Consider the following 55,243-nt stretch of genomic DNA (forward strand, 5'->3'; position numbering starts at 1 on the left):
CGATGCCGTGGCGGACGGCGTCGATCACGGCGCGGTTGACGGACTCGTCCAGGCCGAAGTCGTCGCAGTTGAGCAGGAGGAGCCGGGCCTCGGGCGGGTGGCCCAGGAGGGCGTTGGCGGCGGGTGCGGGCACGACGGCAGTCTGCACCGGAGGCACCGGCGGTGCACGGGAATTACCGCCCGGGGGCGGGGGTTCGGAGACGGGCCCGGGGCCGGGTCAGTCGGCGATGGGGGCCGGGTGCCAGGGGCGGTCGGGGTGGGTTCGGACCGGGGCCGAGGTGAGCCGCAGGGCGTACACCTCGCGGTCGGTGGCCTCGTACGGGACCCGGCCGAGGTACTCGTGGCCGGTCAGGTGGCACCAGGCGGGCAGGTCGAGCGGGGCGGCGGGGTCGGTGGTGTGGATGTGGACCACCGCGCCGGCCGGGAGGTGCGCGATCCGGGCGCGCAGGCGCAGCAGGAGCTGGACGCAGAGCAGGCCCGTGCCGTCGACGGTGAGGTCGGGGGCGGTGCGGGCGGTGTCCGTGCTGCCCGGGGTGTCGGTCATGGGCTGGCCTTCGCGGGGTGGTGGGGCGGTGCGGTGGTGCCGGTTCAGCCTAGGAGACGGGCCGGACGGCGGGTACGGCGGGTGTCCGGTGGGGGCGCCTCGGCGGGCGGCCGGCGAAACTCGCGTGCCCCCGCGGACGGCACCGGCGACACTGACGCCATGACTGGTTCCGCACCGCCTCGACTGCTTCGGCCGCGTGCCCTGGGGCCCGGGGACCTCGTCGTCATCGCGGCGCTGTCCGGTCCGCTGCCGGCCGCTTACGAGCCCAACGTCGAGCAGACGGTGGCCGTGCTCGAACGGATGGGCTTCCGCGTGCGCCGGGCTCCGCTCCTCGAAGCGGGACGCCGCCATTGGTGGAGCGCGGCCACGCCGGCGGAGATCGCCGGGGAGCTCAACGGCCTTCTGCGTGATCCCGAGGTGCGGGCGATCGTCGCGAGTGACGGCGGCCAGACGGCGCTCGGCTACCTCGACCTGATCGACGTCGAGGCGGTCAGGGCCGACCCCAAGCCGATCCTCGGCTACAGCGACGTCTCGCTGCTGCACCTGGTGCTCCACGCGCGCACGGGTCTGGTCGGGTTCCACGCCGACATGGCCGTTCCCGGCTTCGGCGGCAACTGGCCGTCCGCGCCCGTGGCGCGCCGGGCCGAACTGGAGGAGCTCTACTCCAGGCTGCTCACCGGTACCGAGGCGATCGGTGTGCTGCCCGCGAGCCCGTCGTGGGAGTGCTGGCGCCCCGGCCGCGCCGAAGGCCCGCTGATCGGCGGGGTGATCAACCGCATCGTGCTGGCGCAGGCGACGCGTTTCGCGCTGCCGCTCGAACGCTTCGACGGTGCGGTGCTGTTCTGGGAGGAGACGGGCGGCCTGGCGTCGCACGTGTGGAGCTACCTCCAGGTGATGCGGCACAGCGGCATCCTCGACCGGATCTCCGGCATGGTCGTGGGCGTGCCGCGCGACATCGCCGGCCTCGAACCCGGCGCGTCCCCGACCCTGCCCGAGCTCGTCCTCGACGTCCTCGGCGACCGTGACATCCCGGTGCTGGGCAACGTCGAGTTCGGGCACGCCGGCCCGAACCTGCCGATGCCGGTCGGCATCCGCGCCGGCCTCGACGCGCGGCAGCGGACGTTGACGCTGCTCGAACCGGCGGTGGGGCCGCCCGCGATCACGGGACCGGTCGGGTGAGCGGCGCGGTCCGGTGGGCTCACGGCCCCCGGCGGCAGCACCACCGGGGGCCGACCCGCGCCCTGCTGATCCCAAGGGACCACCGCCCCGGAGAACGCGCACGGTCACTGCAACTAGCCGAGTCCCTGGCCGGGGGCGGTGCCGCCGAGGCGGGTGAGCAGGGCGGACAGCAGGGTGAGGTCCTCGGCGCTCCACCGGTCGGCCGCGAAGTGGTCGGCGGCGACCTGGCGGGCGGTGTGCAGCATCTCGGCGAGCCGGTCGCGGCCGGTGGGGGTGAGCGCGGCGTACGCGACCCGGGCGTCGCGGGCGGCGGCTTCCCGGGTGACCAGGCCGATCCGCTCCAGTGGTGCGAGGCCGCGGGTCACTCCGGAGGCGGTGAGGCCGAGGGCCTCGGCGAGGTCGACCCGGCGCATCCGGCCGCCGGGGGCCTGGGAGAGGTGGAGCAGCACGGTGAAGTCGGACAGGCTCACGCCGTGCAGGCCGCCGAGGCTCGCGTCGAAGCGTTTGACCGCGGCCGTCTGGGCGCGGACCAGCCGCAGGGCGGTGTCCAGCGGGTCGGGGCCAGCGGGCGTGCCGGGGTGCTGGGGGTCGGTGTCGGGCCGTTCGGGCCGATCTGTCATTGCCACCTCCTTGACTGCTCAAGTATATCCCTGGGGCGAGCCGTCAAGGAGATGGCGGAGGGGGGAGGGGGTGTCGGTCAGCGGGTGGTGCCGGCGGCGCGCCGCTGACGCTTGCCGAGCGGCGCCTGGGAGAGGTCCTCGGCCTGGGACCGGAGGTTCTTGTGGCCGTAGCCGCGGCCCGTCAGCCAGTCCCGCGCCGCCTGCTCGGCCCGCTCGGTGGCCGCCAGGATGTCCTCCTCGGCCTCGCCCCCGTCGAGGAAGCGGAAGGTGAAGGCGGTCCGCGCCGAGAGGTCGTAACTGAGGTGCCCCTCGGGCGTGAAGGCCGCGTGCAGCACGTCGTGTTCGGGTGCGGCGGTGAGGAGTTCGGCACGCTGCTCGTCGGTGAGGCCGTCGAAGACGCCGCGCACCATGATGCGGAAGGTCCGTGTGGTCATCCCCCGACCATAGGCAGGAGGGGCCGTCGACCGCCAACGCGATTTCCGGGCGCGTCGGCCGTCGACGGCCCCCGCCGAGGGCCGGACGTCAGCTGTTGACGCCCAGTTGGGCCAGCAGGGACGTGTTGTCCTCGATGTGCCAGTCCTCGACGATCCGGTCGGTGCCGACGTGCTGGATGTCGATCGCGTTGAACTCGACGCCCTGGCCCCGGCCGTGGACACCGTCGAAGGTCCCGGTGAAGTGCCCGCGGAAGACCAGCCGGGCGGTGATCCGGTCACCGGTGACCAGCACCTCGGACAGCTCGCAGGTCAGGTCCGGTACGGCCGCGCGGAAGGTGCGCGAGGCGAGCACCGGGCCGGTCGGGCCCTGCGGGCGGCCCGGCGGCAGCGTGTTGTCCCGGAACCCCGGACTGATCGACGCGTCCAGGTACCGCTGCTGCCCGGTGTTCCAGAAGGTGTACAACTGCTGGGCCAGGCGCACCTCCTGGGCCGCGCGCCGGGCGCCGATCGAGCGGTCCACGGTGAGCGCCTTCGGCTGGACCAGATCGGGCGAGCGGTCCACCAGCCGCTGCGGCCAGGCCCGCGAGGACGGTTCGCGGCCGGCGCCGTGCGGGGGCGCGGCCGCCGCGGTGCCGCCCAGCAGGGCGGCCAGGGCCACGGCGACGGCGGCCGCGCGGAGCGGGCGGACCGGGCGGCGGGGGCGGACAGGGCCGCGGGACAGGGCCTCAGACAAGGCGGCCGCCCCCGTCCACGTGCAGCACGGTGCCGGTGACGTACGGGTTGTCGACCGCGTACAGCACGGCCTTCACCAGGTCCTCCGGGCTGCCCACCCGGCGGGCCGGGTTGCGCGCGGCGACCCCGCGCAGGAACGCCTCCTTGTCGGCGCCGAGCCCGTCCCAGGAGCCGGTGTCGACGATGCCGGGGGACACCGCGTTCACCCGGACCGGCGCGATCTCCACCGCCAGCGCCTGCACCAGGAAGGCGAGCGCGCCGTTGGTGGTGGCCATCACCGTACGGCCCGGGGCCGGACGCCAGGCCGCCACCCCGGAGAAGAACGTGAACGAGCCGCTCTCCGACACCTGCCCCACCAGGTGCTTGGCCAGCAGCAGCGGCCCGATCACCTTCGCCGCGAACGCCCGCCGGACATCGGCCGCGTCCAGCTCCGCGAGCGGGCCGTTGGCCGGGATCGCGGCGGTGGACACCAGGTGGTCGAAGCGGCCGGCCCGGGCGGCGAAGTCCGCGATCGACTGCTCGTCCGCGATGTCGAGCGCCAGCACCTCGGACGGCCCGGACAACTCACCGGCCGTCCACTCCAGCTTGCGCGGATCCGGACCGGCCAGCACCAGGTCCGCACCGGCGGCCGACGCAGCCTTGGCCAGAGCGCGCCCGGTGCGCGAACCGGCGCCGACCACGACGAGGCGCCGGCCCTTCAGGGAACCGTCATCGGACATGGGAGGACTCCTTCGAGCACAGGGGGAGGGGGTCGGCCGCCGCTGCTCGCCGCGGCCGCTCCACGACTCTCCCCTGACCTGCGGTGATGAGTCCAAGGCTTGTTTTCTACGTCAGCGATAAAATCTGCTCATGGCAACGCTCCGGCAGCTCGAATACCTGGTCACCGTGGTCGACACCGGCTCCTTCACCCGCGCGGCCGAACAGCTGCACGTCACCCAGCCCGCGCTCTCCCACCAGATGCGGGCCCTCGAAGCCGCCGTCGGCGGCCCGCTGCTCGAACGCCTGCCGCGCTCGGTCCGGCTCACCCCGATGGGCCGGGCCGTCCTGCCGCACGCCCGCGCCGCGCTCGCCGAAGCCGAACGCCTGCACACCGTGGCCCGGCGCACGGCCGGGCTGGAGGAGGGCGAACTGGAGGTCGCGGCGATCTACTCGGTCAGCCTCGGCATCCTGCCGCCCGTCCTGCGGGCCTGGCGCCGGCTCCACCCCGGGGTGCGGATCCGGCTGCGCGAGTACCCGCACGCCGACCTGCTCCGGGCCGCGATGGCCGCCGGCCGCGCCGACGTCGCCATCGGGCCCGTCCCGGACGGCTGGGAAGGGCCGATCCGGGAGCTCGGGGTCGAGGAGTTCGCGGTCGTCCTGCCCGTCGACGACCCGCTGGCCGACAGCCCCACCGGCACCGTCGCACTGGCCGAACTCGCCGACCGGGACTGGGTCCACTACGCCCCCGGCAACGGCCTCGCCGACCTCCTCGACCACGTCGCCGCCCAGGTCGGCTTCCACCCCCGGGCGGCCGTCCGTGCCGAACAGACCTCCGCCGCACCGTTGTTGGCCGCCGCCGGGCTCGGCCCCGCCCTGGTCCCGGCGAACATCGTGCCGCCGCACTTCGACGGCGCCGTGCTCCGCCCGCACCCGCCGGTCCGCCGCACCCTGGCCGCCTACACCCGGACCCGGCCGGACGCGCTCACGGTGGCGTTCGCCGACCTGGTGGTCGGGGTGGGGTGCGTGGACCCGGCGGGGTGACCGGAGGACGGGGGCGGCTCTCGGTGGGCTAGGCCCTCTCTTTCGGATCTTGTCGGATCAGCGCGCGGCTCCCCCAGCCTTCGGCCGGGAGGTACCCCCATTCCGCGCCCGGCTGGGCGTGCCGGCGGATCGTCCTCGTACTGGGTCGTACTTGGATGATTCGCCGGTGCGTCCAGGCGGGATGCCCGGCGTCGTGCGCCCGGCAAGATCCGAAAGAGAGGGCCTAGGCCCGGGCCGGGAGGCGGGTGCAGACCGTTCCGGTGGCGAGCGTGGCGGGCTCGGCCTTCAGGGTGTCGAGGGTGAAGGCGGTGGTGAGCGCGTTGATGTCGCGGGTTTCGCGGAGGAGGAAGTGGTTGCCGCCGGGGATCTCGTAGCGGGCGAGGTCCGGGACGACCCGGCGGGCGCGCAGCGCGTACTCCAGGGACTGGGTGGCGTTGGCCGCGCTGTGGTCGCCGGTGCCGTGGACGATCAGTACCCGCCGCCCGGCGAGCTGGTCGACGGTGTCGCCGCTGGGCAGCCAGGGGGCGATCCCGGCGACGCCGACGACGGACGGGTGGCCGGCGCACCAGAAGGCGGCGCGCCCGCCGAGGGAGTTGCCGATCAGGACGACGGGTGCGCCGTCGTACCGCCGGGTGAGCTCGTCGAGCGCCCACCGGGTGTCGACGGCGGTGTCGGCGTCGTCGCCGTTCCAGCCGCTGTAGCGGTAGCGCAGCAGGTGCACGGCGAGGCCGTGCGGCCGGCCGCGGTCGGCGAGTTCGGCGGCGAGGTCCCGCAGGCCCAGTTCGGCGACCTTCAGCGGTCCGCTCCTGCTGCGGAGGAATCCGCCGGGCAGGAGCAGGGCGACGCCGTTGACCGGTTCGTCCCCCTGTCGCGGGGTCAGCTGCGGGGTGCGCGGACGGTGCGCTCGGAACACGCGGAATCCTCCCAGATCGGTACAGCCGGATTCTACGGTTCCGAGGAGGGGTCCCGGTGCGCGAGCAGGGACCACAGGACCCAGCCGGTGACCCGGGTGCGGGCCACCATGACCTTGGCCCAGCGGGCGCCGAGCGGGGAGGTCCAGGTGTCCACGACCTCCACGACGTCCCCGGAGCGGGCCAGACCGATGACGGTGTCCTCGCCGAAGTGGTCGGTCCGGACGTTGGCGGCGCTGACCGAGACCTCCCACCAGCCCGCCCCGACCTCGGGCGCCCGCTCGCCGGCCGGTGTGACCGCGGCCGGGACGAGCAGGATCGCGAGGGAGAGGACCGCCGCCGTCGCCCGGCCGATCACGGCCACGCGAGCCTCGGCGCGCCGTTGTGCGGAGGTGGTGGCGGCGGTGTGAACAGCGGGGGAGCCATGTACAGCAGAACGACCCGGCCCTGCGTACGCGCACTGTCGGGCGCCGGGGCTCACCCGGTCGGGTGAGTCCGGGGCCGGTCCGGGTGGCGCTGCCGATGCCAGGAGGGTCTGGTAACACTGTTTCCCATGGGTTACGTTGTTACCCATGAGCACGCCCTACCAGGACGCGCAGCGGGCCGGCCAGGACGCCGTGCGCGCCGTGATCCTCGACTGCGCCATCACCCTCCTCGTCGCCGAGGGCTCCGCCGCGCTGACCGTGCGCCGGATCGCCGCCGAGATCGGCTCCTCGACCAAGGTGCTGTACACGATGTTCGGCGGCAAGGAGGGGCTGCTCGACGCGCTGTACCGCGAGGGCTTCGCCCGGCTGCGCCGAGCGCAGGAACAAGTCCCGCCGGGGGAAGGGCCGTTGAGCTACCTGACCGCGCTCGGCCGGGCCTACCGGGAGCGGGCGATCGCCGAACCCGCCTACTACCGGGTGATGTTCGAGCATCCGGTGCCCGGATTCCGGCCCGGCGCCGAGGCCTTGGCGATGGCCGACGGCGCGTTCGACGCCTCCGTGGCCGCGGTGGAGGCGTGCATGGCGGCCGGGGTCTTCCGGCCGGGCGACGCGCACGAGGTGTCCAAGCTCTTCTGGGCGGCCACGCACGGCGTGGTGAGCCTGGAACTCGCCGGCCACTTCGCCCCGGCCGACGCCGGGCCGCGCTACGAGGCGCTGATGGCCGCCCTGGGCCGGGCGTTCGGCGCCGGAGCGCCGGCGACCGACTGACGAGCGGACTGACGGGCCGACGGGCGAACCGACCGACCGACTGACGAGAGGACGACACGATGAGCCGAAACCGTTACCTGTTAGGGAACTTCGCCCCCGTGGTAGAGGAGGTCACCGCCCACGACCTGCCCGTCACCGGGCGGATCCCGGACCACCTCGACGGACGCTACCTGCGCAACGGCCCCAACCCGCTGGGCATCGAGGACCCCGCCGCACACCAGTGGACGCTGGGCGCGGGCATGGTGCACGGCGTCCGGATCCGGGGCGGGCGCGCCGAGTGGTACCGCAACCGGTGGGTCCGCTCCGGAGCCGTCGCCGACCTGCTCGGTGAGCCGCGGCGCGGCACTCCCGTCGACGAGCGGCTGGACATCTCCCCGAACGTGCAGGTCGCGGGCCTCGCCGGGCGCACCTTCGCGCTCACCGAGGGCGGCATCCGGCCGTACGAACTCACCTACGAGCTGGACACGGTGGGCCCGTGCGACCTGGGTGCCACGCCGGAGGGGTACAGCGCCAACGCGCACTCGCTGTTCGACCCGCACACGGGGGAGCTGCACTCGCTCGCCTTCCGCTACGGCTCGGACCAGGTGCAGCACATCGTGATGGACGCGGTCGGCGCCGTCCGGAGCGTCACCACGATCCCGGTGCCGGGGAACCCGTACATGCACGACTTCGCGCTCACCGAGCGGTTCGTGGTGCTGTACGACACCCCGGTGGTGTTCAGCGCGGCGCACCTGGCGACCGGCGTGCCCTTCACCTGGGACGAGCGGCGTGCCGCCCGGGTCGGTGTGATGCCGCGGGCGGGCGGCGGGGTGCGGTGGTTCGAACTGGCGCCGCACCTGGTCGGGCACACGCTCAACGCGTACGAGCGGACGGCGGATTCGCTGGTGGTCGACGTCGTCCGGCACCCGCCCGGCATCGATCTGCGGCGCCTCGGGGCGAGCCGGCCCACGCTCGACCGCTGGACGGTCGACCTGGCGGCGGGGACGGTGAAGGAGGAACGGCTGGACGACCGGGTCCAGGAGTTCCCGCGCCTCAACTCCCGTTTCTCCGGGCGCCCTTACCGCTACGGTTACGCGGCCGCCGTCGAGCTGTACGCGCCGCCGGCCGGGCCGGGGGACGAGCGGCCGGCCGAGGGGTTCAGCAACGCCCTGCTCAAGCACGACCTGCACCGGGGGACGGTGGAGGCCCATGAGTTCGGGCGGGACGGTGCCGTCGGGGAGGGGGTGTTCGTCGCGGCCGAGTCGCCGGCGGCGGAGGACGACGGGTATGTGATGGCGTACGTCTTCGACCCGGTGCGGGGTGCGACGGACCTGGTCGTCCTCGCCGCCCAGGACTTCACCGGCGGGCCCGTGGCCCGGGTGCACCTGCCGGTGCGGGTGCCGCTGGGGCTGCACGGGAACTGGGTGCCGGGCGGGGAACCGGGGGTGCCGGGCAGGGCGTGAGGTGACGCGGCGTCGCGGGTGAGGGGCAAGGGGCCAAGAGTTGCCCCTGGGGGAGCCTCGCGGCATTCGGCGCCTCTTATGTGCAGGTGATGGCCGGGGTTTTCCCTGCTCTTTGTTTCGGATCAAGGCGGGCTCTGCGACGATCCGATGATCGTCGCCCTGTTGTGGTGGGCGGCGCGTCGCAGGGGTGTCGCAGGGGAGAGACCGGCATGGCCGTTGGGCCCGAGGACGACGTGGTCCGGGCGGGGTGGGGTGCCAGGTTCGCCTGGAACAACAGGTTCGTCCGGAACAACGGGTTCGCCTGGAACAAGGAGACCTGGATCGTGGTCTCCGGCGGGGTGCTGGGGGCCATGTTCGCGAGCATGGGGCTGGCGGTGCTGTTGGGGCCGGGGAACGGGTTCGGCGGCGACAACCTCGCGTACATGGGGATCATCAGCATCCTCGGACTGATGCCGTGCGGCGCGGGCTTCGTGTGGGCGCTGATACACCCGCGGCACGGGCTGCCCTCGGCCGCCGTCGGCGCGCTGCTGGGCCTCGGCCTCTTCCTCTCCTTCGCCGGCGGCGCTGTCAACGACGCGTGGCGGGCACCGCTGGACCGGCCGTCCACGACCCGCGCGCTGGGCAGCTGGACGGCCGGGGACCTGGTGGTGCGGGTCCGGCCGGACCAGGTGGTGGCGTACCGGAGCGCCACCGGCACCGTGGTCTGGCGCTGGACGCCGCCCGGGGAGGACTCGGTGTGCGCGATGAGCCGGGGCACCGGCCAGGCCGGCCCGGCGTCGGCCACGGCCTCGGCGTCGGCCGCGGCGGCCCAGGCCGGAGCGGCCGCGGGCGCGGTCGGGCTGATCGGCCACTCACCGCAGAACAAGCCGTGCGCGGCGGTGACCGCGCTCGGCCTCGCCGACGGCCGCTCCGGGTGGACCGCCGCCGTGGACGCGCCCGCCCGGGAGGGCGACTCGGCGGCGCCGGACGTGGTGGCGGTCGCCGGGCAGCAGGCCGTCCTCCAGGAGAGGGACGGCTGGCGGGCGGTACGGCTGGCGGACGGCGGGGCGGCCTGGCGCAGCCCGGTCGACGCCGGCTGCGCCCCGCGGCAGGTCGCGGGCGCGGCGGCGGACGTGGTGACGGTGGCGCAGTGCGGTGGGGCCGCGCCCGTGCTGCGGTCGCTGGAGGCCGGGGACGGGCGGGAGCGGTCGCGGATCGCGCTGCCGGGCGCGGGCGGCCTCAAGAACCTCGCGGTGGTGTCGGTGGCGCCGCTCGCGGTGTGGGTGGACGCCGAGGCCGAGCGGGGGACGCACGCGGTGCTCAGCTACGACCGGGACGGGCGGCGGCGGGCGACGATACCGGTCTCCGGTGACGAGTACGACCTGGACGTGATGCTGGGCGGGCTGCACGCCTTCGACGAGTTCGACGCCCGGCCGCTGTTCGGCGGCGTGGTGGTGGGGGACCTGTTCATCGTGCCGGCGCAGAAGCCCGGCGACGTCAGCATCAGCGGTGGCACGCACCCGAGCCGCAGCGCGACGGGCCGGCTGGTCGCGTACTCGCTCGCCGACGGCGGGCAGCGCTGGACGGCCGGGCTGGACGACCAGGTCACGGGCCTGGTGGTGGACGGCGCCTCGGTGTGGGCGATGACCCGCGCCCGGATCGTCCGGGTGGACGCCGCGACCGGACGCAAGGGCGTGGAGCTGGACGTGAACGGCACGGCGTCGCTGTACCCGGTGGACCTGTCGGTGTCCGGCTCCGAGCGGTTCACGGTGGTGGCGGAGGACGGGACGCGCGACGAGCCCCCGGTGCGCGGGATGCGCTGAGGGGGCTCGTCGCGCGGCCGCCTTCGAGCGCTGGGCAGTCGGGCGCCGGTGCGGCCCCGGCTCGGTGAGTTACTTCGAGCCGGTCCGGGCGCCGCTGCGGAAGTCCGGGTAGCCCAGGATGAAGACCTTCTCCGCCGGGTTCCGGACGTAGGGGATCACCTTCCCGGTGTCCTCGAAGCCGAGCCGCCGGTAGAAGGCCAGGGCGCGTCCGTTGCTCTCGTTGACGCCGAGGGTCAGCCACTGGGCGGCGGTGTGGTCGCGCGCGTGGCGGATGATCGCCCGGACGAGCTCGGCGGCGGGGCCGGCGGTGCCCCGGTGGGCCGGGGTGACGTAGACGGAGCGCACGCACACGGTGTCGGGCACGTCGGGGACGGGTTCGACCCCGGCGATCCCCACCCAGGCCCCGGCCTCGTCACGGACCGTGAAGGTGGCGCGCTCCTCGGCGGTGGCCTCGGTGGCGGCCTGCTCCTGCCAGTGGCCGTCGGGCTGGGCGGCGGTGTCGGCGTAGGACAGGTTGAAGGCGTCCGGGGAGTCCCGCAGCGCCTCCAGCGTGATCTCGCGGAGTTCCCGCCACTCCTCGGCGGTGATCCGGCGTACGACGTAGTGCATGCCCCGAGCCTGGCACGGCCGCGGGGCGGTGGGATCACGCGTGAGGATGATCTTCGTCCCGGTGCTCCCCCGCGTGGGGGAGCCGCCCGGCGGACCTGAGCCTTCCAGGCGGTTGTGTCAGGCTGGTGGGGGAGCACCGCCGAGATCGGGAGGCTCGAGATGGCCGAGATCAGGGTGAACGGGGTCGCGCTGCACTACGAGACCCGCGGTGAGGGCCCCGGCGTCGTCCTGGTGCACGGCTCGTGGAGCGACGGGGACTCCTGGGCGCGGGTGGTGCCGGGCCTGGCCGAGTCCGTGGCCGTCGTCACCTACGACCGCCGGGGCCACAGCCGCAGCGAGGACCTGCTCACCCAGGGTTCGGTGTACGAGGACGCGGCCGACCTGGCCGGGCTGATCCAGGGCCTCGGCCTCGCCCCGGCCTTCGTCTACGGCGACTCCTACGGCGCGCTGGTCACCCTCCGGCTCGCCGCCGCCCGCCCCGACCTGATCCGGGGGATCGGCGCGCACGAGCCGCCCGGCAGCGGCATCCTGCTCGCCGACCCGGACCTGCGCCCGATCGGCACCGCCTTCGCCGACCGGATCGCCGCCGTCCGCGAGCTGCTGGAGCAGGCCGAGTCGGCGGCGGCCGCCGAACTGTACGTGGACAGCCTCGCCTTCGGGCCGGGAGCCTGGGAGCAGCTGCCCGCGCCGATCCGGCACACGTACATCCGCAACGCGCCCACCTACCTGGACGAGCTGCGCGACCCGGACGCGCTCGACCTCGACCTCACCGGGCTGGCCCGGTACACCGAACCGGCGCTGCTCACGCAGAGCGACGACAGCGCGCCGATGTTCGGCGAGGTGCTGGACCTGGTCGACCTGGCCCTGCCGAAGGCCGAGCGGCACGTGTACACCGGCGCCGGGCACGCCCCGCACCTGTCGCAGCCGGAGGAGTGGGTGCGGGTGGTCCTGCCGCGCGTCCTGGCCTGAGCGCCGCCCGAGCCGGCCGGCGGGCCGGCCCGCTGGTCCGTTGGTCCGCTACCGGGCCGCCAGCATCTCCTCCCCGCGCGGCGTCCGCCGGTACAGCACCTCCCGCCCGCTGCGCAGCCGGCTGACCAGGCCCGACCGGTGCAGTACGCCCAGGTGGTACGAGACGGTGCCCGCGCTCAGGAAGTGCCGGGCGGCCAGGTCGGCGGTGGTCGTCGGGTCGACCAGGGCGGCGAGCAGGTCCGCCCGGGTCGGCCCGAGCAGCTGGGCCAGTGCCGGGGCGGGGGTCTGCGGGATGGCGGGCGGATTGCCGACCGGGTACATCAGGGTCGGCGCCCGGTGGCAGCCGTCGACCGGGTCCAGGATGACGTGGAGCCTCCGGCTCACCAGGGTCGGCATCAGCAGCACCATCCGGGCCGGCAGCTCCACGTCGAAGCGGCTCTCCAGCCGGATCAGCCCGTCGGACCAGGAGAGTTGCGGGGAGAGGGAGTTGAACAGCGAACCGGTGCCGTGCCGGGCCAGGAAGCGGCCCCGCTGGTCGACCTCGGCGTCCAGTACCGCCCGGGCGTCCGGCCAGTACGGCGCGAGCGCCGACTCCCAGTACCGGCCCAGCTCGTCGGCGACCCGCTCGGCGAAGTAGCGCGGGCCGCGCAGCATGGTGCGCAGCACCACGTCCGGTACCTGGCGGCCGGCCAGGTTGGCCGCGGGCAGGCCGTGCCGGACGGTCTCCAGCTCCGCCCGGACCCGCTCGGGGTCGGTCCGGCGGACGGCCTCCAGCTGCTCGGCCACGGTCGGATCCGGTCCGGAGGGGTGCGGGGAGAGGAAGTCCGGGATGTACCCGCCGGCCTGCTCCAGGGCCAGCCCCGACAGCAGCTCCAGCTTCTCCCGGCGCAGCACCCGGCGGGTACGGCCCACCCAGGCGTACGGCCCGGTACGGGAGTTGAGCGAGAAGGCCATCAGGGTGTTGACCGCCTCGTGGAGTGGTGAGACCACGAAGCGGGTGCGGGCGAGCCCGGTCGAGTCGATCGTGAGCCGGATCAATGCCGTCCTTCCCCGGTCGTCGGAACGTCGTTCCGCCGGACTGTCAGGTGGGTGGAACGCGGAGCTGATATACCGTCAGGTCATCTGGAATCACCGGGTTCGTCCGCCTTTCGGCTGCCTTTCGGTCCCCGACGTTTCGACCCTGGTCGAATCCTGGCACGAATGCTCGCGTTCGAGGTCACCCCGGCCCAAGCTGATTCCCGTGACCGCGTCAGCACGGACGCGGCGCGACGGAAGGACGAACATGACGAGCACGCGCGGTCGCGTGGCCGCCCTGCTGGGCGCCGTCGCGATGGTCGCCGGCAGCACCCTGGCCACCACGCCCGCCCTCGCGGCGCCGGCCGAACCGGCCCGGCACGGCGGCGGGATCGCCGGGCAGGCGCCCTGCCAGGGCGCGCCCGAGTTCACCTGCGGGACCCTCACCGTGCCGCTCGACCACAGCGGCGCCACCCCCGGCAGCCTTCAGCTCGACGTGGCGATGACCGGGAACGCCGACGCGCCCAAGGGCGACCTGCTGTTCCTCGCCGGCGGCCCCGGCCAGCCCGGTGTGCCGCTGATCCGGCGGATCGCGAGCAAGCTCACGCCCGTCCTCAAGGACTACCGGCTGATCATGTTCGACCAGCGCGGCACCGGCGAGCGGGCGCTGCAGTGCCCCGGCCTGCAGGAGGACATGGGCTCCTCCGACCTCGCCGTGCCGCGCCAGCAGTCCATCGCCGACTGCGCGGCCACCCTCGGCCCGAACGCCCGCTACTACAGCAGTGCGGACACCGTCGCCGACATGGACCTGCTGCGCCAGGCCCTCGGCGACCGGCGCCTCACCATCGACGGCGTCTCGTACGGCACCTTCGTCGCCGAGCGGTACGCCCTCGCCCACCCGGCGCACGTGGCCCGGCTGGTGCTCGACTCGGTGGTGCCGCAACAGGGTTACGACCCGCTCGACCTGATCGCGCTGCCCGCCACCGCCCGGGTGCTGCGCACCGCCTGCCAGGCCACCGGCTGCACGACCGACCCGGCCGCCGACCTCGCCGCCACCGTCCGGAGGTACGGCAACGGGGCGCAGATCCTCGACGCGCTCACCAGCTACGAGTTCGCCGACCCCGACTACGGCGGGGTGCCGGAGGCACTGCACGAGGCCGCCACCGGGCAGCCGGCCAAGCTCCAGACCTTCATCGACGACGTGCGCAAGAACGACGCCGCGCCGGCCGAGTTCCTCAGCCAGGGCCTGCACGCCGCCACCCTCTGCGCCGACGGGACCTATCCGTGGGGCACCACCGACACCCCGGTCGCGGGCCGGGCGGCGGCGCTGGAACGCACCCGGCAGCGGCTGACCACCGAACAGACCTGGCCGTACGACGCCGCCACCGCGACCGGGCTCGGCAGCCTGCTGGTCTGCCTGGACTGGCCGCGCGAACCGGTGCCGCCGACGCCGCCGGCGCACCGCAAGCTGCCCAATGTGCCGGTGCTGCTGCTCGGCGGGGACCGGGACCTGTCCACGCCGTACGAATGGCTGTACCAGCAGGCGAAGTCGACGCACAAGCCGCAGATCGTGATCGTCCCCGGGGCGGCGCACTCGGTGCAGACCCGCGCGGCCGACCCGGCCGGGCGGCAGGCGGTGTACGACTTCCTGCTGAAGTAGCGCTGCCTAAGTAGCGCTGCCGAAGCTGCGGGAGTAGCGCGGGAGTCGCCGGTGGCGGTCCGTTCCTCACGGGGGTGGGAACGGGCCGCCACCGCGGCTTTCCGGGGAAGGGTCGCTCCGGCCTCCTCGCCGAACAGGCCTCCGCGGGCTCAGAGTTCGGCCGCGCCCCAGCCGTCGTCGGGGAGCGAGCGGTCCGGCTCGGGACAGTCGGCGTGGTCGTAGCCCCACATCACCGCCTTGTGCAGCACCCACTCCTCCGACGGCGGTTCGTCATGGCACTCGCGGTTGGTGAGGACCAGCTCCACCCGGAGCTCCTCGGCGGGCGAGAGCAGCAGATTGCGCTGGTCCGGCAGGTTCTCGTAGGTGATCGTCTGCCAGGGGCGGCCGCCGGCCGTCAGCGCGGCCATCAGTTCGGTCTCGGTGACCCGGGTGGGGAGCGTCACCGACTCGCCCGCCCGCTGCGGGAGTTCGAGCTCGCCGTGCCAGATCGGCAGGGAGAGCGAACGGAGCTCCCGGCAGCGGCAGAACACCGTCTGCACGTCACCGAAGCCGAAGGCGTGCGGCCAGCGCCGGTCGCGGTGGATCCGGCCGCCGTCCCACGGATCGCCGTAGCGGGCGGCGAGTTCGGGCAGCGAGGCACCGTAGTGCAGCTCGCCGAGACGGCCGGTGGTCGCCAGGCCGGTGAGGAGGGTGAGGAAGTCCGTCACCCGAGGCACCCGCGCACCGCGTCGACCAGCCGGGTCGCCCGGGCGTCGCCGTGGCCGATCATCCGGTTGGCGACGTAGGCGAAGCCGACGCCGAACTCGTCGTCACCGAAGGCGAACTGGCCGCCGGCACCGTCGTTGCCGAAGCTCCGCCCGCCGAGCAGCCGGCGGAAGGCCGGGGAGTCGAGCAGCACGCCGGAGCCCCAGCGGGCGCCCATGTCGAAGCCCAGGAAGCCCGCGCCGGAGGAGACCTCGCGCACCGCGTCGGTCACGGTGTCGGCGGAGAGCAGCCGCTCGCCGCCGTCCAGACCGGTCACCGCCGCCGCGTACAGGCCCGCGAGGCCGGTGGCGGAGGCGACGGCACCCGCGCCGGGCAGCTCGATCGCGTGCAGGGCGGGGTCGTTCCAGCCGTGCGGCACGTCCAGGCCGGGGAAGACCAGGGCGCCGTTCATCGTCACGATCCGGGTGAGCAGGTGCTCCGGGCCGGGCATCGGGCGGCGGCCCTCGGCCTCCACCAGCCGGGCCAGCCGCGGCAGTTCGCTCTCCGGAAGACCGATCCAGACCGGCAGGCCGAGCGGCTCGGCGAGCTCCTTGCGCAGGAACGCGCCCGGGGTCAGGCCGGTGATCCGCCGGATCACCTCGCCGACCGCGAAGCCGAACACATGGCCGTGGTACTCGTACGCGGTGCCCGGTTCCCAGAGCGGCTGCTGCGCCTCGACGGCCCGGATCACCGGATCCCAGGCGGCGATCTCCTCGAAGGAGAGCACCGCGTCCAGGGCCGGGAGGCCGGCCCGGTGGCCGAGGATCATCCGGGTGGTGATCGCCTGCTTGCCGTTGCGCGCGAACTCGGGCCAGTAGCGGGCGACCGGGGCGTCCAGGTCGAGCCGGCCCTGCTGGGCGAGCAGGTGCGCGGAGATGCTCACCGGGCCCTTGGCGCAGGAGAAGACCGGCACCACGGTGGACTGGGCCCAGGCGCGGCCGGTGCGTTCGTCGGCGGTGCCGCCCCACAGCTCGACCACCTTGCGGCCGCCGACGAACACCGTGACCGCGGCGCCCAGCTCGGGGAACTCCGCGAAGTTGGCGGCGAAGACGTCCGCGACCGCGCCGAAGCGTTCGTCGGCCCAGCCCTGGTACTGCTGCTGCATGATGGGGTGCCCCGTTCTGACTTCAAGATCGACCGGACCACGCTACGGGAGCCGGGCAGCCGTGACGAGGGGATTTCGGCAGGTCGGGGCTGGTGGGGCGGGTGTGACAGACTCGGCGGCGATCGAGAGGGGGCCGGGGTGGACCGGGAGGCGTTGACCGCGCTCTGGGAGCGGCGGTGGCCGGGCAGCGAGCCCGTCGGGTACGAGATCGACCGGGGTGAGCGGGACGTCTGGGTGCGCTTCCACAGCCTGCCGGAGTCCAAGCGCTACGCCGACGACGAGCACGAGTACGCGATCCTGCTGGAGCGCTACAACACCGTGCTGGACGAGCTCTTCGCCGGCGCCGAGGTGTACGTGATGACACCGAGGTGGACGGTCAGGTCGAGCGTCCCCCGGATGCGCCGGGACGCGAAGCACTGGCGGACCTGGCTCCAGACGGACGACCCCGACCCGGAGTTCCGCACCTACTGCCACGTCTTCGTGGAGCGGCGGCGGTGGCGGCGGGGCTGCCTGGACCGGCTGCTGCGCCGGGTCGCCGACGACGTGGAGGGCGGGGTGATCGTCACCGACACCGGCATGCGACGGCTCTACCACCCGTACGACGGCGGTGCGGACGTGTTCCTCACCACGACGGAGGAGCGCGACCGGCTGAAGGAGCGGCACGCCGACTGGCTGTCCCGGCACCCGCGGGGGTTGTGAGGCGGCCTCGGCCCGCCGGCGGGGCGCGCGGCGACGGCTACCGGGGCGGCGAGCGGGGCGGCGAGCAGGACGGAGAGCGGGACGGCTATCCGGGCGTCGGGGTGGGCAGGCTCGGGCGGTACGTCCGCACACGCCGTGCCGGCCGGACCGGGTCCCCAGCGGGCCGGCCGGCCGGATGAAGGAGCCCAGGATGACCGCAGTGTACGAATCCGTCCTCGACGCGATCGGCGGGACGCCGCTGTTCCGCCTCGCCCGGCTGGGCGCCGGGATCGCCGCGCCGGTCTACGCCAAGGCCGAGTTCCTCAACATCGGCGGCAGCGTCAAGGACCGCGCCGCGCTGTCGATGGTCCTGGCCGCCGAGCGGGACGGCCTGCTGCGGCCGGGCGGGACGATCGTCGAGGCGACCTCCGGCAACACCGGCATCGGGCTGGCGATCGTCGGGCGGCAGCGCGGCTACCGGGTGATCGCCGGGGTGTCGGACAAGTCGGCGCCGGAGAAGGCGGACATCCTGCGGGCGTACGGCGCCGAGGTGGTGCTCGCGACGACCTCGGTGGCGCAGGAGGACCCCCGGCACCTGTTCAACGTGGTCAAGCGGCTCGTCGAGGAGACCCCCGGCGCCTGGCTCGCCAACCAGTACGACAACCTGGCCAACCCCGACGCGCACGTCCGGACCACCGGCCCCGAGATCTGGGAGCAGACCGGCGGCCGGGTGACCCACTTCGTCGCGGGCGTCGGCACCGGCGGCACCGTCACCGGAATCGGCGGATTCCTCAAGGAGGCCTCCGGCGGCACGGTGACCGTGATCGGCGCGGACCCGGAGTCCTCCTCGTACGGCGGCGGCGACGGCAGCCCCTGGTTCGTCGAGAGCATCGGGCACTTCCTCCACCCCGAGACGGTCGAGGACCGCTGGCCGCAGGCCTACCGCTCGGAGGTGATCGACTCCTTCGAGCGGATCCCGGACCGCGAGTCGCTGCTGACGGCACGCCGGCTCGCCCGGGAGGAGGGCATCCTGGCCGGCCCGTCCTCCGGTGCGGCGGTCGCGGCGGCGCTGCGGGTGGCCCGGCGGCTGGGCCCGGACGGCCTGGTCGTGGTGCTGCTGCCGGACTCCGGGCGCTCCTACCTGTCCAAGGTGCACAGCGACGGGTGGATGCGGGCGTGGGGCTTCCTGGAGGAGGCGGACGGCCTGCGGGACCTGCTCGACGGCGCCGGCCCGCTGGTGACGGTCGCCGCCGACGCGACCGTCGGCGAGGCGCTGGCCGTCCTGCGGGAGGTGCCGGGCGGCGTCGCCCCGGCGGTGCTGGCGCGGCCGGCGCGGCCGTTCGGGGTGAGCGCGACGGAGGTGGTCGGCTCGGTGTCCCGGGAGGTGCTGACGGCGGCGCTCACGGACGGCGGCGCCAAGCCGGACGATCCGCTGGGCGCGCTGCTCGGGCCGGCGCTGCCGACGGTGGGCGTCGGGCAGTCGCCGGCCGAGGCGCGGGCGGCGCTGGGGGAGACGTGGCCCGCCGTGGCGGTGCTGGTGGACGGGCGGGTCGCCGGGGTACTGCCGCGGGCGGAGTCGGCCGACGGGTAGGCCCGTGGCCGCCTGGCGGGGGAAGGCTCAGGGCTTCATGAAGTCGACCTTGACCTTGAGCGCCAGCAGGTCGTCGTCGTCCACCGTGTAACCCCGGACATCGATGCCGAACTTCGCCTGCGGGGTCTCCTTCGGCAGGTCCATCGTGAGGGTCAGCGTCGTGTCGCCCTTCGGGATGGGGTTCTTGCCGTCGCTGGTGGAGCAGCTCAGCTTGAGGCCGCCCTCGCCGCGCAGCTCGGAGAAGAGGTCGAACTGCTTCGTCAGCAGCTTGATCAGGCCGAGCTTGACGGTGACGTGGAGGTAGGCGCCGTCCGCGATGTCCGCGAGTGCCGCGGCCTTGATGGTGAAGACGTCGGCCTGTCCTCTGGTGGGCGGGTCCGGGGTGACCGTGATGCTCTCGATCTGCAGCGGGTCCGTCGGCAAGCCGACGTTCTCGTATTCCCAACCGGTCATCGGAATTCTCCATAGTGGTGAGGGGCGTTGATCAGCACGACGGCGGCTCAGTCTGGTGTACCGGCCGCCGGCGCTCTCGTGACGCGCCCCTCAAACCACTCGAACGGGTGATCCATCCACCCTGCCGTCAGTCCTCCGCCGGGGGCGCCAGGATGGCGGAGATGACCCGGTCCAGGCTGCGGTCGAAGGCCCGGTCCGGGTCGGGGGGCGGGCCGGCGGTGGCGAACGCCTGGGCCAGGTGCGGGTAGGCGCCGCTCATGGCCGCCTGGGTGAGGTAACCCACCATCTCCGCCTGCCACTTGGCGCCCGCGGCGGCCGTCTGCTCGTACTGGGCGAACTGGCAGATGAAGCCGTTGAACATCGCCATCGCCTCCATCCGGGCACCGCCGGCCAGCCCGGAGGGGGCGGTGACGCCGAGGAAGTGGTCGGTGTAGCGCAGGGCGTTGGGGCCGATGCTCGGGCGGGTCAGGACCAGGGCCGCCACCCAGGGGTGCCGGCGGAAGATGGCGAGCTGCTCGTGGCCCAGGCGGGTCAGGTCGACCCGGACGTCGCCGCTGGGCTCGGGCGGCAGCCGGTACTCGCCGCTGACGGCGTCGAGCATCAGGTCGAGCAGGTGCTCCTTCTTCGGCACGTAGTTGTAGAGCGACATGGTGCCCGCGCCGAGCGCGGCCGCGACCCGCCGCATCGAGACGGCGTCCAGGCCCTCGGTGTCGGCGATCGTGATCGCCGCCGCGGCGATCGACTCACGGCTGTGGGCGGGCCGGGGGCCGCGGCCGGTGCGCTCGGGGCGCAGCCAGATCAGTTCCGGGGCCTCGGGGGGCGTGGGCCTGCCGGACGGGCTGGGCGCGCTGGGTTCGCTGGACTGGCTGGGATCGCTGGACGGCACTGGAAGATCACCTCGGTTCCCCATCTTAGATACGTACGCCGTACGTAGTACGATGGCGCCCGCACGCACTTCTACGTACGCTGTACCTAGAGAAGGGCAGAGCCATGTCCGACACCACCCGGCCCGCCATCGAGATGGCGGGCGTGCGGAAACGATTCGGCGCCACCGAGGCCCTGCGCGGCCTCGACCTCACCGTCCCGGCCGGCACCGTCTGCGGCCTCCTCGGCCCCAACGGCGCCGGCAAGACCACCGCCGTACGCGTTCTCGCCACCCTGGTCGCCCCCGACAGCGGCACCGCCCGGGTCGCCGGGCACGACGTGGTCCGCGCCGCCGAGGACGTCCGACGCGCCATCGGCCTCGCCGGACAGCACGCCGCCGTGGACGAGGGCATCACCGGGCGCGACAACCTCCGCCTGCTCGGCCGGCTGCACCGCCTCGGCACCCGCCGGGCCCGCGAGCGCGCCGACGAACTGCTCGCCCGCTTCGGCCTCGCCGAGGCCGCCGACCGGCTCGTACGCACCTACTCCGGCGGCATGCGCCGACGCCTCGACCTCATCGCCAGCCTGGTCACCAGCCCGCCCGTGCTCTTCCTGGACGAGCCGACCACCGGGCTCGACCCGCGCAGCCGGCAGGAGATCTGGGACACCGTCAAGGAGTTGGCCGACGGCGGCACCACCGTGCTGCTCACCACCCAGTACCTGGAGGAGGCCGACCGGCTCGCCGACGACATCGTGGTCGTCGACCACGGCGCCGCCATCGCCACCGGCCCACCGGACCGGCTCAAGGCGGCGATCGGCAGCCAGGTCTCCGTCACCCTGGCCGACGCCGGACAACTCGCCGCCACGGCCGTGGTGTTGTCGGCGATGACGGGCGGCGACGCACAGGTGGACATCGCCGAGCGGACCGTCACGGTGCTGACCGTGCCCGGCGTCTCCGTCCTGCTGCCCGCGCTGGTACGGGAGTTGGACGGTGCCGGGGTCGTCGCGCGGGACGTGGCGGTGCGGGCGCCGTCGCTGGACGACGTGTTCCTGTCGCTGACCGGAGGCTCCGCGCGAGGGGACGGCGGCGACTCCGAGCAAGGGGACGCCGCGGGCTCCGCCGGCGCCGTGGGGAGGGCCGCCTGATGGCCACCGTCGTGCTCGCCGCGCCGCGGCCGTCCACCGTCGGCCGACTGGTCGCCGACACCTGGACGTCGATGCTCCGCGTCCTGCTCAACTACCGCCACTCGCCGGGCCTGTTGGCCGCCTCCCTGGGCGTCCCGGTGGTCATGGTGGTGGTCTTCGGGTACGTCTTCGGCAGCGCCATGCGGGTGCCGGGCGGCGGGGACTACCGGGAGTTCCTGATGCCCGGCCTGTTCGCCATGGTCGCCACCAACGGCGTCATGCCCACCATGGTCGGCGCCGCCCGCGACGTCGGGCGCGGGGTCACCGACCGGCTGCGCTCCATGCCGGTCTCCCGCACCGGCCTGCTGCTCGGGCAGACCCTCGCCGACCTGCTGGTCAGCGTGGTCGTCCTGGCGCTGCTGGCCCTGGTCGGGCTCGCCGCCGGCTGGCGCGCCCGGCACGGACTCGCCGACACGGCAGGGGCGTTCGCGCTGCTGCTGCTCTTCCGGTTCGTGATGACCTGGGCCGGCACGCTGCTCGGCCTGGCCGTCGGCAAGGAGGAGGCGGCCGGCCAGCTCTCGGTCGCGGTCTTCCCGCTGGCGATGATCACCAACGCGTACGTGCCGACCGGCGGCATGCCCGGCTGGCTGCGCCTCGTCGCCGACTGGAACCCGATCAGCTCCGTCGTCCAGGCCTGCCGGGAGCTGTTCGGCAACCCCTCGGCGCCCGGATCCGCCTGGCCGATGCAGCACGCCACGCTCGCCGCACTGCTCTGGAGCGCCGCGCTGCTCGCGCTCTGCGTGCCGCTCGCCGTACGGAAGTTCGCCACGCACGGGCGGTGACCGAGGGGTCCGGCGGGGGCGTGCCCGGGGGGTGGGCAGGGGGATCGGCACGCCCGTGAAATGTGCTGGACAGGGGGGCCGGTGTGGTCTTGGGTGGGGCGCCATGGAGTACACCCACCTCGGCCGCACCGGCCTGACCGTCTCCCGCCTCTGCCTCGGCACCATGAACTTCGGCCCGCACACCGAAGAGGCCGACGCCCACCGCCTCATGGACACCGCCCACGACCGCGGCATCAACTTCTTCGACACCGCCAACGCCTACGGCCGCGACGCCGACGGCAACCTCAAGGGCCGCACCGAGGAGATCATCGGCCGCTGGTTCGCCCAGGGCGGCGGCCGCCGCGAGCGCACCGTCCTCGCCACCAAGGCCTACGCCGACATGGGCGACTGGCCCAACGACGGCAAGCTCTCCGCGCTCGCCATCCGCAAGGCCGTCGAGGCGAGCCTGCGCCGGCTGCAGACCGACCACATCGACCTCTACCAGATGCACCACATCGACCGGGCCACGCCCTGGGAGGAGATCTGGCAGGCGATGGAGGTCCTGGTCGCCCAGGGCAAGATCGTCTACGTCGGCTCCAGCAACTTCGCCGGCTGGCACATCGCCCAGGCCCAGGAGGCCGCCCGATCCCGCCACTTCCTCGGCCTGGTCAGCGAGCAGTCCCTCTACAACCTGCTCGACCGTGCCGTCGAGCTGGAGGTCATCCCCGCCCTCCAGCACTACGGCCTCGGTCTCCTCCCCTGGTCCCCACTGCGCAGCGGCCTGCTCGGCGGCGTCCTGCGCAAGGAGCGCGAGGGCACCCGCGGCCGCAGCGCCCTGGGCCACGCCTCCGAGCTCCTCGCCGAGCACCGCGACCGCATCCAGGCGTACGAGGACTTCGCCGACGAACTCGGCACCGACCCCGCCGACCTCGCACTCGCCTGGCTGCTCTCCCGCCCGGCCGTCACCGCCCCCATCATCGGCCCCCGCACCCCGGCCCACCTCGACGCCGCCCTCGCCGCCCTCGACCTCGAACTCGACCGGAAGACCCTCGACCGCCTCGACGAACTCTTCCCGGGCCACCAGCCCGCCCCGGAGGACTACGCCTGGTAAGCGGCGGGAGGCCCCGGCCCCGCCCCCGGTGGATGGGGGCGGGGCCGACCGGCTGTGGTAGCAAGGCAGACATGAGCGAGACGCGGGAGCGGCGGGCGTACCATCACGGGGCGCTGCCGGAGGCCTTGGTGGCGGCGGCGTTCGAGGTGTTGGACGAGCAGGGGCCGGAGAAGGTCAGCGTTCGGGAGGTGGCCCGGCGGGCCGGGGTGTCGGCCGGGGCGCCGTTCCGCCACTTCGCCGACCGGCAGGCGCTGTTGACGGCCTTGGCGGACCGGGTGCTGGCGGACTTCGTGGGCTGGCAGGAGGCGCAGGTGGCGGCCGCCGGGCCGGACGGCGGCTCGGTGATGCGGGCGGTCGGGCTGGGGTTCGTCCGGTACGCGGTGCGCCACCCGCGGCGGTTCGAGCTGGTGCGTTCGCGGGTGTTCGCCGCGGTGCGGGAGCCGGAGCTGCGGGCGCAACTGGACGGGATCGACCGGGCGTTGACGGACGTGGTCGTCGTCGACCAGGAGGCGGGCCGGCTGCGCCCCGGGGATCCGGCGCTGGTCGCCCTGGCCGGGCAGGCGCTGGTGTACGGGCTGGCGCAGATGATCGTGGACGGCTACCTGCCCGCCGAGAAGGCGGAGGAGCTGGCCGCGCAGGTGCTCGACACCTTCGGGCAGGGGATCGCCAACCGGCCCGCGCAGTAGTCGGATTGGGGCTGTGACGAGCCTTGACCGGGTCGACGCGCGCTGATGTAATCACCGATTACATGGGGTGCGGGTACGGGGAGGCACGGATGCCCTTTTTCGCCAAGCCGCTGCGGGGCTACACCACCGCCGCCGCCACCGGCGACACCGTGGTGCTGCTGATCGGCATGCGGATCAACCGGTTCTGGGCCGTGCACCACTGGGGCCCGGTGATGTTCGCGATGTTCCGGATGCTGTACGAGCTGCGCCGGTCGCCCGAGCGCGGCCTCCTCGGCCGGATCCTGCTCACCGCCTCGCCGCGCACCTACTACGTCGTCCAGTACTGGGAGTCGAAGGAGAAGCTGTACGGCTACGCGAGCGCGCCGGACGGCTTCCACCACACCGTGTGGGGCATCGCCAACCGCAAGATGCGGGAGGGCCGGATCCGCGGTCACGTCGGGCTCTGGCACGAGACGTACGTCGTGCCGGAGGGCGGGTACGAGTCGATCTACTTCGACATGCCGCCGTTCGGCCTGGCCGGCGCCACCGGCGCGATCCCGGTGGAGCAGCGCGGCCGGCGCGCGGCCCAGCGGCTGGCCTACCGGTCGAGCGAGACCGGCGGGGCGGGGGACTCCAGCGGCGCCGGGAAGCGGGACGGCGAGGCGGTCGTGGGGGACGGCACGGCGGGTACGGCCGGCGCGTAGGTGGAGGACGGCGCGTAGCCGGCGGGCGGCGAGTCGGGCGAGTCCGGGCCCATGGTGGCCGCCAGGTAGAGCCACGGCGCGATGAGGACCAGCGCGCCCGCCGCCAGCACGGCCAGCACTCCCACCACCGCCGGAACGACCTTCGCCACCGCTGCCTCCCATGGACTCGGCCGCGCTGTCCGCGGCGTGCCCACGCTACGGAAAGCCGCAGGTCGGGTGCCTGAGTACGGATACTCAAGAGTGTCGTGAGTCGGACGGTCGCCCCGGCGTGAGAGCGTCGGGGGATGGTGGATCTGGGCAGCGCCGCGCGGCCGGCGCGGGTGGTGCACGAGGTGCCGTACCGGGCGCAGTGGGAGTCGCCCGAGCTCGTACGGGAGATCGTCGACGGGCGGCTGGACGCGGCCGCCGACCCCCGGTGGGGGCAGTCCGGGGCGGCCGACCCGGAGGAGTACGCCTGGTGGTCGTGGCGGCTGTGCGGAGTGGCCTGCCTGCGGATGGCGTTGGAGCACTGGTGGGGCGTGACGCCGACGGCGATGGCGCTCGCCGGCGAGTGCACGGCGGCCGGCGCGTACGTGCGGGACGGTGAGAGCCTGCGCGGGCTGATCCACGTGCCGTTCGCCGAGTACGTCCGGCGGCGCTGGGGACTGGCGGCGCGGGCACGGGAGTTGACGCCCGAGGAGGTGTCGGCCGAGGTGGTCGGCGGGCGGCTGGTGATGCTCTCGGTGCACCCGTCGATCCGGGAGCCGGCCGGGCCGGAGCCGGTGCGGCGTGGCGGCCACCTGGTGCTGGCGGTGGGCGCCACGGACACCGCGCTGGTGATCCACAACCCGTCCGGGTTCCCGGGGGAGTCGCAGGCCTTCGCGCGGGTGCCGTGGCGGTCGTTCGGGGCGTTCTACGCCGGGCGGGGGATCGTCCTGGGCCCGCCCGGGACGTAGGGCCCGCCCGGGACGTAGGGCCCGCCCGGGCAGGCGGTCTACGGGTTGCCGGCCTACGGGTTGTCGGGCAGCCCCGCCGGGTTGATCGGCAGCTGGCTGCGACAGAGCGCCGAGATCGGCTTCAACGCCGCCGCCAGCCGGTCGAGTTCGGCGCGCGGGTAGTCGTCCCAGACCCGGGTGGCGGCCAGGTCGGTGGCGGCCTCCAGGGCCTGGTGGCCGATCCGCCCGAGCTCGGTGACCGTGCCCCGCTCGGTCAGCCAGCCGCGCTCGACCAGGCGTTCCGCCGCCGCCTCCCACTCGGTGTCCGTCCAGCCGCGCAGCGGCTGTATCGCCTCGCGCCGCATGTCCATCGCGCAGCGGACCACCAGGGCCTCGCAGCCGTCCAGGCCGGCCGCCACCAGTGCGGCCACGTGGCCGTCCCCGCGGTGCTCGCGCATCACGGTGGCGGCCTGCCAGAGCCGCTCGTACAGGCCGCTCGGCCGGGGGAGCGCGGCGTTGGCCGCGGCCAGCACCCGGCCGGCGCAGTCCAGTCGGGACGCGGCCTGCTCCAGGGCGTCCGCGACCAGTTCGACCTGGGCCGGGTCCACGTGCTCCAGCAGCCGGGCCAGCGTCGCCGACGCGCCCTTCAGCCGGGCGGTCAGCGCCTCCTCCGGGCTCGCGAGCGTCCACACCTCCGGCAGGGCGCGTTCGACCATCGCCGGGGCGAAGTTGAAGAACGCGGCGACCACCGGCGCCGCGTCCACCGCGCCGAGCGGGGCCGAACGGTTGGCGAAGTAGCTCCGCAGGCGGCCGTGCAGCCCGGCCTCCTCGAAGGCGGCGCGCCCCTCGGGCTGGAAGTAGCTGACGGCGTGCACCGGCTCGAAGAGCCACCACAGCGCGCGGGCGGGGTGGACGAGATCGGCCATCGGGGGCCCCTTCTCGGACGGAGCTCCGGGTGGGTGCGGGAGCTCGGCTGGTCGGACGGCCCGGCGGGTGCCGCGGCGGCCCGTGGCTCGGACCGCTCGGGCGGGCGCGCGGACCGCTTCAATGGCTGATGACCACGGCGGAGGCCCCGGTAATCCCCGGCGCGCTGTGATGCCCGTCACGGGCGGGTCGCGGTGTGCGGCCGGCGGCACGCGGCGCGAGATGATGGGGCGAGGCGCCCGCTCCCGGGGCGCCACCAGCCCTCGTGTGAAGGTAGTCGGTCATGGCCCAGATCAACCCCAGCATCCTGTCCGCGGACTTCGCCCGGCTCGCCGACGAGGCCGAGGCCGTCCGGGGTTCCGACTGGCTGCACGTGGACGTCATGGACAACCACTTCGTACCCAACCTGACCCTGGGCGTCCCGGTCGTCGAGTCGCTGGCCCGCGCCACCGACATCCCGCTCGACCTCCACCTGATGATCGAGGACCCGGACCGCTGGGCCCCCCAGTACGTCGAGGCCGGCGCAGGCTCGGTCACCTTCCACGTCGAGGCCGCCGCCGCGCCCGTCCGGCTCGCCCGCGAGATCCGCGCCAAGGGCGCCCGGGCCTCGATGGCGCTCAAGCCGGGCACGCCGATCGAGCCCTACGAGGACCTGCTGCCCGAGCTCGACATGCTGCTGATCATGACCGTCGAGCCCGGCTTCGGCGGCCAGGCGTTCCTCGACATCATGCTGCCCAAGATCCGCCGCACCCGGGAGCTGATCGCCAAGCACGACCTGGAGCTGTGGCTGCAGGTGGACGGCGGCGTCTCCGCGAGCACCATCGAGCGCTGCGCCGAGGCCGGCGCGGACGTCTTCGTGGCCGGCTCGGCCGTCTACGGGGCCGAGGACCCGGCGGAGGCCGTCCGCAAGCTCCGGGACCTCGCCGACCAGGCCTCGGCGGACGCCTGGTGGGCCTGCGGCCACTGAGGCGCCCGCCACCTGTCGCCCCACCAGCCTTTCACCGCTCCACCGCCCTTTCACCGCCTGACCGCCGGATGGCCGGGTGCGGGTGGAGGAACGTCGGACCGTGCCGGATGATCGGTCACGACGGGCCCCTCCGCGCCCGGCCCCCCTCGTACGGTGGTGGAACCGCGATGAGCAACCTCGACCTCAAGCCCACCCCGACCGTCTGCGGCCGCGAGGCCGGCGGCGGCCCGGTGAAGGACCTGCTGACGCCGCGTCACGTCCAGCTCGGCGAGAGCACGGTGGTCCGCCGCCTGCTCCCCAACCTCGGCCGCCGGATGGTCGGCGCCTGGTGCTTCGTCGACCACTACGGTCCGGACGACATCGCCGACCAGCCCGGCATGCAGGTCCCGCCGCACCCGCACATGGGCCTGCAGACGGTCAGCTGGCTGCACGAGGGCGAAGTGCTGCACCGCGACAGCCTCGGCAGCCTGCAGACCGTCCGGCCGTACGAGCTGGGCCTGATGACCTCCGGCCGGGCGATCTCCCACTCCGAGGAGTCCCCCCGCCCGCACGCCCGCCACCTGCACGGCGCCCAGCTCTGGGTGGCCCTCCCGGACGCGCACCGGAACACCGCCCCCGCCTTCGAGCACCACCCCGACCTGCCCGTGGTCACCGCCCCCGGTCTGCGCGCCACCGTCATCCTCGGCGCCCTGGACACCGCCACCTCACCCGGCACCACCCACACCCCCCTCGTCGGCGCCGACCTCGCCCTCACCGAGGGCGCGGACCTGCGGCTCCCCCTCGTCCCCGACTTCGAGTACGCCGTCCTCGCCATGTCCGGCCGCGTCGACGTCGACGGCGTCCCCGTCGAACCCGGCTCCATGCTCTACCTCGGCTGCGGCCGCCCCCACCTCCCCCTGCACGCCCGCACCGACGCCGCCGTCCTCCTCCTCGGCGGGGAACTCTTCGACGAGAAGATCGTCATGTGGTGGAACTTCATCGGCCGCTCGACGGAGGACATCGCCCGGGCCCGCGCGGACTGGACGGCCGGCACCCGCTTCGGCGAGGTCCACGGCTACGCCGGCGACCGCCTGCCCGCCCCCGAACTCCCCGCACTCCCGCTGAAGCCCCGCGGGCGCGAGCGCTGACCGGGCGCCGGCCGGACGGGCCTCCCGCACCGGGTGAGGCCTCGGCGGGGCGGAGGTCACTCCGGGGGCTGGTCGGCGTGACCTGAAGGAAAGTTCTCGGCGCGCGGCAACCTTCGCGGCTCCTGCGACCACAAGGGGGTGGATCCGGCCGGTACCGGTGGGCGGATCCGCTCTTCTCTCGTGATCGGCTCGCAAGGAGATCGTCTACCCATGAGCAACCCCACGAACGGCGGACGCCGCGGGCGTCACCGCCGTCGCTGGAGCGCCACCGCCGTGCTGGCCGCCGTGCCGCTGGCCGCCGTGTCGTACCTGTTCACGCACGAGGACTCGCAGGCCGCGACGGTCGACGCCGGTGCCTACTACCGGCTGGTCTCCGTCCGCAGCGGCCAGGTGCTGGACGTCAACGCCTTCTCCACCGCCGAGGGCACCCGGATCCAGCAGTGGACCGACCAGAACACCCCCAACCAGCAGTGGAAGCTGCGGTCCACCGGCGACGGCTACTACGAGCTGGTGAACCGCAACAGCGGCAAGGTTCTGGGCATAGCGGGCGACTCGACCTCCCAGGGGGCCGCCGCCGAGCAGCAGACGGACCGCTCCGCCGCCTCCCAGCAGTGGAAGGTCGACGGTGTCGGCGGCTCCGACGCCGTCACCTTCACCTCCCGCAAGAGCGGTCGGGTCCTGGACGTCACGGGCAACTCCACGGACCGGGGCGCGCAGATCATCCAGTGGTCCGGGTGGGGCGGTGCCAACCAGCAGTGGAAGCTGGTGAAGGTGGCTGAGGGCAGCGGCGGCGCGCAGACCGGGTCCGGATCGTACGTGTGGCAGAACGCCCCGGTGGCGGGCGGCGGTTACGTCACCGGGCTGGTCTTCAACCAGAAGGAGAAGGGCCTGCTGTACGCGCGCACCGACATGGGCGGCGCGTACCGCTGGGACACCGGGGCCGAGCAGTGGACACCGCTCACCGACTGGGTCGGCGAGAAGGACTGGAACCTGCTGGGCATCGAGTCGTTGGCCACCGACCCGGTCGACCCCGACCGGCTCTACCTCGCGGCCGGCACCTACACCAACGACTGGGCCGGCAACGGCGCGATCCTGCGCTCCTCCGACCGGGGCCGCACGTTCCAGCGCACCGACCTGCCGTTCAAGCTGGGCGGCAACGAGGACGGCCGCGGGGCGGGCGAGCGGCTGGTGATCGACCCCGCGAACCACGACACCCTGCTGCTGGGCACCCGCAAGAACGGCCTGTGGCGCAGCACCGACCACGGCCAGACCTGGAACCAGGTCTCCTCGTTCCCGGTCAAGGACGGCGCGAGCTTCGGCACCGGCGTCTCCTTCGTGACGTACGGCCCGGCCGGCAGCAACACGGTCTACGTCGGCGTCGCCGACAAGTCCACCAGCCTGTACCGCTCCACCGACGGCGGCAGCACCTGGCAGGCCGTCGCCGGACAGCCCACCGGTTACGTGCCGCAGCACGGCGTGCTCTCCGGTGACGGCTCGCTGTACGTGACGTACTCCAACAACCCCGGCCCCAACAACGTGACGGCGGGCGCGGTGTGGAAGTACGCGCCGAACGGCGGGGCGTGGAAGAACATCTCGCCGTCGCAGGGCGGCTACGGGTTCGCCGGTCTGGCCGTCGACCCGCAGAAGCCGTCCACGGTGATGGTCACCACGCTGGACCGCTGGTGGCCGCAGGACGAGGTCTACCGCTCCACCGACGGCGGTGCGTCCTGGAAGACCCAGTCCGACAGGTCCGTGCGGGACGCCTCCATCGCCCCGTACCTCGGCACCGGGATCGGGCACTGGATGACCGCGCTGAGCATCGACCCGTTCGACTCCGGGCACGTGATGTACGGCACCGGCAACGGCATCTGGGCCAGCAAGGACGCCAACGCGACCGACAACGGCGGCACCAGCCACTGGTTCATCGGAGCCCGTGGGCTGGAGGAGACGGCGTACTACGACGCGGTCTCCCCGCCCGGCGCCGCCGCCCTCATCACCTCGCTGGGCGACCAGGGCGGCTTCGTGTACGACGACCTGAAGAAGGAGCCGTCCGGGCGGCTGGTCAACCCGGAGATCTACAACAGCACCTCCGTCGACTTCGCCCAGTCCAACCCCTCGCTGGTGGTCCGGGTCGGCCGGGGCGGCAAGCAGGACGGCGCCCTCTCCACCGACGGCGGCCACACCTGGAACGGCTTCAAGGGCGAGCCGGTGCCCGACGCGGACAGCGGCCACATCGCGATCGCGGCGGACGGCTCCAGCTTCGTCTGGGCAGAGGCCGGCCAGGCCCCGTACCGCTCCACCGACCGGGGCGCGAGCTGGTCGAGGGTCAACGGCCTCGGCAACGATGCCGTGGTCGTCGCCGACCGGTCTTCGGCCAACACCTTCTACTCGCTGAGCAACGGCAGGCTCTACGCCAGCACCGACGGCGGCGCGAACTTCACCGCCCGCTCCGGCAACCTGCCGGGCGGTAAGCTCAGCGCCGTCCCCGGCATCGCGGGCGACCTGTGGCTCGCCGGCGACGGCACGGGTCTGCTGCACTCCACCGACGGCGGCCGCAGCTTCAGCAAGCTGTCCTCGGTGGAGTCCGCCTCCGCCGTCGGCTTCGGCAAGGCCGCACCCGGCACCTCGTACCAGGCGCTGTACCTGATCGGCACCGTCAAGGGCGTCGCCGGCGTCTTCCGCTCCACCGACCAGGGCGCGAGCTGGGTCCGGATCAACGATGACGCGCACCAGTGGGGCAACTTCGCCGGCTCGCGCATCATCACCGGTGACCCCGACACCTACGGCCGCGTCTACATCGGCACCAACGGACGCGGTCTCCAGTACGGCGACCCTTCCTGATTCCGATACCCGGGCGGGGCCGCAGGCACGACTGCCTGCGGCCCCGCCGCGGTGTGACGGGACCGCGCACCGTCCTCACCGGCTCCCCGCAGATTTTTTTCGGATCACGGCAACCTTTCCGTGCGCGGCGGCAACCAGCAGTCAGCCGGGGCCGAGATCGAGGCCCACCTGCTTCGGAGGGACAACCGTTGTCAGATCAGAACCGTGCTCATCGCCGTCGTCCGCCCACCCGCCGGGTGATCGCCGTCGCCGTGGCCATCGCCGCCGTGGGCGCCGCCGTGCCGCTGGTCGCCCAGGCCGCGTTCACGTCGAACTCCAGCGCGCCGACCACGCTGGGTGCGGCGGCGGCCGGCAGCGGCCGCTACTTCGGCACGGCGGTGGCCACGGGCAGGCTCGGGGACCCGGCCTACTCGGGCATCCTCGACCGGGAGTTCAACATGATCACCCCGGAGAACGAGATGAAGTGGGACAGCACCGAGCCGTCCCGCGGGTCGTTCAACTTCGGCCCGGCCGATTCGATCGTCAGCCATGCCTCCGCGCACGGCCAGAAGATGCGCGGCCACACCCTGGTCTGGCACTCCCAGCTGCCCGACTGGGTCCGTTCCGTCAAGGACGCCACCACCCTGCGCGGTGTGATGAACAACCACATCACCCAGGAGATGGCCCACTACAAGGGCAAGATCTACGCCTGGGACGTGGTCAACGAGGCGTTCGCCGACGGCGGCAGCGGCCAGCACCGCAGCTCGGTGTTCCAGGACGTGCTGGGCAACGGCTTCATCGAGGAGGCCTTCCGCACTGCCAGGGGCGTCGACTCCTCGGCCAAGCTCTGCTACAACGACTACAACATCGAGAACTGGACGGACGCCAAGACCCAGGGCGTCTACTCCATGGTCAAGGACTTCAAGGCCCGCGGCGTGCCCATCGACTGCGTCGGCTTCCAGAGCCACTTCGGCGCCGGCGGCCCCCCGGCCAGCTTCCAGACCACGCTGTCCAGCTTCGCCGCGCTCGGCGTCGACGTCCAGCTCACCGAGCTCGACATCGCCCAGGCGGCCCCCACCGCCTACACCAGCGCCGTCCAGGCCTGCCTCAACGTCGCCCGCTGCACCGGCATCACCCTGTGGGGCATCCGCGACAGCGACTCCTGGCGCGGTGGCGAGAACCCGCTGCTGTTCGACGGCAACGGCAACAAGAAGCCCGCCTACAACGCCGTCCTCTCCACCGTCGGCGGCGCCGGCGGCAGCGCGCCGGACGGCGCCGTCAACTCCGGCACCGTCTACACGCTCTCCGCGATGGGCGCCGCCGGACGCGTCCTCGACGAGCCCGCCGGACAGAACGGCAACGGCACCCCGCTCCAGGTCTGGGACACCAGCGGCGCCACCAACCAGCAGTGGCGGGCCACCAAGAACGGCGACGGCTCCTTCACCTTCACCAACATCGCCAGCGGGCGGGTCCTGGACGATCCGGCCGGCCAGGCCGCCAACGGCACGAAGGTGCTGGTCTGGGACAACAACGGCGGCGCCAACCAGCACTGGAAGGCCGCCCGCAACGGCGACGGCTCCTTCACCCTCACCAACGTCGCCACCGGCAAGGCCCTGGAGACGCCCGGCAACCAGAGCGCCAACGGCATCCCCGTCCAGATCTGGGACTCCTGGGGCGCCGCCAACCAGCACTGGACCCTCCGGTCGACGGGCGCGTCCACCCCGGCGCCGACCCCGACCGCGCCCGCCCCGGGCGGCACGTGCGCCCTTCCCTCGACGTACCGGTGGTCCTCGACCGGCTCACTGGCGAAGCCGGCGAACGGCTGGGCGTCGGTGAAGGACTTCACGGACGTGGTGTACAACGGCAAGCACCTGGTCTACGCGTCGAACGTGTCGGGGTCGTCGTACGGTTCGATGATGTTCAGCCCGTTCACGAACTGGTCGGACATGGCGTCGGCCGGGCAGACCGGTATGGGGCAGGCGGCGACGGCGCCGACGCTGTTCTACTTCGCGCCCAAGAACATCTGGGTGCTGGCGTACCAGTGGGGCCAGTGGCCGTTCATCTACCGCACCTCGACCGACCCGACCAACCCCAACGGCTGGTCCGCGCCGCAGCCGCTGTTCACCGGCTCCATCCCCAAGTCCAGCACCGGGCCGATCGACCAGACCCTGATCGCCGACGACCAGAACATGTACCTGTTCTTCGCCGGTGACAACGGCAGCATCTACCGGGCGAGCATGCCGATCGGGAACTTCCCCAGCAGCTTCGGATCCTCCTACACGACCGTCATGACCGACACGACCGCCAACCTCTTCGAGGCCCCGCAGGTCTACAAGGTCAAGGGCCAGAACCAGTACCTCATGATCGTCGAGGCGCAGGGCTCCGGCGGACGCTACTTCCGTTCCTTCACCGCCACCAGCCTCAACGGCTCCTGGACCCCGCAGGCCGCGAGCGAGGCCAGCCCCTTCGCGGGCAAGGCCAACAGCGGAGCCGGCTGGACCAACGACATCAGCCACGGCGACCTGGTCCGCAACAACCCCGACCAGACCATGACCATCGACCCCTGCAACCTGCAGTTCCTCTACCAGGGCAAGTCGCCGACCGCGACCGGTCCCTACGACCAGCTGCCGTGGACGCCGGGCGTCCTCACCCTGCAGCACTGACCTGCCCGAACCACCACCCCGAATCCCCGCCCCGGACCCCGGTCGGCCGTACGCCGGCCGGGGTCCGGGGTGTCAGCCCATCACGGCCGCGCTCCTGTAGGCGTCACGCCTCGTCGTCCGCGGGGCGCGGGAGCGGCTTGCCGCGGCGGGCCATCTCGGCCTCGAAGAGGCGCTGGAACTCCTGTGCGGACTCGTTGAGTTCGATCGGGGCGTCCTCGTCCGGGTCGATGCCCCGGGCGCGCAGCTTCTGGTCCAGCACCATGATCGGGTCCTCGGGGTCCTGGTCGGAGGGGCGCGGTCCTTCGGGCCCGTCCGGGCCGAACCGGACGGCCCGTTCCACCCGGATGATCCGCAGGAAGCGTTCCTCGACGGTGAGTTCGCAGCCCTTCTCGGCGTCGAGCCGGTCCGCCGCCTCGGCGTAGCGGGCCCGTTGCCGAGGGGTCAGCCGGCGCTCGACCGGGTCGGTCACGCGCAGCCGCATCGACAGGATGTCCTTGGCGCGGAAGGGCGTGGGCGCGTCCATGATGCCGGTGGGGCGCCACTGGCCGCCGACCCGCTCCGCGACGGTGAAGGCGGCGGGCAGCAGCACGACGCCCGGGTGGGTCACGTCCGAGCGCAGCGCGTCCGCGCGGACGTCGGGCGGGAAACTGCCTTCGAGAGGCACCAGTTGGAGGAGGTCGGCCTTGAGGATGCCCGTGGACACCCCGGTCGGCAGGGCGGGGTCCATCACGAAGCCGGCGGCCGGGTCCAGGGCGTCGCCGAGATCCCGCTCCTCGTGGTCGTCGGGGTCGCTGGAGCGCGGCGGTTCCGGGCCGTCGGAACCGCTGTTGATGTACCGCTCAGCCCGTACCACGCGGTAGCGGACGTCGACTTCGACCTCGTCGATCTTCTCCCACTCCAACCGCTCGGCCACGGCCAGGTACGCCTGCTGCGCCTCGGTGTCGCCGGCCGTCTCCGCCTCGGCGGCCCGCCGGCGGCAGATCGCGCCCATGTCCTCGCGGGCGGACTGCGGTTCGCATTCGACCATGGAGGTGCACAGCTCCCAGCCGCCTTCGGGCCGCTCGCGGGCGACACCGAAGACCGGGCCGCCGGCCGACAGGATCCGCGGGTACCTCTCGCGCGCCGCCTGCGCCTCGATCTCCGTGATCTCCGCCACCGGGCCGTCGGGGGCGGCCATCCTGATGGAGAGGTACCCAGGAACGTCGTCAGGGAAGTTCACCATGCCCTCATGATGCAACCGGCCGACGGCCACGCACAGGCGAACCACCGGTTCCGTCTCCTCCCGGCGAGTCTGATCGAAAGTGGACATGATCATGGCCGGAGTGAGCCGATTCAGGGCCGGATTCTGCACCCTTCCGATCATGCCGATGCCTTCCCGGGCTGTCGCAGAGCTGTGACAGAGCGGTGCCGGTTCTCTGACGAGTTCCTCATGACGTGCACGTAGGGTCCCTCCCATGGCAGAGAAGCGGGCGGGGACGGGTATGCGGAAGTTCGGGCACGGGCTGCGGCTGATCGGGATCAGCGTGGTGGCCGGTGTGGTGGCGGCGGGGATCGCGCTGCCGGCGGTGGCGGCGGCCGGGCTGGGTGCCCAGTCGGCGGCGGACGACTTCCAGAGCCTGCCCGACGACTTCAAGACGCCGGCGCTCTCGCAGGCCTCCACGATCCTGGACGCGCAGGGCGGCACGATCGCCACCGTGTACGACCGCGACCGCACCGTCGTCCCCGCCGACCAGATATCCCCGCTGGTGAAGACCGCGCTGGTGGACATCGAGGACAACCGCTTCTACGAGCACGGCGCGATCGACCTCAAGGGCGTGCTGCGCGCCGTGGACAAGAACGCCTCCTCGGGCACCACCCAGGGCGCGTCCACGCTGACCCAGCAGTACGTGAAGAACGTCTTCGTCGACGAGGCCGGGGAGGACCCGCAGAAGGTCGCGGAGGCGCAGCGGCAGACCGTCGGCCGCAAGATCCAGGAACTGAAGTACGCGATCAAGGTCGAGGAGACCCTCGGCAAGGACCAGATCCTCACCAACTACCTGAACATCACCTTCTTCGGGGAGAAGGCGTACGGCATCGAGTCCGCCGCGCGGCGCTACTTCGGCGTCCACGCCAAGGACCTCACCCTGCCGCAGGCCGCGATGCTGGCCGGCCTGGTGCAGTCGCCCAGCGGCTACGACCCGGTGGTCAACCCGACCGCGGCCAAGGAGCGGCGGGACACCGTGCTGCGCAAGATGGCCGAGTACGGGCACATCACCAAGGAGCAGGCCCAGCAGGCCATCGCGACCCCGCTGGGCCTGAACGTCCAGGCGCCGCAGCAGGGTTGCATCCTGGCCAAGCAGGGCGAGGGGTTCTTCTGCGACTACGTGCGCAAGGTGGTGCTCACCGACCCGGCGTTCGGGAAGTCGGCGGCCGAGCGGCAGGCGGTCTGGAAGCGCGGCGGGCTGCAGATCCACACCACGCTCGACCCCAAGGCGCAGGCCGCGCTGTACAGTTCGGTCACCGACCACGTGAACGCCGGCGACCAGGCGGCGACCGCGATGAGCATCGTCGAGCCCGGCACCGGCAAGATCCTCGCGATGGGCCAGAGCCGCCCGTACGGCGTCGACGACAAGCAGCACCAGACCCAGATCAACTACAACGTCACCAAGGCCATGGGCGGCGGGCTCGGCTTCCCGACCGGCTCGACGTTCAAGCCGATCGTCGCCGCGGCGGCCCTGGAGAACGGCCTCACGCCGAGCCAGAGTTACACCACCGACTACAGCATCCCGTGGCCGGCGATGAAGGACTGCTCGGGCGCCAAGTTCCCCTCGTCCGGGCAGGTGCACAACGACAGCCCCACCCTCACCGGCCAGTTCACCATGAAGACGGCCATGGCGCAGTCGGTCAACACCTACTTCGCGAAGCTGGAGGCCGACACCGGCCTCTGCGGCGTCGCCCAGATGGCCAACAAGCTCGGCATCACCGAGCAGGCGGGCGGCGAGAAGCTCCAGGTCGTGCCGTCGATGACGCTCGGCAGCAACGACCTGACCCCGCTGGCGATGGCGAGCGTCTACGCGGCCTTCGCCGCCCACGGCACCTACTGCGCGCCGACCGCCGTCACCTCGATCACCGGCCCCGACGGCAAGCAGCTGGCCCTGCCGCAGGCCGGCTGCTCCTCCGTGATGTCCGCGAACACCGCCGACACCGTCACCGCGATGCTCAAGGGCGTGGTCGAGGACGGCACCGGCAAGGCGGCCGGCCTCGACGGCCGCGACAGCGCGGGCAAGACCGGCACCACCAACGAGAGCCGCCAGGTCTGGTTCGTCGGCTACACCCCGGAGATGGCCGGCGCCACCGTCGTCAGCGACACCGACAACCCCAAGCCGCTGGACGGCCAGCGCATCGGCGGCAAGGTGGTGGGCCAGGCCTTCGGCGGCACCCTGGCCGGCCCGATCTGGCGCGACGCCATGGACGGCGCCCTCTCCGGCGTCCCGGCCGGCACCTTCCCGGCGGTCCCGCTGCCGTAGCGCGGTGGCGGGCCGGTGGGGAGTGGACGAAGTGTGGGTGTGCGGCAGTAGGGTGCGGCGTTCGGGAGTTGACCGGGTGTCCGGTCGACGGGGGGCGACCGCGTGAGGATCTTGGCGTGACCTACGGAGAGCAGAACCCGTACCAGCAGCGGGGGTACGGGCAGGGGTACGGGTACGGCCATGGGTACGGGCGCCGGGTCCCGCTGTGGCAGCGCTTCCGGGGCGAGGAGTGGCCCACGCTGCGGGAGTTGCTGGCACCGGCGCGCGGCGCGATCCGCGGCTGCGTGCTGCTGCCGCTGCTCTTCTGCCTCTGGCCGTTCCTGCTCTTCCTCGGGCTCTACCCGATGGCGCGCTCGGCGCGACGGCTGGCCCGCCGGGTGTTCGTCGTGCCCGGGCCGCGCGGAATCACCGACCACGTGGTGCTGCGGGTGCAGCGGATCCGGGGCTGGCTGGCGCTCGCGGCGGGCTTCGCGGTCCTCGCGGTCTACGGGACGCCGGACGACTGGAGCGAGGCCAACGACCAGTTCCAGCTCCGGCTGACGATCACGCCCTGGCTGGTCCTGGTGACGGCCCCGGCCGTGGTCGGGGTGCTGTTCCGGCTCGCCGGCCCCGCGGCGCGGCCGGCCATGCGGGCACAGGTCCGCCCGGCGGTGCTGATGGCGCTGCAGTACGTCGGCGCCTGCACGGCGGTGCCGGTGCTGCTCTGGCTCGCCGCCCAGGCGCGGGGAATGGTGCAGGTGCTGCTGGTCGGAAACCTGTTCGACATACTGGTCCTGGCCGCGCCGATCTGGGCGCTGATGTTCGTGGCCTTCGCCTCGCCGACGGTGGTCCGTACGGCCTTCACCCTGGACCGGGTGCACGCCGTCTTCCCGCCGGTGCTGACGGGCGTCCTGGTGTGGGAACTCGCCGTGATCGGCCTGCTGTTCGGTGGCCTGCCGCCCGGCCCGCTGCCCGTCGAGCTGGCCGCCGTCGTCGGCGGCCCGGCGACGGTCACGGCCGTCGCCTGGTGGGAGGTCCGGCGGCTCCGCACCCACTTCGGGGTGACGCTGCGCGGGGCGGCGGGTGCGGGTGGTTCGGGCGGTGCGGGCGGTGTGGGCGGTACGGGCGGCCGGTAGGACGAAGAGGAATGAACCGGGCGGAACGGGGCAGACGGCCACCGCACCCGAGGCCTCCGGGGGAGGAGGCCTCGGGGAGCCGGCCGGGCCGGGCTGTCGGCGGACGGTCCGGCCCGGCGGGGCGCGGGCGGGCTTGCTCTCTCAGAGTGCGGTGTGGGCCAGCCAGTGGTGCAGGAGGGCGTGGTCGCCGGTGACCGTCACCCGGTCGTCCGTCGCGGGAAGGCGGCGGGAGAGGACGAGGAGGAGATCGGGGGTGCTCCCGGACACCACCACGTCGGCTTCGACCGGACCTCGTTCCCAGCGCGGGGCCTCGGGCGCCCGGGTGATCACCCAGCCCTCCGCGGTGCGTGGCCGCAGGCCGATCCGCTGTCCGTGGCCGGGGAGTCGGGCGAGGTCCGGGCGGGCGGCCGCCAGGGCGGGTGTGGTGAGGAGATCCAGGGTCTCGCTGACGCTGTCGGCCGCGAGGTCGTCGGGGAGGTCGAAGGCGGTGCCGGTCGCCGCGGCCGCGTCGTAGTGGTGGACACAGGTGTCGCTCACCATCCGGCGCAGGCAGAACGCGGCCGGGCGTGGCCCGAGGAAGGTGTGGACGGGGGCGTCCGGGCCGGCGTTCCGGACCGCATGGATCAGGTCCTCCGCGCCTTCGTGCAGCCAGTCGGCCCAACCGGCCGAGGGCCCGGGGTCGGCCCGGGCCGGGTCGGGTGCGGGCAACGGCTGGCCCGTGCGGACGAGTTCGGCCGCCCACCGGTGTTCCTCGCCGAGGTGTCCGACGAGGGTGCGCAGCGACCAGCCGGGGCAGGTGGGCACCGGGGCCTCCGGGGCCTGCCCGGCGACCGCGCGGGCGAAGGCGGCGGTCTGTGCGCGCAGGCCCTCCACGAGCCGTACGGGGTCCAGCGTCGACGTCATGACGACAACTCCTCTCTCGGGGTGACGCCGGTACCGTAGGAGCTCCAGTCCGGTGGAGGTTCAAGTGCCCTTGCCCGATGAGACCTTGGGGATCGGTGAGCTGGCCCGGCTGACCGGCCTGCCGGTGCGGACCGTCCGGTTCTACTGCGACGAGGGCATCGTCGACTCGCTGCGCAGTACGGGCGGGCACCGCAGGTTCGACCGGGCCGCCGTGGAACGGCTCGCCCTGGTCCGGCGGCTGCGCGGGCTGGGCCTCGGGCTGCCCTCGATCAGGCGGGTGCTGGTCGGCGAGCACACGGTGTCGGAGGCGGTGGCCGCCGAACGGGCAGCGCTCGACGTCCAGTTGGCCGATCTGGCCTGGCGGCGGGCCTCGCTGCGCGCCGTCGAGGAGACCGGACCGGCCGAACGGGCCGTACGGCTGGACCTGCTGGCGGCCGCGCAGAACGGCCGCGCCGCCCACGACGCGCTGACCGACTTCTGGCGGCGAGCGCTCACCACGCCGGTGTCGGAGGCGATGCTCGCCGCGTTCGTGACCGCCGCCGTCCCCGAGCCGCCCGCCGACCCGTCCCCGGCGCAGGTGGTCGCCTACGCCGAACTGTTCGCCCTGGCCGGGGACCGGGAACTGGCCCGCCTCCTGCTCGCCATGGGACGGGCCAACGCCGAACTGGTCGCCGACGAGATCGGCCTGCTGGCCGGGATCGGCGAGGCCTGCGCGCTGGCCCGCCCCATGGTGGGGACGGGCGAGCCGCCCCGCGAGGGCCCCGAACTCGACCGGTTCGTCACGGCCCACGCCGAGGCACGCGGCGGCACCGACACCCCGCCCTTCCGACGCGGACTACTGGCCCACGTGGCCGCCGACCGCGACCCCCGGATGCGGCGCTACTGGCGCCTCGTCGCCGAGGCCGGCGGCGACCCGGCCACACCGGGCGCCGCCCACCTGTGGCTGACCGACGCCCTGGCTCAGGCGGTGGGGGAGAGGGCATGAGAAAGCGGTGCCTCGTCCGGATCGGACGAGCCACCGCTCAGAGGGACTGTTCAGAGGAGCCCGAGGTCGAACTCGCCGGTGGCGACTGCGGAGATGAAGGCGGTGTGGGCGGCGCGGTCGATGGCCAGGGCGGGACCATTGGGGTCCTTCGAGTCACGGATGTAGGAGACCGGACCACCAGGGATGGCAACCTCGACGCAGTTGTCGTCTCCTGCGCTGTAACTGGACTTCTTGAAGGTCGGTTGGGTCACTTGATCTTGTCTCTCTGTGCGGTGATGTAGGCGAGCGAGGAGTCGACGGACATGGCTTCTGCTGTGATCTCTTGAAACTTCGAGCGGTAGAGCTCTACGTCGGCTGGGTCCTCGACCCACAGACTGCTCAACAGTCCTTCGACCAGCACGACATCGAGGTCCTTCCGCTGCGGGAATCCCATGAGTGCGAACGCTCCCGTCATTCCGGGATGGACCGCCGCACCGATCGGCATGACCTGGATGTTGATGTTGGACAGGCTGCTGAGCGTCAGCAACCTGTCCAGTTGGGGGACCATGATCTCAGGGCGGTTGGCGTTCGAGCAGAGGGCCGCCTCATGGATGACGGCCCATACCTGCACGGGGTTCGGTCGCGTCAGGATGGACTGGCGTGCCATTCGAACCTGGACCAGGTCCTCGACGGAACCGCCGGACCGAATGCGCAGCCGATCGATGACGATGCGCGCGTATTCGGGCGTCTGGAAGAGTCCTGGGATCAAGGTCGGTTCGTACGTCTTGTACGTGGTGGCATCGGCTTCCAGGAGGATCAGGTCGGTTGCGGTGGAGTTGATGACATCGCGGTAGCTCAGCCACCAACCGCGCTTGCTACCGTCCTTCGTGATGGCGATCAGTCCCGCCCGGTAGTCCTCGTCGTCACATCCGTAGTAGTCGAGGAGCTTGTTGACGTCCTCGACTTTGGCTGCGGTGTGGGCGGTCTCGATTCGGGTGAGTTTGGCCTGGCTCATCCCCGTGGCATCCGCCACCACCTCGGCGGTGAGCCTCCGCTCCTCGCGTAGCTTCCGCAGCACGCCGCCGAGCCTCCGCCGGCGAACGGTCGAGACTGCCATCTTGTCCCCTCCTGAGTTACCAGTTGACCAGTCTGCCTGTGCGACGTGTGGCAGCGCCACCGACAACTGCCCTTCAAAGGCACCGAATTCAGGTTCGATTTGCAAATTTGCGAGCTTCTGAGAGTGAGTTGCCTTAGGGGTCGCACAGGCTGCATGCTGAGCGTAGCGGGTCGCGCGCTCTGAGTAGGGGCCGATCCGTGATCTCGCCGTTCCATGAGACGCGCCTGTCGATATGCGGCGATGGAAGATTCACTTCACCCCACGGAGGTCCCTTCGTGTTCCCCCTCGAAATCCCCCCTGACTGGTCGGCCTCGCGCGAGGAGTTGCGCGTGGCCATGGCGCGCGCCGGGTGGAGGCCCGACCTGGTCGCCGACGCGGAGCTCGCCCTGCTCGAACTCTTCGTCAATGCGTGGCGCCATGGGGGCAGTCCGGCGCCGATGGTCGTGATCGTGGTGCTCGACGGGGTCCTCCGGGTCTCCGTCAGCGACGCGAGCCCTGCTCTCCCGGTTCAGCGGGACGGCTCGGCGGGCCCCGACCCCTACGCCCTCTCCGGGCGGGGTCTCTGCCTCGTCCGCTCGCTCACCAACCGCTTCGGCGCGGACCCCCGGGAGCGCGGAAAGTCGGTCTGGTTCGAGCTGGACTCCGCCGCGTGACCGCCGCCGACGGCCGGCCGATCGAGCCGGACGACTCGCTGATGCGCACCTACACCGAACCGGAGGTCGCCTACCTGATCGCCGAACTCCAGGAGCGAGGGCGCGAGTTCGGCCTGCTCTGGCCGTCCGCCACCACGGACAGCGTCGTGGACGGCCGCGTCCTCGTCCGCTTCGGCAACGCGCCGGCCAGCACCGTCCTCAACCTCCTCACTCTCCTTCGCGAGCACGCGAAGCCCGAGGACGGCCCGTGCGACTCCTGATCGGCCTGGCGGCCCTCCTCGCCATCGCCGTCGTCGCGCTCGGCGCCGTCGCCGCCCGGCGGATGCCCCACCACCCGGACCGCGTCCGCCAACCGGCGGCCTGACCCCCGCCCCCGCTCCGGCCGCCCGGCAGACCCACCGGGCGGCCGAGGCATGCACAGGAAGTCGGACCCGCCGACTTCTCGTGCACCATCGCCCGAGGGGTCATCCAACGTTCCTCAGAGGAGTCCGAAGTCGAACTCGCCGCTGGCGACGGCGTGGATGAACGCCTGATGCGCTGCCCGGTCGATGGCCAGCGTGGGACCGTTCGGGTCCTTTGAATCGCGGATGAACGAGACCGGGCCGTCCGGGACGGCGACCTCGACGCAGTTTTCGTTGCCGCCGCTGTACGTCGACTTCTTGAAGGTCGGTTGGGACACTCGGTCCTGCCTATCTCTCTGCGACGAGGAGGGCTTTCAAGGGGGACGCCCTCCCGTCGGGCGGCCACGGCATGCACAGGAAGTTGACCTCGCCGACTTCTGGTGCCACAGCCCATCCAACGGACGGCACGTGTGTGAAACGACGTCAGTGCCGCCGAAGATGACCGACGTAGCTCTCCGTGCCCATCGCCACCGGCCCGCGGGAACCGGCCCGCCCGGCGTGGGGCCGAACGGTCGAATCTGTTGGCGAGCTGTTCCTGGACGAACCGGTGGTCATGGGGCGGAGGCTATGAATGGGGCGCCTGATCCCTCAAGGACATCGACCTCAGGAGAGACATGATGCGCCCCATCGCAAGGGCCGGTCTCGGCACGGCCGCCGCGCTGATCACCCTTCTCGCCGCCGCCCCCGCCGCGACCGCCACGCCGACCACCGGATCCGCCGACCCCGTCGCCCGGGACCGGGCCATCACGCTCATCGGCAGGCTCGCGCAGCAGACGTTCTTCCCCGTCAACCCCGGTGGCGCCCCCGCCCAGGGAGACCGGACCGTCTTCCGCTCGGTGCTCTCCGATCTGGACGGCAACCAGGTCGGCGAGACCGGCGGCACGTGCACCACCACCCGCACCGACAACGGCGGCGCGGAGGAGTGCACCGTGACCTACACCCTCCCGGGCGGCCAGATCACCGCCCAGGGGATGGTCTTCGGCCACCTCAACCCGGGCCCGCCCCCCTCCTTCGACAACGCGATCACCGGCGGCACTGGGGACTTCGCCCGCGCCCGCGGCTCGATCCACGCCGACACGGTCGCTCCGGGCACGAGGCGCTTCATGATCGACCTCGACAGCTGACCGCCCACGGGGCCGGCCGCCGAGGACCTTCGGGGAAGCGGGGGCCATGCCCACGGACACGGCCCCGCCCGGGTTCGCCTGGGCGGGGCCGTGTGACCGGCGCCGACGGTCGGACGATCGAGCCGGACGACCTGCGGCGCGCGTGTGACATGGCGTCAATGTCACGGGCTGCGACCGGTGTAGCTCTCCGTGCCCATGGCGATCGGGACGTGCACGAAGGGGCTTGCGGCCCTTGCTCCAGAGCGGTTGACTGGAGGGAGACGATTCATCTGCCATCCCACCCGATGCCTTCCGGGATTCGCCGTCCGAGGTGAATGCGCGGACCCCCGCGGGCCCCGATGGTCACGTGCGGTGAGCGGAACTCCGAGGGGATGCGCTCCGGGTCACGATGCGGGGTCGGTGGTCTGAGGCCTGCGGTCTGCGGCTCGGCGCCCGCGATGCGTTAGCTGATGCAGGAGGTCAGGTCATGACTTGGCAAGTTCCGCCGGCCGGAGCGCCCCGATGGTTCCTGGCCCACGGGCAGGCCGCCCAGTTCGGTTACACCTTCGGCGGCGTCTACCAGGGGCCCCAGTACGTCGAGGCGAAGCTCGACTTCAGCAGCGGTCCCGCGGATCCGCGCGACCTCGTCGTCCAGTGGCACGGCCTGGAGAACCGTGCGGTGTTCGGCGGCGCGCAGGACAACTACATCGTGGGCATCTGGAACCCGTCGAGCGTCGACATCTGGTTCCACCTGGACGGAGGCGGCGTGACATGACGCACGAGAGCGGTACGGCGGCCAGACTGCTCGTCCTGGCGGACGAGCAGGGCAACATCATCGCGGCATCCGCCGTTCCCGAGCCCGGGGCAGCGAGTACGGACGCTCCTACATCGACCGGAGTCCGCGCGTCGGAGGGCAGGGTGCTGCACGAGGTCTCGCTGCCCGAGGGGCGGCTGCGGGCCGTCGCGGGCGAATCCCTCGGGGACTACTACGTAGCAGTCGAGGGCGGTGAGCCGAGGCTGGTCAAGCGGTCCTCGGGCAACGCGGGGGCCTGACCGCGGACGTCGAAGGGGCGGCCCCCGCGCACCGCGCCGGGGCCGCCCCTTCGCGTGCCGCTCCCGCGCTACTCCGCGAGGTCCGGTGTGTCGCTGAGCCCGAGCCGCAGGTGCTCGATGTGGTAGACGGCCTGGTCGAGGAGGGCGGCGACGTGGTTGTCGTAGAGCGCGTAGACGACCTGGCGGCCCTGGCGCTGGCCGACGACCAGGCCGAGGTTGCGGAGCAGCCGGAGCTGGTGGGAGCAGGCGGACTGTTCGAGGCCGACCTCGGTGGCGAGTTCGGTGGCGGCGCAGGGGCCTTCGCGGAGGCGGGAGAGGATCAGCAGGCGGGAGGGGGTGGCCAGGGCCTGCAGGGTGGTGGCCACCCGGGCAGCGCTGGTGGCGTCCAGGCGCGTGTGCGGGACGGCGGTGGTGGGGGCGGCTCCATGACCCATGCGCCAATAGTACAACTGATGCATGAAGGAGCGTTCATATGTTCATGTATGGTGAGTGGGTCATCGGCCCCGCCCTGCCCCGAAGGTCCCCGCCATGCCCTCCACCACCCTCATCGAGCGCCCCGCACCCCCCGCCGCGCTCCGCCCGGACACCGCGCCCCGGCGGCGCACCCGGGTGCTCTCGCTGCCCGAGGCCCGCTGGGCCGCCGCCGCGACGCTGCTGTTCCTGATCGCGCTGCCGCTCCAGCTGACCGGCGCCCCCGGCTGGGCCTGGGGCCCGCTGTACGCCCTCGCGTACGCCACCGGCGGCTGGGAGCCCGCCTGGGAAGGGCTGCGGGCGCTGCGCGGGCGGACCCTCGACGTCGACCTGCTGATGATCGTCGCCGCGCTCGGCGCCGCCGCCGTCGGCCAGGTCATGGACGGCGCGCTGCTGGTCGTCATCTTCGCCACCTCCGGCGCCCTGGAAGCCCTCGCCACCGCCCGTACCGCCGACTCGGTGCGCGGGCTGCTCGATCTCGCCCCGGCCACCGCCACCCGGCTGCTGCCCGACGGCCGGGAGGAGACCGTGCCGACGGGCGGACTCGCCGTCGGGGACACCGTCCTGGTCCGGCCGGGGGAGCGGATCGGCGCCGACGGGCGGGTGCTGGACGGCGCCAGTGACGTCGACCAGGCCACCATCACCGGCGAGCCGCTGCCCGTGGCCAAGGAGCCCGGCGACGAGGTGTTCGCCGGCACCCTCAACGGGACCGGCGCGCTGCGCGTCCGGGTCGACCGGGACGCCGCGGACTCGGTGATCGCCCGGATCGTCGCGATGGTCGAGGAGGCCTCCGAGACCAAGGCGCCGACCCAGCTGTTCATCGAGAAGGTCGAACAGCACTACTCGCTCGGCATGGTGGCCGCGACCCTCGCCGTCCTCGCCGTGCCGCTCGCCCTCGGCGCGGACTTCACCGGCTCGCTGCTCCGGGCGATGACCTTCATGATCGTCGCCTCGCCCTGCGCCGTCGTGCTGGCCACCATGCCGCCGCTGCTCTCCGCGATGGCCAACGCCGGACGGCACGGCGTCCTGGTCAAGTCCGCCGTGGTGATGGAACGCCTCGGCCAGACCGACGCCGTCGCCCTCGACAAGACCGGCACCCTCACCGAGGGCACCCCGAGGGTCAGTGAGATCCACCCGCTCACAGGATCGGGACTCACCCGCGACGACCTGCTCGCGCTCGCGGCCGCCGCCGAGCACGCCAGCGAACACCCGCTCGCCCGGGCCGTCGTCGACGCCGCCCGCGGCCGCGGGCTCACCCCGGCCCCGGCCGAGGACTTCGCCTCCGTCCCCGGTGCCGGGGTCACCGCCACCGTCGGCGGCCGGGTGGTCGCGGTCGGCGCGCCGGCCCGGCTGATCAACGGCCGCACCGACGCCGCCTCGGCCGAAGCCACCGCGCTGGCGGCCGAGCTGGAGGAAGCCGGCCGCACCGCCGCCCTGGTCGAGGTGGACGGCCGCCCGGTCGGCCTGCTCGGCCTCGCCGACCGGCTGCGCCCGGACGCCGCCGCCACCGTCGCCGCGCTGACCCGCCTCACCGGCCGCACCCCGGTGCTGCTGACCGGCGACAACCCGCGCGCCGCCGCCCGGGTGGCCGCCGAGGTCGGCATCACCGAAGTCCGCGCCGGGCTGCTGCCGCGGGAGAAGGTCGCCGCCGTACGGGGCGCGGAGGCCGACGGGCGAAAGGTGCTGGTGGTCGGCGACGGCGTCAACGACGCGCCCGCCCTCGCCGCCGCGCACACCGGCGTCGCGATGGGGCGGGCCGGCTCCGACCTGGCCCTGGAGACCGCCGACGCGGTGGTCGTGCGCGACGAACTGGCCACCGTCCCGGCCGTGGTGGCGCTCTCCCGGCGGGCCCGGAGCCTGGTGGTGCAGAACCTGGTGATCGCCGGGGTGTTCATCTCGGTGCTGGTGGTCTCGGACCTGGTCGTCACCCTCCCGCTGCCGCTGGGCGTGCTCGGCCACGAGGGCTCGACCGTCCTGGTCGGCCTCAACGGGCTGCGGCTGCTGCGCGAGGCGGCGTGGGTCAGGGCCCGCGCGGAGGGCGGGTTCTGAGGGCGGGTTCTGAGGGCCCGCCGGCTCACCCCGGTGGGTGCTACTCGGCCTCGGCGGGGCCGGCCTCCGGTGCGGCGGCCTCGGCGGCCGGGGCCTTCTCCATGGCGGTCATCCGCGGCAGCAGCACCAGCACGGCCACCAGCAGGACGAGCAGCAGGGTGCCGCCCATGACCAGCGGGGTCCGGATGCTGGTGACGGAGGCGATCCAGCCGCTGAGCGCGGCGCCGGTCATGATGCCGAGCCGGCTCAGCAGCATGTAGCAGCTGTTGACCCGGCCGAGCAGTTCCTTCGGTACGGCCTGCTGGCGCAGCGAGATCGCCTGGATGTTCCAGGTGACGATGGCGAAGCCGATCACCCCGTACAGTGCCGCGACCTCGAACACCGAGGTGCTGAACGCCATCAGGATCAGCGACACGCCCATCAGCAGGAAGGACAGCGCGATCCGGGTGCCCCGGCCGAGCAGGCGGCTGAGCCGGCCGGCCAGGGTACTCGCCGCGGTGCCGCCGATCGCGCCCGCCGCGAGGACGATGCCGTAGGAGGCGGCGGGGGCGTGCACGACCTTGGTGACCATCAGGACCATCATGGTGGTGCCCATGAAGCAGGTCAGCGCGCCGAGGGTGGAGAGCACGGCGAGCATCCGCACCTCGCGGTGGTGGAACAGCCAGTCGACGCCCTCGCGGATCTCGGTGAGCACCGGCCGGCCGGCCGCGGCGCGGGCGGCGGTGGAGCGGCCGGTCGCGGCGACCAGGGCGGCGGCGAGCGCGAAGGAGACGCCGTCCACCGTGAAGGGGAAGCCGGCGGCCACGGCGAACAGTGCCGAGCCGAGCAGCGGGCCGATCAGGTTGCCGCCGACCAGCATGTTGGCCTGCATCCGGCCGTTGGCGGCGTCGAGTTGGTCGGGGCGGACCAGCTCCGGGACGGCCGAGGTGGCCGCGTTGGAGAACACCGTCTCGCCGCAGCCGAGCAGGAAGGCCAGCGCGGCGAGCGCGATCAGCGGCGGGGTGGCGAGGAAGACCCAACACGCGAAGCCCAGGACGACGGCGGCGCGCAGGGCGTCGATCGTCCACATCAGCCGCCGCCGGTCGGCCCGGTCGGCGAGCACGCCGCCGTACAGCGACATCAGCAGGAAGGGCAGCGAGCCGGCGACGGAGACCACCGAGACCGCGCTGGGCGAGTCCGAGACGGCCACCGCGAGCAGCGGCAGGGCCGAGTCGCGCATGCCGTCGCCGACCGAGGAGACCGCCGAGGCAGACCACAGCAGGGTGAACTTCCGGCCCAGTTGCGGACGGCTTTTGGATGGCTTCTCGGCCAGGTCTGCTGCGGTCACCGACGCAGTATGTCATGTCCGCGGAGGAACGCTCGGGCGGATTCCGAACTGCCCGGGCTGTCCCGAACTGCCCGTGTCGGCAAGGAAGTCGTGGTCGTCCCGGGCTGTCCGGACTGTCCTGCGGGTTTGCGAACTCTTGAGGGTGCCACGGGCCTTTCTTGGGAGGAGCCCGCGCCCCCGGCCGAGCCCTGGGAGAGTCCTGGGAGAGCCCCGGGAAAGCCCTGGGAGAGTCCCGGCCGGCACCCGGCCGGCACTCGGCCGACAGCCGCGCCGTCCGCGCGTGCGGCGCGCGGCGGACGGCGCGGAGGCGCGGCGGCGGTCAGTGCTTCGGGACGGCGTCGGCGGTCTCCGGGAGCGGGTAGGCGCCGGGGTCGACCGGCCCGGGGAGGTCGGTCGCGGGGCGGCCGGGGGCGGTCGGGTCGGGCAGCGAGGGCTGCGCGGGCGGGGCCGGGACCTGACTGAACGGGATGCCGGGCGGCGCCTGCACCGGTGTCGTGCGGCCGGCGGGCACCGGGCCGCGGCCCTGGAGCCCGCAGCCGGCCAGGGTCTCCAGGCCCTCCGGGCTCTGTACGGCGGGCCGGTTGCCGGTGAAGCAGTTGGCCGGGTCGACGGAGGCCAGGGTGAGGTCGGTGCCGTTGCCGGTGACGAGGTTGCCCTCGACGCGGTTGCCGCTCGCCGGGTGGCCGGGCGGGTCGGTGATGATGATCCCGACCGCGCGGTTGCCCCGCACGAGGTTGCGCTGCACCTGGTTGGCCGTACCGCCGCCGATCCCGATGCCGATGCCGAAGGCGCCGTCGGCCTGTTCGGGGGTGTCGGCGGCGTTGTTGTCGGTGACGACGTTGCCCGCGATGACCGCGCCGTGCTGCGGGGCGAGCGCCTCCAGGTCGTTGGAGTTGACGGTGACGCCGACCCGGTTGCCGGCGACCCGGTTGGCGACGATGCTCAACCCGTCGGAGGCGTTGGTGAGTTCGATGCCGACGGCGTTGCGCTCGACGGTGTTGCCGCGCACCAGGGTGTCGCAGGGCTTGCACTGCCCGACGTAGATGCCGGAGTCCGCCTGCCCCGAGGCGTACGAGTCCTCGATCACGCCGCCGCGCGCGTCGAAGGCGTAGATGCCGTACAGGCCGTTGTCGTACGCCGTCACCCGGGTGGCGCGGAAGCCTTGGACGGGCGGGAAGCGGGCGGTGTCCAGCGGGTCGTAGGCGGAGCCGCCGGCGCCGCGCTGCTGCAGCTTCTCGTCGGTGACGCCGGTGAACAGGACGCCGTTGGCGAGGTAGCCGTGGACGGTGAGGTTCTCCACCACCGAGCCCGGGCCGGTGACGGTGACGCCGTTGGCGAGGCGCACGCCGCCGTCCAGGACCACGGTGTTGCGGTCGGTGCCGCGCAGCACGATCCGGGGCTTGGTGATCCGGACGCTCTCCCGGTAGGTGCCCGGATCGACCAGGACGGTGTCGCCCTCGTGGGCCACGTCCACGGCCTGCTGGACGGTCGGGAAGTTCTGCGGGACGCGGACCACCGTGCCGCCCGGGTGCTTCGCGTCGGAGGAGGCCGAACCGTTCGAGGAGCAGCCGGAGAGGACGAGCGCGGCGGCGGTCAGCAGAACGGGGACGACGTGCCGGAGCGCGCTCTTGGGCGGGTGCGGCGCGGTGTCCGTTGTGGCGGAAGGAGATTGACGAGTGGTCAAAAGTTGCATAATGCGTGTTCTATCGTCTCCAATGGCGGCCATGCATGCCGAAACCGGAAAGGCGCAGGACCGGCCACGAACCGTCGGAACCGGAGTGGACCGGCGGGCCCTGCTCGCGGGCGGGGCGGTGCTGGCCGCCGGGGTCGGCGCGGCGGCCACCGCACTGGTCCGCGGCGGCGACGGCGGACGGGCCGCGGCGCCGCCGCCCGAGCCGCCCGTCCCCTTCTTCGGCGCGCGGCAGGCCGGGGTGACGGCCCCGCAGCAGCCGGCCACCCAGCTGCTCGCCCTCGACCTGGCGCCCGCCGCCGCCTCGGACGGCCGCGCCGCCCTGCGCGGCCTGCTCGGGGAGCTGACCCGGATCCTGGCCGAGGCGGCCGGCGGCACCTCGGCCGACGCCCGCCTGCGCGGCGGGGAACCGGCGAGGCTGGACGGCCTGGTGGGGGTCGGCCCCGGGCTCGCCACCCGGCTGGGGCTGAACGTTCCCGCGCAGGTCCTCGCCGAGCTGCCCGCCTTCCCCGGCGACCGGCTCGACCCGGCGCGCGGCGGCGGCGACCTGCTGCTCCAGCTGTGCGCGGCGGACCGCTGGCCGCTGTCCGTCGTCGCCGAACAGGTGACCGCGGCGGCCGGCGCGGCGGGGGCGACCGTACGGTGGACGCAGTCCGGCTTCCTGCCGCGGACGACCGGCGGCGCCACGCCCAGGAACCTGTTCGGCTTCAAGGACGGCACGGCGAACCCGGACGAGGACGCCGCCCGGCAGTGGGTCTGGGGCCCGCCCGGCCCGTACGAGCACGGCACGGTGCTGGTCTACCGGCGGATCCGGATGGACACCGCCGCCTTCGCCGCCCTCCCCGCGGACCGGCGGGAGCTGGCGATGGGCCGCCGCGCGGGCGACGGCGCCCCGCTCACCGGCACGGCCGAGCACGACGAGCCGGACATCTACGCGAAGAACCCCGACGGCTCGTACGTCATCCCGGCCACCGCCCACGTCCGGCTCTCCAGCCCCCGGCTGGACGGCGGCGCCCGGATGCTGCGGCGCGGCTACAGCTACGACGACGGGCCGGGCGACCGGGGCCTGCTGTTCTGCGCTTTCATGCGGGACCCGGCGCAGTTCACCCGGGTGCAGAACCGGCTGGCGGCGCGGGACGCGCTCAACGCGTTCCTGGAGCACACGGCGTCGGCGGTGGTGTACGTGCTGCCGGGGGCGCCGGAGGGCGGGGTGCTGGGGGCGGGGCTGTTCGGGTGAGCCGCCGGACCGCGCCGCCGACGGCTTCGGCGGCGGCGCGCCCCAGCTGAGTCACCAGGTGACGGGGATCCGGGCCGGGCTCCTGGTGGTGGTGCCCAGCTGCCAGGCGACGTCCGCGACCGGCGTGGTCAGCCGCAGGCCGGGCAGGGCGGCGGCGAGCCGCTGGAGGGACTCGCGCATCTCCAGGCGGACCCGCCAGGCGCCGATGCAGTAGTGCGGACCGGCGCTGAAGGCGAGGGTGGGGGCAGCGAGCGGGAGGTCGAGGTCGGCGTCGAGGCCGCCCGGGTAGACCGCCGGGTCGCGGTTGGCGCTGCCCAGACTGATGGCGACGACGGCGTCGGCCGGGATGACGGTGCCGCCCAGCTCGATCGGCTCGGTGGCGCGGCGGATCGTGGCCTCGTCGTCCCCGAGCGGGATGAAGTGGAGCAGGCGTTCGGCGGTGCGTTCGGCGGTGTCCGGGTCGGCCAGGCGCGGCCAGTGGTCGGCGCGCTCGCCGAGGAGGTAGACGAGGGCGTTGCCGAGGGCGCCGGCGACGCTCTCGTTGCCGCTGGCGGTGAGCCCGGCGACCAGGTGGACCAGCGACTCCTCGGGAATGCCGCCGTCGTGGTCGGCGGCCAGGACGAGGCGGCTGACCAGGTCGTCGCCGGGCTCGCGGCGGCGGCGCGCGATCAACTCGGTGGTGAAGGCGGCGTATTCGGCGAGGGCGTCCGCGTGTGCCGCGGCGTCCCGGTTCGTTTCGTCGGCGCCCGGGCCTTCCGCGCCCGGGCCTTCCGCGCCCGGGCCTTCCGCGTCCGGTTCGCCCGCGTCCGGTTCGCCGCCCTGGGCGAGCAGGGCGAGGGTCCAGCGGTGCAGCCGCTCCTCGTCCAGGCCGTCCGGTCCGTCGCCGTCGAGCCCCATCAGCCGGGTGGTGACGGCGAAGGGCACCGGCCGGGTGAACGCGGCGGCCAGGTCGGCGGGCGGCCCGGCGGCGACCAGCGCGTCCACGGACTGCTGGATGGCGGCCGCGACCCAGGGCTGCCAGCCGGCGATGGCGCGCGGGGTGAAGGCCCGTTGGACGGTGCCGCGCAGGCGCCGGTGGGCCGGGCCGTCCTGGTTGAACAGGGAGGCCGGGTTGGCGGCCACGTCGGCGGTGGCGCCCGCGGTGCCGACGTCGTGCAGGTCGGCCCGGGTGACCCGGGGGTCGCCGAGCACCTGGCGGACGTCGTGGTAGCGGGTGACCAGCCAGGCGGGGGTGCCGTCCGGGAGGGTGGTCGGGTGGGGCGGCCGGGCGGGGGAGACGGGGAGGCGGTGGAGCGGGGGGAGGGCGGTCCGGGTGTCGGTGACGGAGTCCATGGGGCCCTTCGGAGGTCGGCGGGTCGGCGGGCCGGCGGGGTGGGCGGGCCGAGCGGTCGACGGGAGGAAGGAGTCCGGGGCATCCAACTGTCATATTTTCATAGGGAATTGGACGCTTATGACGCTTCTCCCGTTGTGCCCGATGGTATGCCCACGACCGGACCGGCGGGCAGGAACGGCCGGAGCGCGCCCAGAACGGCGCCGATGCAGGCGTCGCGCAGCTCGTCGCGGCCGCAGGACTCCTCGGTCAGCCAGTCGATGACCAGCACCCGGACGAACACCAGCCAGCTGCGCAGGATCTGCGACACCGCCCGCCGCGCCGTCTCGTCCGCGAGCGGGAGGACGCCGAGCAGCCGGCCGCGCACGGCGTCGAGCTCCTCGGCGATGATCGTCTGGACCACCTGGTCCCCGGCCAGCACCCGGTTGGCGGCGAGCACGGCGTGCCGGTTGGCGATGAAGTAGTCCAGGTGGGCGTCCATGCCCTCGACCAGCTGCTCGACCAGGGTGTCGGCCGGGTCGAACCGGGACTTGGCGAGCAGCTCGTCGGCGGCCTGCCGGTAGACCTCGGCGAACAGCTCGTGCTTGCTCGCGAAGTGACGGTAGAGCAGCGCCCGCGACACCCCGGCCTGCTCGGCGACCTCCTCCATCAGCACCTCCTCGTACGGGCGGGCGGCGAAGAGCCGGGCGCCGACGGCGAGCAGCTGGGCCCGGCGCTCGGCGGGGGAGAGGCGGCGGCGCGGTGCGTGGACTGGCATGCGCGCCAGGTTACTTGACACATGTCTACTTACGGGCGCTAGCTTAGTAGACACGTGTCAACCAGAGCCGAGGGCGTGCCGAGGACTGCGCGCCCCCGGCCGGACCGAGGACGGGTGGGTGGGTCATGGCCAGGACGCTGCGGGTGCTCACGTGGACGATGGGGGTCGCCTGCGTGGCGATCGGGTTCTTCCACATCCTGCTGGGGAACGCCGCGATGCCCGGGATCGCGGACGCGGGGCCGACGGTCGGCAGCTTCGGCCGCTTCATGGGCGCGGTCTTCGCCGGGTACGGCGCGGCCTGGATCCAGGCCGCCCGGCAGACGCCGGTGCCCGCCCGGACGGTGCGGTGGCTGGCGGCGGTCCTCCTGCTGGGCGGCCTCGCGCGGGTGCTCTCCCTCGCGGTGGACGGCCGGCCGCACGGCTTCCAGCTGGTGCTGATGGTGATCGAACTCGGCCTGGCACCGGTCTACTTGCTGCTCGCCGACGCGGACGAGCGGGCACACTCGTCCGCGCGGCGCGGCATCGACGGTACGGGAGTTCAGGCCACCGGGGTGTAGCCCCCCAGCTGCTCGGCCAGCGCGCCCGGGTCGGCGGTGGCCCCGGTGAGCGCGACGTAGCCGTCCGGCCGGACCAGCACGACGGCGGCGCCGCGCAGCCCGTACGCCCGGGCGGCGTGGCCGTCGGGGTCGAGGACGGCGGCCCGGCGCAGCGGGGTGGGGGTGTGCGGGTCGGCCCCGGTCGGCGGGTCGTGCGGCGCCGGGTGGTCACCGAAGGTCAGCAGCGTGAAGTGCGGGCCGCGGAAGAGGTCGAACAGCCGGGTCGGTGTGCCGTCGACGGTGGTGCAGGGCGCGTCGGGGGCACGGTCGCCGGCCCGGATGCCGGTGGTGTCGTCGAGGTCGCGGCCGAGCGGCCCGCCCCGGTAGCCGACGGAGAGGCCGGTGAAGTCGGAGCCCCCGGCGGCCGGATCGACGAACTGCGCGGTGAGCGCGCGGGCACCGTCCGCGCCGAAGAAGGCCCGGTGCTGGGCGGAGGTGGCGGCGAGGACGGCACGGGCGACGGGCAGCCGCTCGCTCTGGTAGCTGTCGAGCAGTGCGTCGGGGGCGCCGTGCAGGACGGCGGCCAGCTTCCAGCTCAGGTTGTGGGCGTCCTGGATGCCGGTGTTCATGCCCTGCCCGCCCGCCGCCGAGTGGCAGTGCGCCGCGTCCCCGGCGAGCAGCACCCGGCCGTCCCGGTAGCGCTCGACCATGCGGACCGTCGGCCGCCAGACGGTGGACCAGACCGGCTCGTGCAGGGTGACCCCGGGCAGTCCGGCCCGTTCGGCGAACAGCCGGCGGAAGGTGTCCCCGGTCGGGGCCGCGGTCGTGGTCGCGCCGTGCTCCTCCGGGTCGACGGAGGCGTGCACGGCCCAGTTGCCGTCCGCCCTCATCGGGACCATCGCCAGC

56 protein-coding genes (2 of these 56 running past the window's edge) are annotated in these 55,243 nt (G+C 73.4%); 30 read left to right on the plus strand and 26 right to left on the minus strand.

Going from position 1 to position 55,243, the window contains the following annotated elements; genetic code table 11:
• Both IE332_RS16750 and IE332_RS16755 read right to left on the minus strand, forming a co-directional pair.
• Positions 1 to 133 carry the start of a polysaccharide deacetylase family protein gene (locus IE332_RS16750; protein ID WP_229928654.1) on the minus strand. The gene continues 806 nt to the left of window position 1, outside the view, so 133 of the gene's 939 nt are visible here — the first part of the coding sequence; the start codon lies at positions 131 to 133; its stop codon lies beyond the left edge, outside the window.
• Positions 134 to 217: 84 nt separating this feature from the next.
• Positions 218 to 544 carry a sulfurtransferase TusA family protein gene (locus IE332_RS16755; protein WP_189916810.1) on the minus strand — a complete coding sequence of 109 codons (327 nt, stop codon included), beginning with the start codon at positions 542 to 544 and terminating at the stop codon, positions 218 to 220.
• Positions 545 to 703: 159 nt separating this feature from the next.
• On the opposite strand from IE332_RS16755, the gene IE332_RS16760 reads away from it, so the two are divergent.
• Entirely contained in the window at positions 704 to 1,723 is a 1,020-nt protein-coding gene (locus IE332_RS16760) for a S66 peptidase family protein (protein WP_189916818.1), read from the plus strand.
• Between the two features lie 113 nt (positions 1,724 to 1,836).
• Here the strand turns inward: IE332_RS16760 and IE332_RS16765 are convergent, their stop codons facing one another.
• From IE332_RS16765 to IE332_RS16780, 4 genes are all read right to left on the minus strand, one after another.
• Entirely contained in the window at positions 1,837 to 2,343 is a 507-nt protein-coding gene (locus tag IE332_RS16765; protein WP_189916820.1) for a MarR family winged helix-turn-helix transcriptional regulator, read from the minus strand.
• A 77-nt stretch (positions 2,344 to 2,420) separates the two neighbouring features.
• Positions 2,421 to 2,777 carry a DUF6204 family protein gene (locus IE332_RS16770; protein ID WP_189916822.1) on the minus strand — a complete coding sequence of 119 codons (357 nt, stop codon included), beginning with the start codon at positions 2,775 to 2,777 and terminating at the stop codon, positions 2,421 to 2,423.
• An 88-nt stretch (positions 2,778 to 2,865) separates the two neighbouring features.
• On the minus strand, positions 2,866 to 3,510 hold the full coding sequence (locus IE332_RS16775) for an ester cyclase (RefSeq protein WP_229928655.1): 645 nt from the start codon (positions 3,508 to 3,510) through the stop codon (positions 2,866 to 2,868).
• Entirely contained in the window at positions 3,503 to 4,228 is a 726-nt protein-coding gene (locus tag IE332_RS16780) for an SDR family oxidoreductase (protein WP_189916824.1), read from the minus strand. Before IE332_RS16780 ends, IE332_RS16775 begins: the two co-directional genes overlap by 8 nt.
• Positions 4,229 to 4,358: 130 nt before the next feature.
• Here IE332_RS16780 and IE332_RS16785 point away from each other — a divergent pair, with 130 nt between their 5' ends.
• Positions 4,359 to 5,249 carry a LysR family transcriptional regulator gene (locus IE332_RS16785; protein ID WP_189916826.1) on the plus strand — a complete coding sequence of 297 codons (891 nt, stop codon included), beginning with the start codon at positions 4,359 to 4,361 and terminating at the stop codon, positions 5,247 to 5,249.
• 223 nt (positions 5,250 to 5,472) lie between these two features.
• Here IE332_RS16785 and IE332_RS16790 read toward each other — a convergent pair whose 3' ends face one another.
• Both IE332_RS16790 and IE332_RS16795 read right to left on the minus strand, forming a co-directional pair.
• Positions 5,473 to 6,162: an alpha/beta hydrolase gene (locus IE332_RS16790; protein ID WP_189916828.1), complete on the minus strand. Its 690-nt coding sequence runs from the start codon at positions 6,160 to 6,162 to the stop codon at positions 5,473 to 5,475.
• A gap of 32 nt (positions 6,163 to 6,194) precedes the next feature.
• On the minus strand, positions 6,195 to 6,524 hold the full coding sequence (locus IE332_RS16795; protein WP_189916830.1) for a hypothetical protein: 330 nt from the start codon (positions 6,522 to 6,524) through the stop codon (positions 6,195 to 6,197).
• A 208-nt stretch (positions 6,525 to 6,732) separates the two neighbouring features.
• Between IE332_RS16795 and IE332_RS16800 the strand changes: the two genes are divergently transcribed.
• The 3 genes from IE332_RS16800 (at position 6,733) to IE332_RS16810 (ending at position 10,597) form a co-directional block, all read left to right on the plus strand.
• Positions 6,733 to 7,353: a WHG domain-containing protein gene (locus IE332_RS16800; RefSeq protein ID WP_189916831.1), complete on the plus strand. Its 621-nt coding sequence runs from the start codon at positions 6,733 to 6,735 to the stop codon at positions 7,351 to 7,353.
• A 59-nt stretch (positions 7,354 to 7,412) separates the two neighbouring features.
• Positions 7,413 to 8,795: a carotenoid oxygenase family protein gene (locus IE332_RS16805; RefSeq protein ID WP_189916833.1), complete on the plus strand. Its 1,383-nt coding sequence runs from the start codon at positions 7,413 to 7,415 to the stop codon at positions 8,793 to 8,795.
• Between the two features lie 209 nt (positions 8,796 to 9,004).
• Positions 9,005 to 10,597, plus strand: a complete 1,593-nt coding sequence (locus IE332_RS16810) for a hypothetical protein (RefSeq protein ID WP_189916835.1) — start codon at positions 9,005 to 9,007, stop codon at positions 10,595 to 10,597.
• A 69-nt stretch (positions 10,598 to 10,666) separates the two neighbouring features.
• Here IE332_RS16810 and IE332_RS16815 read toward each other — a convergent pair whose 3' ends face one another.
• A complete protein-coding gene (locus IE332_RS16815) occupies positions 10,667 to 11,206 on the minus strand; it encodes a GNAT family N-acetyltransferase (RefSeq protein ID WP_189916837.1) in 540 nt (179 codons plus the stop codon).
• 159 nt (positions 11,207 to 11,365) lie between these two features.
• Here IE332_RS16815 and IE332_RS16820 point away from each other — a divergent pair, with 159 nt between their 5' ends.
• Positions 11,366 to 12,175 (plus strand): alpha/beta fold hydrolase, encoded by an 810-nt coding sequence (locus IE332_RS16820; protein ID WP_189916839.1) that lies wholly within the window; start codon positions 11,366 to 11,368, stop codon positions 12,173 to 12,175.
• Positions 12,176 to 12,223: 48 nt separating this feature from the next.
• Here IE332_RS16820 and IE332_RS16825 read toward each other — a convergent pair whose 3' ends face one another.
• Entirely contained in the window at positions 12,224 to 13,213 is a 990-nt protein-coding gene (locus IE332_RS16825) for an ArsR/SmtB family transcription factor (RefSeq protein ID WP_189916841.1), read from the minus strand.
• A 244-nt stretch (positions 13,214 to 13,457) separates the two neighbouring features.
• Between IE332_RS16825 and IE332_RS16830 the strand changes: the two genes are divergently transcribed.
• Positions 13,458 to 14,849, plus strand: a complete 1,392-nt coding sequence (locus IE332_RS16830; protein ID WP_229928656.1) for an alpha/beta fold hydrolase — start codon at positions 13,458 to 13,460, stop codon at positions 14,847 to 14,849.
• Between the two features lie 149 nt (positions 14,850 to 14,998).
• Here the strand turns inward: IE332_RS16830 and IE332_RS16835 are convergent, their stop codons facing one another.
• A complete protein-coding gene (locus tag IE332_RS16835; RefSeq protein ID WP_189916843.1) occupies positions 14,999 to 15,556 on the minus strand; it encodes a hypothetical protein in 558 nt (185 codons plus the stop codon).
• Positions 15,553 to 16,698: a serine hydrolase domain-containing protein gene (locus tag IE332_RS16840; protein ID WP_189916845.1), complete on the minus strand. Its 1,146-nt coding sequence runs from the start codon at positions 16,696 to 16,698 to the stop codon at positions 15,553 to 15,555. Before IE332_RS16840 ends, IE332_RS16835 begins: the two co-directional genes overlap by 4 nt.
• A gap of 138 nt (positions 16,699 to 16,836) precedes the next feature.
• On the opposite strand from IE332_RS16840, the gene IE332_RS16845 reads away from it, so the two are divergent.
• On the plus strand, positions 16,837 to 17,397 hold the full coding sequence (locus IE332_RS16845) for a DUF3885 domain-containing protein (protein ID WP_229928657.1): 561 nt from the start codon (positions 16,837 to 16,839) through the stop codon (positions 17,395 to 17,397).
• A gap of 190 nt (positions 17,398 to 17,587) precedes the next feature.
• Positions 17,588 to 18,967, plus strand: a complete 1,380-nt coding sequence (locus IE332_RS16850) for a pyridoxal-phosphate dependent enzyme (RefSeq protein ID WP_189916847.1) — start codon at positions 17,588 to 17,590, stop codon at positions 18,965 to 18,967.
• Positions 18,968 to 18,994: 27 nt separating this feature from the next.
• Here the strand turns inward: IE332_RS16850 and IE332_RS16855 are convergent, their stop codons facing one another.
• Positions 18,995 to 19,420 carry an ML domain-containing protein gene (locus IE332_RS16855; RefSeq protein WP_189916849.1) on the minus strand — a complete coding sequence of 142 codons (426 nt, stop codon included), beginning with the start codon at positions 19,418 to 19,420 and terminating at the stop codon, positions 18,995 to 18,997.
• A gap of 127 nt (positions 19,421 to 19,547) precedes the next feature.
• Positions 19,548 to 20,306, minus strand: coding sequence for a TetR/AcrR family transcriptional regulator (locus IE332_RS16860; RefSeq protein ID WP_229928658.1), 759 nt, complete (start codon positions 20,304 to 20,306; stop codon positions 19,548 to 19,550).
• Positions 20,307 to 20,410: 104 nt separating this feature from the next.
• On the opposite strand from IE332_RS16860, the gene IE332_RS16865 reads away from it, so the two are divergent.
• From IE332_RS16865 to IE332_RS16890, 6 genes are all read left to right on the plus strand, one after another.
• Positions 20,411 to 21,430 carry an ATP-binding cassette domain-containing protein gene (locus IE332_RS16865; RefSeq protein WP_189916861.1) on the plus strand — a complete coding sequence of 340 codons (1,020 nt, stop codon included), beginning with the start codon at positions 20,411 to 20,413 and terminating at the stop codon, positions 21,428 to 21,430.
• Positions 21,430 to 22,251: an ABC transporter permease gene (locus IE332_RS16870; protein ID WP_189916864.1), complete on the plus strand. Its 822-nt coding sequence runs from the start codon at positions 21,430 to 21,432 to the stop codon at positions 22,249 to 22,251. Before IE332_RS16865 ends, IE332_RS16870 begins: the two co-directional genes overlap by 1 nt.
• Before the next feature lie 103 nt (positions 22,252 to 22,354).
• Positions 22,355 to 23,341 (plus strand): aldo/keto reductase, encoded by a 987-nt coding sequence (locus IE332_RS16875; RefSeq protein WP_189916866.1) that lies wholly within the window; start codon positions 22,355 to 22,357, stop codon positions 23,339 to 23,341.
• Positions 23,342 to 23,412: 71 nt separating this feature from the next.
• Positions 23,413 to 24,027 (plus strand): TetR/AcrR family transcriptional regulator, encoded by a 615-nt coding sequence (locus IE332_RS16880; protein ID WP_189916868.1) that lies wholly within the window; start codon positions 23,413 to 23,415, stop codon positions 24,025 to 24,027.
• 89 nt (positions 24,028 to 24,116) lie between these two features.
• The gene (locus tag IE332_RS16885; RefSeq protein WP_189916870.1) at positions 24,117 to 24,710 is read left to right on the plus strand and encodes a DUF4188 domain-containing protein; all 594 of its coding nucleotides are present in this window, start codon (positions 24,117 to 24,119) and stop codon (positions 24,708 to 24,710) included.
• A 284-nt stretch (positions 24,711 to 24,994) separates the two neighbouring features.
• Positions 24,995 to 25,645, plus strand: a complete 651-nt coding sequence (locus tag IE332_RS16890; RefSeq protein ID WP_189916872.1) for a cysteine peptidase family C39 domain-containing protein — start codon at positions 24,995 to 24,997, stop codon at positions 25,643 to 25,645.
• Positions 25,646 to 25,698: 53 nt separating this feature from the next.
• Here the strand turns inward: IE332_RS16890 and IE332_RS16895 are convergent, their stop codons facing one another.
• Positions 25,699 to 26,550, minus strand: coding sequence for an SCO6745 family protein (locus IE332_RS16895; protein ID WP_189916874.1), 852 nt, complete (start codon positions 26,548 to 26,550; stop codon positions 25,699 to 25,701).
• A gap of 281 nt (positions 26,551 to 26,831) precedes the next feature.
• Between IE332_RS16895 and rpe the strand changes: the two genes are divergently transcribed.
• The 4 genes from rpe to IE332_RS16915 all read left to right on the plus strand — a co-directional run bounded on the left by rpe (position 26,832) and on the right by IE332_RS16915 (position 34,125).
• On the plus strand, positions 26,832 to 27,515 hold the full coding sequence (gene rpe, locus IE332_RS16900; RefSeq protein ID WP_189916876.1) for a ribulose-phosphate 3-epimerase: 684 nt from the start codon (positions 26,832 to 26,834) through the stop codon (positions 27,513 to 27,515).
• A gap of 167 nt (positions 27,516 to 27,682) precedes the next feature.
• Positions 27,683 to 28,642 (plus strand): pirin family protein, encoded by a 960-nt coding sequence (locus IE332_RS16905; RefSeq protein WP_189916879.1) that lies wholly within the window; start codon positions 27,683 to 27,685, stop codon positions 28,640 to 28,642.
• Positions 28,643 to 28,852: 210 nt separating this feature from the next.
• Positions 28,853 to 31,483 carry an RICIN domain-containing protein gene (locus tag IE332_RS16910; protein WP_189916881.1) on the plus strand — a complete coding sequence of 877 codons (2,631 nt, stop codon included), beginning with the start codon at positions 28,853 to 28,855 and terminating at the stop codon, positions 31,481 to 31,483.
• Positions 31,484 to 31,671: 188 nt separating this feature from the next.
• The gene (locus tag IE332_RS16915) at positions 31,672 to 34,125 is read left to right on the plus strand and encodes a non-reducing end alpha-L-arabinofuranosidase family hydrolase (RefSeq protein ID WP_373313747.1); all 2,454 of its coding nucleotides are present in this window, start codon (positions 31,672 to 31,674) and stop codon (positions 34,123 to 34,125) included.
• Between the two features lie 103 nt (positions 34,126 to 34,228).
• Here the strand turns inward: IE332_RS16915 and IE332_RS16920 are convergent, their stop codons facing one another.
• Positions 34,229 to 35,347 carry a DUF5954 family protein gene (locus tag IE332_RS16920; RefSeq protein WP_189916883.1) on the minus strand — a complete coding sequence of 373 codons (1,119 nt, stop codon included), beginning with the start codon at positions 35,345 to 35,347 and terminating at the stop codon, positions 34,229 to 34,231.
• Between the two features lie 232 nt (positions 35,348 to 35,579).
• On the opposite strand from IE332_RS16920, the gene IE332_RS16925 reads away from it, so the two are divergent.
• Together IE332_RS16925 and IE332_RS16930 are read left to right on the plus strand one after the other, a co-directional pair.
• The gene (locus IE332_RS16925) at positions 35,580 to 37,631 is read left to right on the plus strand and encodes a transglycosylase domain-containing protein (RefSeq protein ID WP_189916891.1); all 2,052 of its coding nucleotides are present in this window, start codon (positions 35,580 to 35,582) and stop codon (positions 37,629 to 37,631) included.
• A gap of 116 nt (positions 37,632 to 37,747) precedes the next feature.
• Positions 37,748 to 38,746: a hypothetical protein gene (locus IE332_RS16930; protein ID WP_229928659.1), complete on the plus strand. Its 999-nt coding sequence runs from the start codon at positions 37,748 to 37,750 to the stop codon at positions 38,744 to 38,746.
• 141 nt (positions 38,747 to 38,887) lie between these two features.
• On the opposite strand, the gene IE332_RS16935 is transcribed toward IE332_RS16930, so the two are convergent.
• Positions 38,888 to 39,649, minus strand: coding sequence for a maleylpyruvate isomerase family mycothiol-dependent enzyme (locus tag IE332_RS16935; RefSeq protein ID WP_229928660.1), 762 nt, complete (start codon positions 39,647 to 39,649; stop codon positions 38,888 to 38,890).
• 64 nt (positions 39,650 to 39,713) lie between these two features.
• On the opposite strand from IE332_RS16935, the gene IE332_RS16940 reads away from it, so the two are divergent.
• On the plus strand, positions 39,714 to 40,634 hold the full coding sequence (locus tag IE332_RS16940; protein ID WP_229928661.1) for a MerR family transcriptional regulator: 921 nt from the start codon (positions 39,714 to 39,716) through the stop codon (positions 40,632 to 40,634).
• A gap of 50 nt (positions 40,635 to 40,684) precedes the next feature.
• Here the strand turns inward: IE332_RS16940 and IE332_RS16945 are convergent, their stop codons facing one another.
• Positions 40,685 to 40,885 (minus strand): DUF397 domain-containing protein, encoded by a 201-nt coding sequence (locus IE332_RS16945; protein ID WP_189916893.1) that lies wholly within the window; start codon positions 40,883 to 40,885, stop codon positions 40,685 to 40,687.
• On the minus strand, positions 40,882 to 41,730 hold the full coding sequence (locus IE332_RS16950; protein WP_189916895.1) for a helix-turn-helix domain-containing protein: 849 nt from the start codon (positions 41,728 to 41,730) through the stop codon (positions 40,882 to 40,884). Before IE332_RS16950 ends, IE332_RS16945 begins: the two co-directional genes overlap by 4 nt.
• A 275-nt stretch (positions 41,731 to 42,005) precedes the next feature.
• Between IE332_RS16950 and IE332_RS16955 the strand changes: the two genes are divergently transcribed.
• Positions 42,006 to 42,383: an ATP-binding protein gene (locus IE332_RS16955; RefSeq protein WP_268256578.1), complete on the plus strand. Its 378-nt coding sequence runs from the start codon at positions 42,006 to 42,008 to the stop codon at positions 42,381 to 42,383.
• Entirely contained in the window at positions 42,380 to 42,643 is a 264-nt protein-coding gene (locus tag IE332_RS16960; RefSeq protein ID WP_189916899.1) for a hypothetical protein, read from the plus strand. The genes IE332_RS16955 and IE332_RS16960 overlap by 4 nt, the downstream gene beginning before the upstream one ends.
• A gap of 218 nt (positions 42,644 to 42,861) precedes the next feature.
• On the opposite strand, the gene IE332_RS16965 is transcribed toward IE332_RS16960, so the two are convergent.
• Positions 42,862 to 43,062 carry a DUF397 domain-containing protein gene (locus IE332_RS16965; protein WP_189916901.1) on the minus strand — a complete coding sequence of 67 codons (201 nt, stop codon included), beginning with the start codon at positions 43,060 to 43,062 and terminating at the stop codon, positions 42,862 to 42,864.
• Positions 43,063 to 43,398: 336 nt separating this feature from the next.
• Here IE332_RS16965 and IE332_RS16970 point away from each other — a divergent pair, with 336 nt between their 5' ends.
• The 3 genes from IE332_RS16970 to IE332_RS41895 all read left to right on the plus strand — a co-directional run bounded on the left by IE332_RS16970 (position 43,399) and on the right by IE332_RS41895 (position 44,940).
• A complete protein-coding gene (locus IE332_RS16970; RefSeq protein WP_189916903.1) occupies positions 43,399 to 43,908 on the plus strand; it encodes an allene oxide cyclase barrel-like domain-containing protein in 510 nt (169 codons plus the stop codon).
• 466 nt (positions 43,909 to 44,374) lie between these two features.
• Entirely contained in the window at positions 44,375 to 44,662 is a 288-nt protein-coding gene (locus tag IE332_RS16975; protein WP_189916905.1) for a hypothetical protein, read from the plus strand.
• Between the two features lie 143 nt (positions 44,663 to 44,805).
• A complete protein-coding gene (locus tag IE332_RS41895) occupies positions 44,806 to 44,940 on the plus strand; it encodes a hypothetical protein (protein ID WP_268256579.1) in 135 nt (44 codons plus the stop codon).
• Between the two features lie 68 nt (positions 44,941 to 45,008).
• Here IE332_RS41895 and IE332_RS16980 read toward each other — a convergent pair whose 3' ends face one another.
• Positions 45,009 to 45,374: an ArsR/SmtB family transcription factor gene (locus tag IE332_RS16980; protein ID WP_189916906.1), complete on the minus strand. Its 366-nt coding sequence runs from the start codon at positions 45,372 to 45,374 to the stop codon at positions 45,009 to 45,011.
• Between the two features lie 94 nt (positions 45,375 to 45,468).
• On the opposite strand from IE332_RS16980, the gene IE332_RS16985 reads away from it, so the two are divergent.
• Positions 45,469 to 47,460 (plus strand): heavy metal translocating P-type ATPase, encoded by a 1,992-nt coding sequence (locus IE332_RS16985; RefSeq protein ID WP_189916908.1) that lies wholly within the window; start codon positions 45,469 to 45,471, stop codon positions 47,458 to 47,460.
• Between the two features lie 40 nt (positions 47,461 to 47,500).
• On the opposite strand, the gene IE332_RS16990 is transcribed toward IE332_RS16985, so the two are convergent.
• Entirely contained in the window at positions 47,501 to 48,787 is a 1,287-nt protein-coding gene (locus tag IE332_RS16990) for an MFS transporter (RefSeq protein ID WP_189916911.1), read from the minus strand.
• Positions 48,788 to 49,106: 319 nt separating this feature from the next.
• Positions 49,107 to 50,471 carry a right-handed parallel beta-helix repeat-containing protein gene (locus IE332_RS16995; RefSeq protein ID WP_229928662.1) on the minus strand — a complete coding sequence of 455 codons (1,365 nt, stop codon included), beginning with the start codon at positions 50,469 to 50,471 and terminating at the stop codon, positions 49,107 to 49,109.
• A 40-nt stretch (positions 50,472 to 50,511) separates the two neighbouring features.
• On the opposite strand from IE332_RS16995, the gene IE332_RS17000 reads away from it, so the two are divergent.
• On the plus strand, positions 50,512 to 51,714 hold the full coding sequence (locus tag IE332_RS17000) for a Dyp-type peroxidase (protein WP_229928663.1): 1,203 nt from the start codon (positions 50,512 to 50,514) through the stop codon (positions 51,712 to 51,714).
• 51 nt (positions 51,715 to 51,765) lie between these two features.
• On the opposite strand, the gene IE332_RS17005 is transcribed toward IE332_RS17000, so the two are convergent.
• The gene (locus IE332_RS17005) at positions 51,766 to 53,046 is read right to left on the minus strand and encodes a cytochrome P450 (protein ID WP_189916918.1); all 1,281 of its coding nucleotides are present in this window, start codon (positions 53,044 to 53,046) and stop codon (positions 51,766 to 51,768) included.
• A 116-nt stretch (positions 53,047 to 53,162) separates the two neighbouring features.
• A complete protein-coding gene (locus IE332_RS17010; RefSeq protein ID WP_189916920.1) occupies positions 53,163 to 53,801 on the minus strand; it encodes a TetR/AcrR family transcriptional regulator in 639 nt (212 codons plus the stop codon).
• 125 nt (positions 53,802 to 53,926) lie between these two features.
• Here IE332_RS17010 and IE332_RS17015 point away from each other — a divergent pair, with 125 nt between their 5' ends.
• Positions 53,927 to 54,358 (plus strand): DUF4345 domain-containing protein, encoded by a 432-nt coding sequence (locus tag IE332_RS17015; protein ID WP_189916922.1) that lies wholly within the window; start codon positions 53,927 to 53,929, stop codon positions 54,356 to 54,358.
• On the opposite strand, the gene IE332_RS17020 is transcribed toward IE332_RS17015, so the two are convergent.
• Positions 54,340 to 55,243 carry the 3' portion of an FAD-dependent monooxygenase gene (locus IE332_RS17020; protein ID WP_189916924.1) on the minus strand. 704 nt of this gene lie beyond the right edge of the window, so the window shows 904 of its 1,608 coding nt (coding positions 705-1,608); its start codon lies off the right edge, out of view; its stop codon occupies positions 54,340 to 54,342. The genes IE332_RS17015 and IE332_RS17020 overlap by 19 nt on opposite strands.

It is taken from the genome of Kitasatospora xanthocidica, assembly GCF_014656195.1.
GTDB lineage: Bacteria > Actinomycetota > Actinomycetes > Streptomycetales > Streptomycetaceae > Kitasatospora > Kitasatospora xanthocidica.

Bases quoted from the DNA above. Each gene is read 5' to 3' on its own strand.
- IE332_RS16755 (WP_189916810.1), bottom strand. From the start codon at position 544: ATGACCGACACCCCGGGCAGCACGGACACCGCCCGCACCGCCCCCGAC.
- IE332_RS16760 (WP_189916818.1), top strand. From the start codon at position 704: ATGACTGGTTCCGCACCGCCTCGACTGCTTCGGCCGCGTGCCCTGGGG.
- IE332_RS16765 (WP_189916820.1), bottom strand. From the start codon at position 2,343: ATGACAGATCGGCCCGAACGGCCCGACACCGACCCCCAGCACCCCGGC.
- IE332_RS16770 (WP_189916822.1), bottom strand. From the start codon at position 2,777: ATGACCACACGGACCTTCCGCATCATGGTGCGCGGCGTCTTCGACGGC.
- IE332_RS16780 (WP_189916824.1), bottom strand. From the start codon at position 4,228: ATGTCCGATGACGGTTCCCTGAAGGGCCGGCGCCTCGTCGTGGTCGGC.
- IE332_RS16785 (WP_189916826.1), top strand. From the start codon at position 4,359: ATGGCAACGCTCCGGCAGCTCGAATACCTGGTCACCGTGGTCGACACC.
- IE332_RS16800 (WP_189916831.1), top strand. From the start codon at position 6,733: ATGAGCACGCCCTACCAGGACGCGCAGCGGGCCGGCCAGGACGCCGTG.
- IE332_RS16805 (WP_189916833.1), top strand. From the start codon at position 7,413: ATGAGCCGAAACCGTTACCTGTTAGGGAACTTCGCCCCCGTGGTAGAG.
- IE332_RS16810 (WP_189916835.1), top strand. From the start codon at position 9,005: ATGGCCGTTGGGCCCGAGGACGACGTGGTCCGGGCGGGGTGGGGTGCC.
- IE332_RS16815 (WP_189916837.1), bottom strand. From the start codon at position 11,206: ATGCACTACGTCGTACGCCGGATCACCGCCGAGGAGTGGCGGGAACTC.
- IE332_RS16820 (WP_189916839.1), top strand. From the start codon at position 11,366: ATGGCCGAGATCAGGGTGAACGGGGTCGCGCTGCACTACGAGACCCGC.
- IE332_RS16830 (WP_229928656.1), top strand. From the start codon at position 13,458: ATGACGAGCACGCGCGGTCGCGTGGCCGCCCTGCTGGGCGCCGTCGCG.
- IE332_RS16840 (WP_189916845.1), bottom strand. From the start codon at position 16,698: ATGCAGCAGCAGTACCAGGGCTGGGCCGACGAACGCTTCGGCGCGGTC.
- IE332_RS16850 (WP_189916847.1), top strand. From the start codon at position 17,588: ATGACCGCAGTGTACGAATCCGTCCTCGACGCGATCGGCGGGACGCCG.
- IE332_RS16855 (WP_189916849.1), bottom strand. From the start codon at position 19,420: ATGACCGGTTGGGAATACGAGAACGTCGGCTTGCCGACGGACCCGCTG.
- IE332_RS16865 (WP_189916861.1), top strand. From the start codon at position 20,411: ATGTCCGACACCACCCGGCCCGCCATCGAGATGGCGGGCGTGCGGAAA.
- IE332_RS16870 (WP_189916864.1), top strand. From the start codon at position 21,430: ATGGCCACCGTCGTGCTCGCCGCGCCGCGGCCGTCCACCGTCGGCCGA.
- IE332_RS16875 (WP_189916866.1), top strand. From the start codon at position 22,355: ATGGAGTACACCCACCTCGGCCGCACCGGCCTGACCGTCTCCCGCCTC.
- IE332_RS16880 (WP_189916868.1), top strand. From the start codon at position 23,413: ATGAGCGAGACGCGGGAGCGGCGGGCGTACCATCACGGGGCGCTGCCG.
- IE332_RS16885 (WP_189916870.1), top strand. From the start codon at position 24,117: ATGCCCTTTTTCGCCAAGCCGCTGCGGGGCTACACCACCGCCGCCGCC.
- IE332_RS16890 (WP_189916872.1), top strand. From the start codon at position 24,995: ATGGTGGATCTGGGCAGCGCCGCGCGGCCGGCGCGGGTGGTGCACGAG.
- IE332_RS16895 (WP_189916874.1), bottom strand. From the start codon at position 26,550: ATGGCCGATCTCGTCCACCCCGCCCGCGCGCTGTGGTGGCTCTTCGAG.
- rpe (WP_189916876.1), top strand. From the start codon at position 26,832: ATGGCCCAGATCAACCCCAGCATCCTGTCCGCGGACTTCGCCCGGCTC.
- IE332_RS16905 (WP_189916879.1), top strand. From the start codon at position 27,683: ATGAGCAACCTCGACCTCAAGCCCACCCCGACCGTCTGCGGCCGCGAG.
- IE332_RS16910 (WP_189916881.1), top strand. From the start codon at position 28,853: ATGAGCAACCCCACGAACGGCGGACGCCGCGGGCGTCACCGCCGTCGC.
- IE332_RS16920 (WP_189916883.1), bottom strand. From the start codon at position 35,347: ATGGTGAACTTCCCTGACGACGTTCCTGGGTACCTCTCCATCAGGATG.
- IE332_RS16925 (WP_189916891.1), top strand. From the start codon at position 35,580: ATGGCAGAGAAGCGGGCGGGGACGGGTATGCGGAAGTTCGGGCACGGG.
- IE332_RS16935 (WP_229928660.1), bottom strand. From the start codon at position 39,649: ATGACGTCGACGCTGGACCCCGTACGGCTCGTGGAGGGCCTGCGCGCA.
- IE332_RS16950 (WP_189916895.1), bottom strand. From the start codon at position 41,730: ATGGCAGTCTCGACCGTTCGCCGGCGGAGGCTCGGCGGCGTGCTGCGG.
- IE332_RS16970 (WP_189916903.1), top strand. From the start codon at position 43,399: ATGATGCGCCCCATCGCAAGGGCCGGTCTCGGCACGGCCGCCGCGCTG.
- IE332_RS16975 (WP_189916905.1), top strand. From the start codon at position 44,375: ATGACTTGGCAAGTTCCGCCGGCCGGAGCGCCCCGATGGTTCCTGGCC.
- IE332_RS16980 (WP_189916906.1), bottom strand. From the start codon at position 45,374: ATGGGTCATGGAGCCGCCCCCACCACCGCCGTCCCGCACACGCGCCTG.
- IE332_RS16985 (WP_189916908.1), top strand. From the start codon at position 45,469: ATGCCCTCCACCACCCTCATCGAGCGCCCCGCACCCCCCGCCGCGCTC.
- IE332_RS17000 (WP_229928663.1), top strand. From the start codon at position 50,512: ATGCATGCCGAAACCGGAAAGGCGCAGGACCGGCCACGAACCGTCGGA.
- IE332_RS17005 (WP_189916918.1), bottom strand. From the start codon at position 53,046: ATGGACTCCGTCACCGACACCCGGACCGCCCTCCCCCCGCTCCACCGC.
- IE332_RS17010 (WP_189916920.1), bottom strand. From the start codon at position 53,801: ATGCCAGTCCACGCACCGCGCCGCCGCCTCTCCCCCGCCGAGCGCCGG.
- IE332_RS17015 (WP_189916922.1), top strand. From the start codon at position 53,927: ATGGCCAGGACGCTGCGGGTGCTCACGTGGACGATGGGGGTCGCCTGC.